At 73.2% G+C, this 55887-nt stretch carries 55 protein-coding genes and 1 tRNA gene (1 of these 56 running past the window's edge); 31 read left to right on the top strand and 25 right to left on the bottom strand.

Features of this window, described 5'->3' with window-relative positions; genetic code table 11:
* On the top strand, window positions 1-976 hold the 3' portion of the coding sequence (locus NBH00_RS19930; RefSeq protein ID WP_254570325.1) for an aldehyde dehydrogenase. Its footprint begins 506 nt before the window's first position; the window shows 976 of its 1482 coding nt (coding positions 507-1482); its start codon lies off the left edge, out of view; its stop codon occupies window positions 974-976.
* Between the two features lie 129 nt (window positions 977-1105).
* On the opposite strand, the gene NBH00_RS19925 is transcribed toward NBH00_RS19930, so the two are convergent.
* Entirely contained in the window at window positions 1106-2266 is a 1161-nt protein-coding gene (locus NBH00_RS19925; RefSeq protein ID WP_254570324.1) for a helix-turn-helix transcriptional regulator, read from the bottom strand.
* Entirely contained in the window at window positions 2263-3351 is a 1089-nt protein-coding gene (locus tag NBH00_RS19920) for a LuxR C-terminal-related transcriptional regulator (protein WP_254570323.1), read from the bottom strand. The genes NBH00_RS19925 and NBH00_RS19920 overlap by 4 nt, the downstream gene beginning before the upstream one ends.
* Before the next feature lie 125 nt (window positions 3352-3476).
* Between NBH00_RS19920 and NBH00_RS19915 the strand changes: the two genes are divergently transcribed.
* Entirely contained in the window at window positions 3477-3962 is a 486-nt protein-coding gene (locus NBH00_RS19915) for a hypothetical protein (protein ID WP_254570322.1), read from the top strand.
* Between the two features lie 328 nt (window positions 3963-4290).
* Complete coding sequence (locus NBH00_RS19910) at window positions 4291-4974, top strand: ATP-binding cassette domain-containing protein (RefSeq protein ID WP_254570321.1); 684 nt, start codon at window positions 4291-4293, stop codon at window positions 4972-4974.
* Here NBH00_RS19910 and NBH00_RS19905 read toward each other — a convergent pair.
* Window positions 4938-6128: a LuxR C-terminal-related transcriptional regulator gene (locus tag NBH00_RS19905; protein WP_254570320.1), complete on the bottom strand. Its 1191-nt coding sequence runs from the start codon at window positions 6126-6128 to the stop codon at window positions 4938-4940. The genes NBH00_RS19910 and NBH00_RS19905 overlap by 37 nt on opposite strands.
* 7 nt (window positions 6129-6135) lie before the next feature.
* Window positions 6136-6570 (bottom strand): SCP2 sterol-binding domain-containing protein, encoded by a 435-nt coding sequence (locus NBH00_RS19900; protein ID WP_254570319.1) that lies wholly within the window; start codon window positions 6568-6570, stop codon window positions 6136-6138.
* 92 nt (window positions 6571-6662) lie between these two features.
* Here NBH00_RS19900 and NBH00_RS19895 point away from each other — a divergent pair, with 92 nt between their 5' ends.
* The 18 genes from NBH00_RS19895 to NBH00_RS19810 all read left to right on the top strand — a co-directional run bounded on the left by NBH00_RS19895 (window position 6663) and on the right by NBH00_RS19810 (window position 27223).
* Complete coding sequence (locus tag NBH00_RS19895) at window positions 6663-7835, top strand: LuxR C-terminal-related transcriptional regulator (protein WP_254570318.1); 1173 nt, start codon at window positions 6663-6665, stop codon at window positions 7833-7835.
* A 373-nt stretch (window positions 7836-8208) separates the two neighbouring features.
* Window positions 8209-8610, top strand: a complete 402-nt coding sequence (locus NBH00_RS19890; RefSeq protein WP_254570317.1) for an SCP2 sterol-binding domain-containing protein — start codon at window positions 8209-8211, stop codon at window positions 8608-8610.
* Between the two features lie 67 nt (window positions 8611-8677).
* Window positions 8678-8971 carry a hypothetical protein gene (locus NBH00_RS19885; protein WP_254570316.1) on the top strand — a complete coding sequence of 98 codons (294 nt, stop codon included), beginning with the start codon at window positions 8678-8680 and terminating at the stop codon, window positions 8969-8971.
* A 214-nt stretch (window positions 8972-9185) separates the two neighbouring features.
* Window positions 9186-10073, top strand: coding sequence for an ABC transporter ATP-binding protein (locus tag NBH00_RS19880; protein ID WP_254570315.1), 888 nt, complete (start codon window positions 9186-9188; stop codon window positions 10071-10073).
* 191 nt (window positions 10074-10264) lie between these two features.
* The gene (locus tag NBH00_RS19875) at window positions 10265-11140 is read left to right on the top strand and encodes an MlaE family ABC transporter permease (protein ID WP_254570314.1); all 876 of its coding nucleotides are present in this window, start codon (window positions 10265-10267) and stop codon (window positions 11138-11140) included.
* 15 nt (window positions 11141-11155) lie between these two features.
* The gene (locus tag NBH00_RS19870; protein WP_254570313.1) at window positions 11156-12019 is read left to right on the top strand and encodes an ABC transporter permease; all 864 of its coding nucleotides are present in this window, start codon (window positions 11156-11158) and stop codon (window positions 12017-12019) included.
* A gap of 32 nt (window positions 12020-12051) precedes the next feature.
* Window positions 12052-13437 (top strand): MlaD family protein, encoded by a 1386-nt coding sequence (locus NBH00_RS19865; protein WP_254570312.1) that lies wholly within the window; start codon window positions 12052-12054, stop codon window positions 13435-13437.
* Window positions 13434-14879 carry an MlaD family protein gene (locus tag NBH00_RS19860; RefSeq protein ID WP_254570311.1) on the top strand — a complete coding sequence of 482 codons (1446 nt, stop codon included), beginning with the start codon at window positions 13434-13436 and terminating at the stop codon, window positions 14877-14879. Before NBH00_RS19865 ends, NBH00_RS19860 begins: the two co-directional genes overlap by 4 nt.
* Window positions 14876-16189, top strand: a complete 1314-nt coding sequence (locus NBH00_RS19855; protein WP_254570310.1) for an MlaD family protein — start codon at window positions 14876-14878, stop codon at window positions 16187-16189. The genes NBH00_RS19860 and NBH00_RS19855 overlap by 4 nt, the downstream gene beginning before the upstream one ends.
* Before the next feature lie 2 nt (window positions 16190-16191).
* On the top strand, window positions 16192-17643 hold the full coding sequence (locus tag NBH00_RS19850; RefSeq protein ID WP_254570309.1) for an MlaD family protein: 1452 nt from the start codon (window positions 16192-16194) through the stop codon (window positions 17641-17643).
* Between the two features lie 5 nt (window positions 17644-17648).
* Entirely contained in the window at window positions 17649-18902 is a 1254-nt protein-coding gene (locus NBH00_RS19845) for an MlaD family protein (RefSeq protein ID WP_254570308.1), read from the top strand.
* A gap of 7 nt (window positions 18903-18909) precedes the next feature.
* Window positions 18910-20235, top strand: coding sequence for an MlaD family protein (locus NBH00_RS19840; RefSeq protein ID WP_254570307.1), 1326 nt, complete (start codon window positions 18910-18912; stop codon window positions 20233-20235).
* 9 nt (window positions 20236-20244) lie between these two features.
* A complete protein-coding gene (locus tag NBH00_RS19835; protein WP_254570306.1) occupies window positions 20245-22662 on the top strand; it encodes an MMPL family transporter in 2418 nt (805 codons plus the stop codon).
* Complete coding sequence (locus tag NBH00_RS19830; RefSeq protein ID WP_254570305.1) at window positions 22659-23468, top strand: hypothetical protein; 810 nt, start codon at window positions 22659-22661, stop codon at window positions 23466-23468. Before NBH00_RS19835 ends, NBH00_RS19830 begins: the two co-directional genes overlap by 4 nt.
* 67 nt (window positions 23469-23535) lie before the next feature.
* Entirely contained in the window at window positions 23536-23919 is a 384-nt protein-coding gene (locus NBH00_RS19825) for a hypothetical protein (RefSeq protein ID WP_254570304.1), read from the top strand.
* Window positions 23920-23925: 6 nt separating this feature from the next.
* Window positions 23926-24543, top strand: a complete 618-nt coding sequence (locus NBH00_RS19820; RefSeq protein ID WP_254570303.1) for a hypothetical protein — start codon at window positions 23926-23928, stop codon at window positions 24541-24543.
* Window positions 24543-25568, top strand: coding sequence for a hypothetical protein (locus NBH00_RS19815; protein WP_254570302.1), 1026 nt, complete (start codon window positions 24543-24545; stop codon window positions 25566-25568). Before NBH00_RS19820 ends, NBH00_RS19815 begins: the two co-directional genes overlap by 1 nt.
* A gap of 131 nt (window positions 25569-25699) precedes the next feature.
* Window positions 25700-27223 carry an aldehyde dehydrogenase family protein gene (locus NBH00_RS19810; RefSeq protein WP_254570301.1) on the top strand — a complete coding sequence of 508 codons (1524 nt, stop codon included), beginning with the start codon at window positions 25700-25702 and terminating at the stop codon, window positions 27221-27223.
* Between the two features lie 17 nt (window positions 27224-27240).
* On the opposite strand, the gene NBH00_RS19805 is transcribed toward NBH00_RS19810, so the two are convergent.
* On the bottom strand, window positions 27241-27828 hold the full coding sequence (locus NBH00_RS19805; RefSeq protein ID WP_254570300.1) for a TetR/AcrR family transcriptional regulator: 588 nt from the start codon (window positions 27826-27828) through the stop codon (window positions 27241-27243).
* A 294-nt stretch (window positions 27829-28122) separates the two neighbouring features.
* Here NBH00_RS19805 and NBH00_RS19800 point away from each other — a divergent pair, with 294 nt between their 5' ends.
* Window positions 28123-28557, top strand: coding sequence for a type II toxin-antitoxin system Rv0910 family toxin (locus tag NBH00_RS19800; RefSeq protein ID WP_254570299.1), 435 nt, complete (start codon window positions 28123-28125; stop codon window positions 28555-28557).
* 13 nt (window positions 28558-28570) lie between these two features.
* Here the strand turns inward: NBH00_RS19800 and NBH00_RS19795 are convergent, their stop codons facing one another.
* From NBH00_RS19795 to NBH00_RS19780, 4 genes are all read right to left on the bottom strand, one after another.
* A complete protein-coding gene (locus tag NBH00_RS19795; RefSeq protein WP_254570298.1) occupies window positions 28571-29233 on the bottom strand; it encodes a TetR/AcrR family transcriptional regulator in 663 nt (220 codons plus the stop codon).
* 70 nt (window positions 29234-29303) lie between these two features.
* Complete coding sequence (locus NBH00_RS19790) at window positions 29304-30068, bottom strand: SDR family NAD(P)-dependent oxidoreductase (protein ID WP_254570297.1); 765 nt, start codon at window positions 30066-30068, stop codon at window positions 29304-29306.
* 66 nt (window positions 30069-30134) lie between these two features.
* A complete protein-coding gene (locus tag NBH00_RS19785) occupies window positions 30135-30812 on the bottom strand; it encodes a DUF8091 domain-containing protein (protein WP_254570296.1) in 678 nt (225 codons plus the stop codon).
* A 39-nt stretch (window positions 30813-30851) separates the two neighbouring features.
* Window positions 30852-32630, bottom strand: a complete 1779-nt coding sequence (locus tag NBH00_RS19780; RefSeq protein WP_254570295.1) for a DUF3556 domain-containing protein — start codon at window positions 32628-32630, stop codon at window positions 30852-30854.
* A 129-nt stretch (window positions 32631-32759) separates the two neighbouring features.
* Here NBH00_RS19780 and NBH00_RS19775 point away from each other — a divergent pair, with 129 nt between their 5' ends.
* Window positions 32760-33383, top strand: a complete 624-nt coding sequence (locus NBH00_RS19775; RefSeq protein WP_254570294.1) for a TetR/AcrR family transcriptional regulator — start codon at window positions 32760-32762, stop codon at window positions 33381-33383.
* On the opposite strand, the gene NBH00_RS19770 is transcribed toward NBH00_RS19775, so the two are convergent.
* From NBH00_RS19770 to NBH00_RS19725, 10 genes are all read right to left on the bottom strand, one after another.
* Window positions 33374-33988 (bottom strand): TetR/AcrR family transcriptional regulator, encoded by a 615-nt coding sequence (locus NBH00_RS19770; RefSeq protein ID WP_254570293.1) that lies wholly within the window; start codon window positions 33986-33988, stop codon window positions 33374-33376. The genes NBH00_RS19775 and NBH00_RS19770 overlap by 10 nt on opposite strands.
* On the bottom strand, window positions 33985-34890 hold the full coding sequence (locus tag NBH00_RS19765; protein ID WP_367401348.1) for a crotonase/enoyl-CoA hydratase family protein: 906 nt from the start codon (window positions 34888-34890) through the stop codon (window positions 33985-33987). Before NBH00_RS19765 ends, NBH00_RS19770 begins: the two co-directional genes overlap by 4 nt.
* Before the next feature lie 204 nt (window positions 34891-35094).
* Complete coding sequence (locus tag NBH00_RS19760) at window positions 35095-36102, bottom strand: SGNH hydrolase domain-containing protein (RefSeq protein ID WP_254570291.1); 1008 nt, start codon at window positions 36100-36102, stop codon at window positions 35095-35097.
* A gap of 81 nt (window positions 36103-36183) precedes the next feature.
* Window positions 36184-37374 carry a serine hydrolase domain-containing protein gene (locus tag NBH00_RS19755; RefSeq protein WP_254570290.1) on the bottom strand — a complete coding sequence of 397 codons (1191 nt, stop codon included), beginning with the start codon at window positions 37372-37374 and terminating at the stop codon, window positions 36184-36186.
* Window positions 37375-37453: 79 nt separating this feature from the next.
* A complete protein-coding gene (locus NBH00_RS19750; RefSeq protein ID WP_254570289.1) occupies window positions 37454-37729 on the bottom strand; it encodes a hypothetical protein in 276 nt (91 codons plus the stop codon).
* Between the two features lie 91 nt (window positions 37730-37820).
* The gene (locus NBH00_RS19745) at window positions 37821-38888 is read right to left on the bottom strand and encodes an SGNH hydrolase domain-containing protein (protein ID WP_254570288.1); all 1068 of its coding nucleotides are present in this window, start codon (window positions 38886-38888) and stop codon (window positions 37821-37823) included.
* Window positions 38885-39538, bottom strand: coding sequence for a response regulator (locus tag NBH00_RS19740; protein ID WP_254570287.1), 654 nt, complete (start codon window positions 39536-39538; stop codon window positions 38885-38887). The genes NBH00_RS19745 and NBH00_RS19740 overlap by 4 nt, the downstream gene beginning before the upstream one ends.
* Complete coding sequence (locus NBH00_RS19735; RefSeq protein ID WP_254570286.1) at window positions 39526-40632, bottom strand: sensor histidine kinase; 1107 nt, start codon at window positions 40630-40632, stop codon at window positions 39526-39528. Before NBH00_RS19735 ends, NBH00_RS19740 begins: the two co-directional genes overlap by 13 nt.
* Before the next feature lie 41 nt (window positions 40633-40673).
* On the bottom strand, window positions 40674-41645 hold the full coding sequence (locus NBH00_RS19730; RefSeq protein ID WP_254570285.1) for an acyl-CoA desaturase: 972 nt from the start codon (window positions 41643-41645) through the stop codon (window positions 40674-40676).
* A gap of 92 nt (window positions 41646-41737) precedes the next feature.
* Window positions 41738-42706, bottom strand: a complete 969-nt coding sequence (locus NBH00_RS19725; RefSeq protein ID WP_254570284.1) for a helix-turn-helix transcriptional regulator — start codon at window positions 42704-42706, stop codon at window positions 41738-41740.
* A 239-nt stretch (window positions 42707-42945) separates the two neighbouring features.
* Here NBH00_RS19725 and NBH00_RS19720 point away from each other — a divergent pair, with 239 nt between their 5' ends.
* The 4 genes from NBH00_RS19720 to NBH00_RS19705 all read left to right on the top strand — a co-directional run bounded on the left by NBH00_RS19720 (window position 42946) and on the right by NBH00_RS19705 (window position 47647).
* The gene (locus tag NBH00_RS19720) at window positions 42946-43659 is read left to right on the top strand and encodes a dihydrofolate reductase family protein (RefSeq protein WP_254570283.1); all 714 of its coding nucleotides are present in this window, start codon (window positions 42946-42948) and stop codon (window positions 43657-43659) included.
* 145 nt (window positions 43660-43804) lie between these two features.
* Window positions 43805-46003, top strand: a complete 2199-nt coding sequence (locus tag NBH00_RS19715; protein ID WP_254570282.1) for a PAS domain S-box protein — start codon at window positions 43805-43807, stop codon at window positions 46001-46003.
* 308 nt (window positions 46004-46311) lie between these two features.
* Window positions 46312-47520, top strand: a complete 1209-nt coding sequence (locus tag NBH00_RS19710) for an aminopeptidase (protein WP_254570281.1) — start codon at window positions 46312-46314, stop codon at window positions 47518-47520.
* Window positions 47521-47560: 40 nt separating this feature from the next.
* A tRNA-Ser gene (locus NBH00_RS19705) sits at window positions 47561-47647 on the top strand.
* Window positions 47648-47729: 82 nt separating this feature from the next.
* Here the strand turns inward: NBH00_RS19705 and dinB are convergent.
* Window positions 47730-48932: a DNA polymerase IV gene (gene dinB / locus NBH00_RS19700; RefSeq protein WP_254570280.1), complete on the bottom strand. Its 1203-nt coding sequence runs from the start codon at window positions 48930-48932 to the stop codon at window positions 47730-47732.
* A 199-nt stretch (window positions 48933-49131) separates the two neighbouring features.
* Between dinB and NBH00_RS19695 the strand changes: the two genes are divergently transcribed.
* Window positions 49132-49863 (top strand): exonuclease domain-containing protein, encoded by a 732-nt coding sequence (locus tag NBH00_RS19695; RefSeq protein ID WP_254570279.1) that lies wholly within the window; start codon window positions 49132-49134, stop codon window positions 49861-49863.
* 40 nt (window positions 49864-49903) lie between these two features.
* On the opposite strand, the gene NBH00_RS19690 is transcribed toward NBH00_RS19695, so the two are convergent.
* Window positions 49904-50341, bottom strand: a complete 438-nt coding sequence (locus tag NBH00_RS19690; protein WP_254570278.1) for a MaoC/PaaZ C-terminal domain-containing protein — start codon at window positions 50339-50341, stop codon at window positions 49904-49906.
* A 73-nt stretch (window positions 50342-50414) separates the two neighbouring features.
* On the opposite strand from NBH00_RS19690, the gene NBH00_RS19685 reads away from it, so the two are divergent.
* Complete coding sequence (locus NBH00_RS19685) at window positions 50415-51428, top strand: SDR family NAD(P)-dependent oxidoreductase (RefSeq protein ID WP_254570277.1); 1014 nt, start codon at window positions 50415-50417, stop codon at window positions 51426-51428.
* Between the two features lie 135 nt (window positions 51429-51563).
* Here NBH00_RS19685 and NBH00_RS19680 read toward each other — a convergent pair whose 3' ends face one another.
* From NBH00_RS19680 to NBH00_RS19665, 4 genes are all read right to left on the bottom strand, one after another.
* Entirely contained in the window at window positions 51564-52664 is a 1101-nt protein-coding gene (locus tag NBH00_RS19680) for an SDR family oxidoreductase (RefSeq protein ID WP_254570276.1), read from the bottom strand.
* A 30-nt stretch (window positions 52665-52694) separates the two neighbouring features.
* Window positions 52695-53501, bottom strand: a complete 807-nt coding sequence (locus NBH00_RS19675) for a tyrosine-protein phosphatase (protein ID WP_254570275.1) — start codon at window positions 53499-53501, stop codon at window positions 52695-52697.
* 79 nt (window positions 53502-53580) lie between these two features.
* Window positions 53581-53898: a DUF6812 domain-containing protein gene (locus tag NBH00_RS19670; protein WP_254570274.1), complete on the bottom strand. Its 318-nt coding sequence runs from the start codon at window positions 53896-53898 to the stop codon at window positions 53581-53583.
* A 104-nt stretch (window positions 53899-54002) separates the two neighbouring features.
* Window positions 54003-54404, bottom strand: coding sequence for a hypothetical protein (locus NBH00_RS19665; RefSeq protein ID WP_254570273.1), 402 nt, complete (start codon window positions 54402-54404; stop codon window positions 54003-54005).
* Window positions 54405-54510: 106 nt separating this feature from the next.
* Between NBH00_RS19665 and ligD the strand changes: the two genes are divergently transcribed.
* On the top strand, window positions 54511-55563 hold the full coding sequence (ligD, locus tag NBH00_RS19660; RefSeq protein WP_254570272.1) for a non-homologous end-joining DNA ligase: 1053 nt from the start codon (window positions 54511-54513) through the stop codon (window positions 55561-55563).
* A 90-nt stretch (window positions 55564-55653) separates the two neighbouring features.
* Window positions 55654-55785 (top strand): hypothetical protein, encoded by a 132-nt coding sequence (locus tag NBH00_RS25325; protein ID WP_302182656.1) that lies wholly within the window; start codon window positions 55654-55656, stop codon window positions 55783-55785.
* The last annotated feature ends 102 nt before the right edge of the window (window positions 55786-55887 follow it).

The following is a 55887-nucleotide window of genomic DNA, read 5'->3' as shown; positions in this document are numbered from 1 at the left end:
CAAGCTCGCCCCGCTGCTGGCCGCGGGCTGCGTCGTCGTCATGAAGCCGAGCCCCGAGACGGTCCTCGACAGCCTCGAGCTCGCCGAGGCCGTCACCGAGGCCGGGATCCCCGCCGGCGTCATCAACATCGTCCCCGGTGGCCGCGAGGTCGGCGCCTACCTCGTCGAGCACCCCGGCGTCGACAAGGTCGCCTTCACCGGCTCCACTCCGGCCGGCCGCAAGATCGCCGCGCGCTGCGGCGAGCTGCTGCGCCCCGTCACCCTCGAGCTCGGCGGCAAGTCCGCCGCGATCATCCTCGACGACGCCGACGTGGCCGGCTCCGTCGAGCAGCTCTTCGGCGCGACGCTCCTGAACAACGGCCAGACGTGTTACCTCGGCACGCGCGTCCTCGCGCCCCGGGCGCGGTACGACGAGGTCCTCGCGGTCTTCGGCGGCCTCGCCGGCGCGCTGAACGTCGGCGACGCCCTGGACCCGGAGACCCAGATCGGCCCGATGGCGTCCAAGCGCCAGCAGGAGCGCGTCGAGGGGTACATCGCCAAGGGCAAGTCCGAGGGCGCGCGCGTCGTCGCCGGCGGCGAGAAGTCCGAGCAGGAGAAGGGCTGGTTCGTGCAGCCGACGATCTTCGGCGACGTCGACCAGAACTCGACGATCGCCCAGGAGGAGATCTTCGGGCCGGTCCTCTCGGTCATCCCGTACGACACCGAGGCCGAGGCGCTGGCGATCGCCAACAACTCGGAGTTCGGGCTCGGCGGGTCGATCTGGACCGGTGACAAGGAGCGCGGCGAGGCGCTCGCCCGCCGCGTGCAGACCGGCTCGATCGGCCTGAACCACTACATGCCCGACCCCGCCGCCCCGTTCGGCGGCGTCAAGCAGAGCGGCCTCGGCCGCGAGCTCGGGCCCGAGGGCCTCGAGGCGTACTTCGCGCTGCAGTCGATCTACCTCGAGGCGGGTCCGACGGCGACCGCCGCTCCGTAGCCGCCGGTCGGCTGTCCGGGGCTGCCGCCGCGAGGCGGTGGCGGCCCCGGGCGCCCGACGAACCGGTCGCTGACCGACCATGTCGTCGGCGCCCGGCAGATCGTCGACCGGCGGCCCGGCCGCCGCCCGCTACCGCGTCGCCCCCGCGTACTTCGAGATCGCCTCGGTCCGGTTCGCCGCGCCGACCTTCCGCAGGATGTGCTTCACGTGGGACTTCACCGTCCCCTCCTTGATGACGAGGCGCTCGGCGATGCGCTGGTTCGTGAAGCCCTGCAGCATCATGTCCATCACCTCGCGCTCGCGGTCGGTGAGGAGGATGTCGATCGCCTCGGCGGCCTCGGAGCGCCGGTCGGGTTCGCTGCTGCCCCCGGCCGTCGGCTCGTCGTGTCGCACGAGCTCGATCTCGCTGTTCGCGAGGCCGGTCATGAACGTCTCGACGACCTCGAAGGACTCGCGGACGTGCGCGCGCTGGCGGGCCATCCGCTCGAGCAGGACGACGCGCTCGTAGATCCGCCCGAAGGCCTCGGCGAACATCCAGAGGATGTCGCGATCCTCGTCGTCGACGCGCGGCCCGCCGAGACCGTGGTCGGCGTGCATGAAGCCGACGACGCGCCCGGCCGGGGTCAGCGGGACGACCACGTAGCTGTCGCTGCCGCTCTCCATCGCGAGCGGGAGCGGCCAGCCCTCCGCGCGCAGGATCGTCATCGGCCGGCGGCTCGCGAGCACCTCGCGCTCCTGCGGCAGGCGCGAGAGCGGGATGCCCTTAGCGGCCGGGCCCTCGAGGAGCACCCGGCGGTGCTGCTCGTCGTCACCGAACTCGACCATCCACGGGTACCACGTGTCACCGACGATGCGGCTGAGGAGCACGCGGTCGAAGCCGCACGCTCGCGCGGCCTCGCGGCACGCGGCGTCGACGAGCTCGGCCGAGGTCTGGAAGCGGCGCAGGCGGCTCAGGGCCTCGTCGACCGCGACCGAGAGGGCGCGCCGGCGGGCGTCGACCTGGCGCCGGATCGCGTCCTCGACCTCGAGGGCGTCGGCGGCGAGCGCGGCCAGCGCGTCGAGGGCCGCGGGCTCGGGGGACGGCGACGCGGCGTCGAGGTGGGCGAGGACCGCGTCGAGGACCCGGCGGGCCTCGACCGCACCCGCGGACGTCGTCGTGACATCGCACGGAGCCGCCGCGGTCCAGGCGTCGCCGAGGAGCTCCCCGGCGCGGACGGGCAGGGCGGCCAGGCGCTCCTCGACGGTCAGCCGCCGCGGGCGGTCACTGCGGACGCGGGGGCGGAGGCTCATCGGGGACCTTCCTCGAGACGCAGGAGCTGCAGGTAGCGCGCGACGGCCTCGGCGCGGTTGGCGACATGGAGCTTGCGGAGGATGCGCTTCACGTGGGACTTCACGGTGCCCTGGGAGATGACGAGCTGTTCGGCGACGACGGTGTTCGTCGCCCCCGACGCGACGAGCTCGAGCACCTCGCGCTCGCGCGCGGAGAGCAACGACGAGAGCGCCGACGGGCGGGACGACGGGTGCGCGTGGCCGCGCGCCTCGGCCGGGTGCTCGTGACGGGCGAGCTCGAGCTCCTCCTCGCACAGCGCGTTGACGGCGTCCGCCGCGCGCATGAGCGTCGCGTTGATCTCCTGCCGCTGCCGCTCGAGGCGCTCGACGAGGATCATCCGCTCGAAGAGCAGCCCGAAGTGCTCGGCGAACGCCCACATCGAGTCGCGGTCCTCGGGCCCGACGGGGCGGTCCTGCCCGCGCCGGTCGGCGTGGAGGAAGCCGATGACGCGGCGGGTCGGCATGATCGGCGCCGCCGCGTAGGAGCGCACGTCGGCGATCTGGATGATCTCCCGGAACGTCCGGTTGTCGTTCTGCGGATCCTTGACGTAGACCGGGATCCGCCGGCGGACGAGGTCGGTCTCGAGCAGCATGTGCTCGAGCGGGATCTCGACGACGTCGACGTAGTCCCGGAACTCCGGCATGTCGGGGGCCTCGGGCGCGGTGTAGAGGACCTCCGGGACCCAGACGGAGCCGTGCACGCGCGAGAGCATCGCGCGGCTGAACCCGCAGCTGCGGCAGAGCTCCTCCGGCGCGGCCTCGATGACCGCCGCGGTGGACCCGAGCGCCTGCAGCCTCCCGATCGACTCGTTGATCGCCACGAGCGTCTGCATCCGCGCGTCGTCGGGGGTCTCCGCGTGATCCCCGCGGAGCCGCGCGGTCGCGTGGTCGAGCGCCCGGATGCGGGTCGCGAGCGCGCTCGCCGATCGGGACGACCCGCTGCGCAGCGCCGCGCTCAGCCGGTCACGCTCGGTGGCCGCGGCGGCGGCGTCCGCGGGCGGCTCGGACGGGGACGGCGGTGACGTGGGGGGGACGGAGATGGCCAAGGTGCGACACCCCTCTCCAGGGTGACACCGATGCTACCTGTGAGCCGCCCCGGCGGCCCGCATTGCGACCGATCGCCCGGTAGGGGGTATCGCCCCGGCGCCGCCGGCGCGCTATTACTTCAGGCATGGACGACGAGGACCAGCGCGGACGCCTGAGCCAGGGGATGGCGGACATCCTCAACAACGTCTCGAGCGGCGTGCTCTTCATCTTCGTCGCCGTGTTCTTCCTCGCGGGCGCGATCGGCGGCATCAGCCTCGTCAGCCGGCTCGGCGGTGCCGGCTGGTTCATGTACGCGCTCGTCATCGGGACCTACTCGCTCGTGTTCGGGCCGATCATCGCCAGTGCCGTGACGCTGCGGCAGAACGGAAGCCCGAAGCATCGCGCCGAGCTCGCCGCGCGGCGGGAGCAGCAGCGCCGGAAGTTCGGTCTGCACCTCCGCGAGATGGAGGCGGCTCAGGCCGCGGCGCCCGCCGACGGCCCCGACGCGGAGAAGCGCGTCCCGGCGAGCACGAGCACGAGCCCGGCCGCGGTCACGAACGGCCCGACGCCGACCGACGAGTCGGTCACGAAGCCGGGGACGAGGTCGCCCGGCGCCGACAGCGACCGGTAGATCGTCGCCGTCAGCCCGACGGTCGCCGCGAACGTCACCGCGGTGCGCGCCTGCGGGGGGATGCCGCCGCGGCCGAACGGGTTCGCCATGACGGCCACCGCCGTGATGCAGACGACGAGCAGGTAGAGGTCGAGCACGTCGAGGGCCTGCCAGCCGCTGAAGGTCCCGCCGGCGACCGCGACGTCCGCGACGGACGTGGAGTACCAGCGCAGCGAGAGGCCGGCGAGCACGATCACGGCACCTGCGACGGTGAGCCAGGCCTTCCCGCCGAGGGCGGCGCCGCGCCTCATGCGGCAGGATCGGGCCAGGGGTCCCCGAAAGGATCCCGATGAGCTGGGGCTTCGAGCTGATCGACGTGTCGAAGCAGGATCACGGCCGGCCGCTGCTCGACGGCGTGAACCTCGGCGCGCGCCTCGGCCAGGTCACAGCGGTCGTCGGGCCCGCGCCCGCCGCGACGCAGCTCTTCCGTCTCGCCGCCGGCCTCGACAGGCCGGACACCGGGGCGGTCCTCGTCGCCGGCAAGGACATCGGGCGGCTGCGCGGCGGCGCCCGCAAGCGCGTGCAGCGCCGGATGAGCGTCGTGTTCTCCGGTCCCGACGCTGCGCTCTTCGCCAAGCTCACGGTGCGGGAGAACGTCGAGTTCGGCATGCGCGCGGCCGGCCGGGTCCCGGCCCGGCGCCTGTCGGCCGTCGCTCGCGAGGAGCTCGACCGCTTCGGCCTCGCGCAGGTGGCGGACGCGCGCCCCGACGCCCTGCAGCCCGGTCAGCGCCGCTGCCTCGCGCTCGCGCGGGCGCTCGCCCTGCGGGCGCCGCTCGTGCTCGTCGACGGCCTCGACGAGGGGCTCGAGCCGGACACCCTGCGGCGCGTCTGCGCGATCGTGCGCGAGGAGCACCGCGCACGCTCCGGGACGTGGCTCGTCACCGTGCGCGACCCGGCGGTCGCGGAGCTCGTCGCGGACGAGGTCGTTGAGCTCGGTCACTCGGCCCCGTCGAGCGCGGTGATGCGCAGGTAGCGGGAGACCGCCTCGGCGCGGTTGCTCGCGCGGAGCTTGCGGAGGATGTGCTTCACGTGCGACTTCACGGTCCCTTCGGTGATGACGAGCCGGGCGGCCACGCCGGAGTTCGTCTCGCCGGCGGCGAGCAGGCGCATGACGTCGATCTCCCGCGGGGTGAGGAGCTGCTCGAGGCGCGACGGCGCCGCGTCGAGCAGCGTCGCGGCGTGGTGGGCGGCCCGGGAGGGGTCCTCCTGGTCGACGCGGCTCACCTCGATCTCGGCGTCGAGCAGCTCGTCGATGAGCTGCTCGGTCGACCCGAGCATCCCCCGCACATGGTCGCGCTGCGCGCGGAGCCGGCCGGCGAGCGTCGCGGCCTGCAGCGCGTAGCCGAACCCCTCGGCGAACGCCGCGAGCGCGTCGCGGTCGAAGGCGTCGACCTCGCGGCCCTGCCCGCGCCGGTCGGCGTGGAGGATCCCGATGACGCGGCCCTCCGGGAGGATCGGCGCGGCGACGTAGGAGGTCGCCGCGAAGTGCTCGGCGATGACCGGGTGCACGCGATCGTCGTGACGGGCGTCGTCGACGAGCAGCGGCATCCGGCGGCGGACGAGCTCGGCCTCGAGCCGCAGGTGGTCGAGGTCGGAGGGCAGCGCGCCGAGCACCTCGAGCAGCTCGTCGGCACCGCGCTCGTCGCCGGCGAAGTGGGCGCTCACGGGGAAGAGCTGCTCGTCGGCGACGCGGAACAGGACGGCCCGCTCGAACCCGCAGCTGCGGCAGACCTCCATGGTCGCGCGGTCGAGCAGCGCCATGACCGAGTCGATGCCGCGCAGGCGGCCGAGGGCCTCCTGCACGCCGGCAAGCAGCGTGTGACGCTCGTCGAGCAGCTCGTCGCGGAGCGCGCGGCGGGCCTCCTCGAGGTCGACCGCGGCCCGGGCGAGCTCGCCCATCTCCGCGCGCGAGAGACCGACCGCCGCGCGCACCCGGCGGCGCAGCACGGCGGCGGCGAGGTCGAGCGCGTCGAGCGCGGCGGCGGTCCCGGCGAAGGCGCGCTCGCCGGACCAGTCGTCCCAGCCGAGGGCCGGCGCGGCCCGCCGCAGCGCGGCGATCGCCTGGGTCTGCGTCGAGGACGGGGCGGCGACCGCCGCGTGGGGTGTGTCCTCGGTCGCCAGGGCCATCCCGTGCCTACGCCGGCGGCTCCTGGGCGGCGGGGGTGCCGGTGCCCTTGAACATCGAGAAGTCGAACGACCGCAGGATCGGCATGATCCGCAGGAACTTCCGCACCGGGCCGGCGAACTCGATCTCGCCGTGCATGATCGCCATCGCGAGGTGACGCTCGCCGCGGATGTAGCTCAGGAACTTGTCGGCCGACCCCCAGAGCTCGACCTCGGCCTGGCCGACGATGCGCGCCTCGGCGGAGATCGGCTGGCTGTCGAGGCGCAGGGTCAGGCCGACGTCGTCCGTGAAGTGGATGTGCACGCTCGTGTTGGCGAGCGAGAGACGGTCGCCGAGATGCTCGTCGTGGGCGGCCTGGAGGAAGAACTCCACAGTCTTGTCGGCCATGCTCTGCGGGTCGATTGGGGTCATGGTGCTCGTGGCCTCCGAATTGGCTGCGGTCATGTGATCGGTCCTCTGGCGCGGGCGCGCGTCGGTGTCGGGGATGTGCGGGTACGCTGGCCGCCGAGAGGCTGCAGCGGAGAACGGACGGGAAGATGGTGCACGGAGAAGCGGACGACGGCTGGATCGAGGGTGTCGCCCTCGACGATCCCACACTCGCCGAGGGAGTGCGCGATCTGTGGCGCCGTGCCGCCCATGTGGCGGGGGTCACCGCCGACGCCGGCGTCGCGATCCCGCGCGACGTGCGCACGGCATCCGCGCTGCTCGACGAGGCGTCCGCGTGGGTCGTCGAGGCGCTCGAGGCGGGGGAGCGCAAGGTCGGTCCGCGGATGCTCGTCGCCGTCGGGGCGATGCAGGGCGACCTGCGCGAGTTCCGCTCCCACGCGCGCGGACGCGGCCTCGCCCGCGTCCAGGCCGCCCTCGGCCGCCTGCGCGGCGTCGGCTCCGTCGACCAGCTCATGGACCTCGGGCCGTCGGAGCTGTGCCGCTGCGGCTTCGACCGGGTGATGATCACCCAGATCCAGGGGTCGCACGCCGTCCCGCAGCTCGTCCACGTGCCCGCCGACCCGGACTGGGCGCTCGAGCTCCAGGAGGCGGCGAAGACGATGCGCATCGAGCTCGACCACACGACGCCCGAGACCGAGATGCTCCGCCGGCCCGGGCCGCTGCTCATCGCCGACACGCGGCTCGACCCGCGGGTCGTCCCCGTCATGCGCCCGCTCGCCGAGACGCGATCGTACGTCGCCGCGCCGATCATGCCCGAGGGCAAGGTGATGGGCTTCCTCCACGCCGACTGCTTCGTGACGCAGCGGACGATGGACGAGTTCGACCGCGATCTGCTGTGGACCTTCGCGCAGGGCTTCGGCTACGCCTGGGAGCGCGCGGTGCTCCTGGAGCGGCTGCGGACGCTCCGGCAGGACGTCCGCCGCGGGCACGCATCGGTGCTCACCGTCATGGACGAGTTCACCCGGGCGGGCGTGGAGATCACGCGGGCCGACCCGGGCGACCACTCGGTCATGAGCTCGGCCGCGGCGATGTTCGTCGCCTCCGACCAGAACGTCGAGAGCCTGCTGACCAGGCGCGAGCTGGAGGTCGTCGCGCTCATGGCGGCCGGCCACTCCAACACGGCGATCGCGGAGCAGCTGTACGTCTCCGAGGGGACGGTCAAGTCTCACGTGAAGCACATCCTCCGCAAGCTCCGCGCGAAGAACCGCGCCGAGGCCGTCTCGCGGTACATGCGCCTCGTGCGCCGCGAGAGCACGGTCTGAGCGCGCGGGCGCGCGCCCGCCGCCGCGGTGGACGCCGGCCTCCGCGCAGGCGGGGGCGGTCCCCGTGCGCAGCGGGGACCGGTCCTCCCGGCTCGCCGCTCGGTGGCTCATCGGCCGACCCTAATCCGCCTGGGCGGGCCCGGCCATCATCCCGGGGCAACAACCGCATCCCCCTGATGAGGGAGGGCGCGTGCCCCCTCCGTTCCGCCGCCGGGACGGGCCCGCCCGTGCCGCGAAATCCACCTTGGGGGGTGAAGATCCCCCGCGAGGGGGATGGCGGGTGCCGAGGGTGCGCCTACGGTTGGCACACGGCCTGCGGGACCATCCGGCTCCGCGGACAGGCCACCACCACCAGAGGACAAGAGGAGAACCGATGCCCTTCTTCAAGGACGCGGATGAGGTCTACCAGTACCTGGGCGGCGTCTTCGTCGAAGCGTCAAAGACCGAGGTCGGCCCGAAGATGGCCGCCGCGGACATCGACCTGACGATCTACTACACCGACCCCGAGTCGGTCATGACGATCAAGATGCACGGCGACAACATCGAGGTCCTCACCGGCGAGGAGAACGAGGACGCCGACGTCAAGCTGTACATGACCGCCGACACGGGCGACAAGTACTGGCGTGGCGAGTACAACCTGGCCGTCGGGCTGGCCAAGGGCCAGGTCAAGGCCAAGGGCCCGGTCAACAAGATCCTCAAGCTCGTCCCGCTGACGAAGCCGCTGTTCCCGATGTACCGCGAGGGCGTCGCGGCGAAGGACGGCGCGGCCGTCTAGCCAAGCTGGCGCAGGACCGGTCGCGGACGCTGGACAGCGTCCGCGACCGCCGCGTAGTGTCATCCGAATGACGGCGCTCGCGCACCTCCCCCTCGGGTTCCAGATGAGCGTCCCGATGCTCGGGCTCTCGTTCTTCGTCGGCCTGATCCTCTTCTTCTTCCTCCTCGGGCGCCTCTCGCCGGGTGACGGGTCCGACCTCGTCGACTGGGATCCCGGCCGCCGCGCCGACGCCAAGCGGATCCTCGAGCACGAGGACGTCGACCAGATGCTCGAGACCGCCAACCGCCGGCGGCGGGCCCAGGGCCTGCCCGAGCTGAAGCCGGACGAGGTCCTCCAGGGCCTCCGGCGCGACCGCGGCTGACGCGGCCACGGGCGCGACGCCGTTCTGTCTGCGCGCCACAATCTCGTCCCCCCGATCTGGGCGATTCCCCAATCCCCGTCGGCACTTTCGCGAGGCGTCCCCCCAAAGGGGGCACGCGGATCCCCCCCTCGTATCGCGCACCGGATTTCGCGGGGCGATTAGGGTCGGCCTCATGCCACGAATTTCCAGAGGCTCGTCCTCCAACGGTGACGCCATGGATGCGCGCCTCGCGGCGGGCAAGCAGCTCGACCCCGAGTCCTCCGCGCTGCTCGACCAGGCCGCGAGCTACGGCGCCGAGCACGAGCTGCACGAGGGATCGATCGCGGTCGCCGAGGACCACCCCGGCGACTACTGGTCGATCCAGTGCAAGGGCGTGAAGAAGTCCTTCGGCCGCGCGAAGATCCTCGACGGGCTCGACGTCGGCATCCCGGAGGGGATGGTCACCTGCATCCTCGGCCCGTCCGGCACCGGCAAGTCGGTCCTCATCAAGCACCTCATCGGGCTGCTGTTCCCCGACAAGGGCGAGGTCCTCATCCACGGCGAGTCGCTGAACGACATGCCCATGAGCAAGCTCCTCGAGGTCCGCAAGAAGTTCGGGATCCTCTTCCAGGACGGCGCGCTCTTCGGGTCGATGACCGTCTTCGACAACGTCGCCTTCCCGCTGCGCCAGCACACCGACCTCTCCGAGAAGGAGATCCGCCGCGTCGTCAACGCGCGCCTGGACGACGTCGGCCTCGACATCGCGCGGGACCGCCTGCCGAACGAGCTGTCGGGCGGTATGCGCAAGCGCGCCGGCTTCGCCCGCGCCCTCGTCCTCGAGCCCGAGATCGTCATGTTCGACGAGCCGGACTCGGGCCTTGACCCCGTCCGCACCGCGCTGCTCTGCGAGCTCATCCGCCAGATGCACGAGCAGCATGGCGGCACCTACATCGTCATCACGCACGACGTGAACTCCGCCCGCCAGGTCGGCGAGTACTTCGCCGTCCTGTGGAAGGGCAAGATCGTCCAGGCCGGCGAGCGGGACGACATGTTCAACTCGAAGAACCCCTTCGTGAGCCAGTTCCTCAACCGTCGCATCGACGGTCCGCTCGGCATGGAATGACGCGTGGCCGCTCGGTCGGGGTCGGAAATCCCCCAGGGGGGGGAGATGTTCTCCCCCCACGACCTCTTACCGGGCCCTTAGGATCTCGACAGGCTGTCAAACACGGTGGAGAACGCTTCCACCCCTGACAACCCGCAGGAATGAATTGGGACATTCATGATGATCACGATGCAGGAAGGGAGGGGAATCTGATGGCGTCCAACGTCACGCAGCCGCGTGTTGCACCACCAGTCGTCGATGTCCCCGGTTACGAGGACGAGCGGCCCAGCACCGGGCAGCAGATCTTCAACGACTACTTCGGGTGGCTCGAGCAGATCGCAGGCATGATGCTGCTCACGGGCAAGGCCGTCGCGGCGACCTTCACCCCGCCGTACAGCTGGAAGGAGGAGTTCGTCGAGGAGTCGTTCCTCATCCTCCGTCGCTGCATGATCCCGATGCTCATCAGCACCGTCGCCTTCGGCTTCGGCGCTCCCGGGCTGCAGGCGGCGAACCTCACCCAGATCTTCGGCACCCTCGACCGCGAGGGAGCCTTCTTCGTCATGGCCTCCATCCGCGAGTTCGCGGGCTGGATCAACGGCATGGTCATCGCCGGCGTGGCCGGCACCGCCATCTGCGCCGACCTCGGCGCCCGCAAGGTGCGCGAGGAGCTCGACGCCATGGCGGTCCTCGGCCTCGACCCCGTCCGGCAGATCGTGACCCCGCGGTTCCTCGCGCTCGGCATCATCACGCCGCTCATGAACATCATCGCGCTCGTGTTCGGCTGCGTCGGCGGCTGGCTCGCGACCGTCGTGGTGTGGGGCGAGACCTCGGCGGGCTACGTCGCGACGTTCACGTCGAACTTCACCTTCCCGGATCTCTTCGGAGCGGTGTTCAAGACGACGGGCTTCGGCTTCATCATCGCGGTCGCCTGCTGCTACAAGGGCCTCAACGTGAAGGGCGGCGCCCAGGGCGTCGGCAAGGCGGTCAACCAGGCCGTCGTCATCTCCTTCGCCGGGATCTGGGTCTTCAACTACCTGTTCACCGCCATCCTTCTCGCGGCGTACCCCGAGACCGGCAACCTTCACTAAGGAGAGGAAGACACCATGGAATCCTCGACTTTGCGAGCACCGCGCCTGCGCGGTGAGATGGCCGGCCCCCCCGTTGCCGAGCGCTTCACCACGGGCCTCAAGGCCCCGATCAAGGGCCTCCTCCAGGAGGCCGCCGAGATCGGCGTCTTCACCGGCCGGGCCATGATGGAGCTGCGTGGCGTCTGGCGCTACTCCGCGGAGATCCTGCGGCAGTGCGGCATCCTCATCGCCGGCTCCGCGGCCATCATCTGCTTCATGACGTTCCTGATGGGGACGACGTGCGGCACGGAGGCCAACTACGTCCTCCGTGGCTACGGCGCCACCGTCTACTCGGGCGTCTTCACGAGCTACTGCGCGCTGCGGGAGATGATCCCGTACATGTGGGGCTACATCTTCGCCGCGAAGGTCGGTTGCGGCCTCTGCGCGGAGATCGGGTCGATGCGGATCCAGGACGAGATCGACGCGATGGAGTCCATGGGCCTCAACCCCATGCGCTACATCGTCGCCACCCGTCTCGTGGCGGGCTGGATCACCCTGCCGCTCATCTGGGTGCTCGCGGTCGCGACGCACTTCATCGGCAACTTCCTCGTCATCGTCGTGCAGATCGGCGAGGTCTCGCAGGGCGGTTGGGAGAACGTGCACTGGACGTTCAGCACACCGATCGACTTCGTGTACTGCTTCATCAAGGTCATGCTCACGAGCACCGTGATCATGATCCTCGGCATGTTCTACGGGTACCGCGCGAGCGGTGGCCCGGTCGGCGTGGGTAACGCCACGGCGCGCTCGATGATCCTCAACCTCATCCTGATCCACGTCATCGGGGCGGGGCTCACGATGCTGTTCTGGGGCGTCAAGCCGAACGCGCCTGTCGGCGGGTAGTACCGAACCGAAGTAACGAGTCAGGGGTAGGAATGGGATACGCAGGGGATGACGGCGACGTCACGGACGACGAAGGGCGGCTGGGCGCGGGAGAGCGCGCCCGCCGCGGCGGGCTCTGGCTCGTCGGGCGGCCCTGGATCGTCATCGGAGTCGGGTTGCTCGTGGTCTTCGCCGTCTGGGCGAAGGGCACGCGCACCCAGCCGCATGACGTCCGGGTGGTGTTCGACGAGGCGGTGAGCGTCTACTCGGGCCTCGACGTCCGCGTCGACGGCCTGGACGCCGGCAAGGTCAAGGGCATCAAGAACGAGGACGGCCGCGCCGTCATCACCCTCGGCATCAAGGACGACAAGGTCTGGCCGCTGCACCAGGGCACGAAGGCGGCCCTGCGCTTCGGCTCGACGATCGGCAACGGCACCCGGCAGATCGAGCTGATCCCCGGCCCGGCGTCCGCCCCCGTGATCCCCGACCACGGCGTCATCCCGAACGCCGACTCGATCGAGTCGACCGAGTTCGACGACGTCTTCGACACCTTCAACAAGGTGACGCGCAAGAGCCTGAAGGGCACCCTCAAGGGCACCGGCGACACGTTCGGCACCCGCGCGCCCCAGCTGAGCTCGGCCGTGCAGAAGACCCCCGACGGCATCGGCGCCGTCGCCAACCTCACGGGTGACCTGAGCGCGAACGAGCCCGCCCTGCGCGCGTTCGTCGCGAACACCTACCGCGTGACGACGGCTCTGCAGACGCGCAAGGCCGCGATCTCCGACCTCGTCGGCGTCGCCTCGCAGACGTTCCGCACCTTCGCCGCGAACACCGACGGCATCAAGGGCTCGCTCGAGCGCTTCCCGGGCGCCGCCCAGGAGGCCCGCACGACCCTCGCCCGGCTGGACACGAGCGTCGGCCACCTCGACGGCCTCGTCTCCGACCTGCGTCCCGGCGCGGTCGAGCTCGGCCGCGTGGCCCGCGACCTGCGTCCGGCGCTCGCGAACCTGAAGAAGACCGTCCCCGTGGCGGTCGCGACCTTCCGCACGGCGCGCCGGACGGCGCCGAGCATCACGGCGCTCCTCAAGGAGGCGGGCCCGTTCGCCAAGACGGCCGCGCCCGGGCTCACCGGCCTCACGCCGCTCATGACGTGCCTGCGCCCGTACGCACCGGACCTCGCCGGCCTCCTGACGAAGTGGACGAGCTACAACCAGGGGTACGACAACACCGGTCACATCGGGCGTATCTGGGCCAACGCCGGTGCGGCGAGCGTCACGTCCAACCCGATGACGCCGGCGCAGTACACCGCGCTCACCGGCCAAGGCTACGCCCTGATCCGTCCGCCCGGCCTGGATGCCGGCAAGCCGTGGTTCCAGCCCGAGTGCGGCATCACCCCCGCCGGCCTGGACCCCAAGCAGGACCCGGAGGTCTCCAAGTGAGGAAGCTCATCCCCGCGGTGCTCGTGGCGGCCGTCGTGGTCGCCGCGGTGCTCGTCCTGACCGGAGGCGGCGACAAGTACGTCGTCTACGTCAAGGCCAACGACGCCGGCGGCATCCTGAAGAACTACAACGTGAAGGTCGGGCAGGTGGCCGCCGGCAAGATCACGAAGATCACGCTCGACAAGCAGGACCACGCGGTCCTGAAGATGGAGCTCGACAAGGGCGCCTACCCCATCGGCGAGGGAGCGAGCGCGGCGATCCGCCCCGTGAACCTCCTCGGCGAGAAGTACGTCGACCTCAACCCGGGCGACCTCTCCAAGCCGCTGAAGTCGGGCGTGACGATCCCGCCGACGCGGACCACGACCCCCGTCGAGATCGACGACGTGCTGAACACGCTCGACACCGACACGCGCGGGGCGATGGGCATCCTCGTCAACGAGGCGGGCCTGGCGATGGCCGGGCGCGGCGCCGACTTCAACCAGACCCTGTCCGACCTGCCCCCGGCGCTCGACGCGGCCAAGCGCGTCGTCGCCCAGGTCGACCAGGAGAACGTGAAGCTGGGGTCGCTCATCACCCAGGGTGACCGGGTGCTCGTGAAGGTCGGGCCGAAGGCGAACGACCTCGGCGACCTCGTCAAGAGCGCCGGCGACGCGCTGCAGTCCGCCGCCCAGCGCCGCAAGCAGCTCGGGGCGACGGTGCAGAACGCCCCGGCGGCGCTCGACCAGCTCCGCACGACGCTCGTGAAGCTCCAGGCGGCGAGCGCCCAGCTCTCACCGGCGGCGGACGACCTGAAGGCGACCGCGCCGCAGCTCGACGAGACGCTGCGGCGGCTGCCCGCCTTCACGAACGACGCCAACGCGACGCTCGCGGAGCTCAAGCGGGTCTCGCCGCAGCTGAGCACGCTCGGGCGCAAGAGCACCCCGACGCTGCGGGTCCTGCGGCCGACCGTCGACCGCCTGGCGAAGTTCAGCGCGGACATCAAGCCGTTCGTGGACGTGGCGGACGCCGGTGGCGGCCTTCACAACTTCCTGAACTTCGTGAACGGGTGGACGAGCGTGACGAGCCAGAAGGACCAGCTCGGCCACATCTTCCGCCTGCGGCCGACGCTGGACGCGACCGCGCTCACGGCCGTGCTCGAGCGCAACGGCCTGGCCGGCCTCACCGGCCCGACGCCGAGCGCCCAGCGCACGGCGGCCGCACCGAAGCGGGTCGCCGCCACGCCTGAGCCGAAGAAGCCGAGCGTCCCGGGCCTGTCGAAGAAGCTCCCCGCGAACCCCGTCAAGCCGGTCACCGACCAGCTCGACAAGGCGCTCAAGGACGTCACCGGCGCGGTCGGTGGCCTGGTCGGTGGCCTCAGCGGCCAGAAGAGCTCCGGGCCCGCGCCGGCCGCCTCGAGCGGCAACGCGGCGGGCAAGATCCTCAACTACCTCCTGGGACCATGAGAACTCGATTCGCAGAACGGCCCGCGTCCCAGCAGCGCGGGTGGGTCTTCATGGCCACCGTCGGCATGGTCGGGGTGCTCGGCGTGCTCGCGCTCGTCTATATCGGCTTCCGCGCGCCGGACTCGATCCCGGGACGCAGCTACTACAACATCAAGGCCCACTTCACGGCGGCCGACAACCTCACGGGCCACTACCAGGTGCGTGACGGCGGCAAGCTCGTCGGCCAGGTTCTGAACCCGCGGGTCGAGAACGGCCAGGCGGTCGTCGACCTGCAGCTCGACCCGTCGGTCAAGCCGCTGAGGTCGGACACCCGTCTCGAGGTGCGCCCGCGCTCCCCCGTCGGCGTCCGGTACGTCGACATCAAGCCCGGCACGAGCGGCACGCCGATCCCCGACCACGGCGAGATCCCGGCGAGCCAGACGAGCGCGACAGTGCAGCTCGACACCGTGCTCGGCACGTTCGACCCGGCCACGCGCAAGAACGCGCAGCGCTTCTTCCAGGAGCTCGGCGCCGGCTTCGCGGGCCGCGGCAACGACCTGAACGAGGCGATCGGCGGCGCGCCCGGCATGCTGTCGGCCGCGGGCGGACGTCCCGGCGCGGCCGGGACGCTCCAGAGCGCGAGCGGCTGGCTCAGCGCGATCGCCGACCGCAAGGACGGCGTGCGCAACCTCATCAGCGGCTCCGGCACCCTCGCCGACTCCGCGGACCCGGTCCGCCAGCAGATCGCCGACGGCTTCGCTCCCGAAGCGAAGGCCCTGCAGCCCTTCACCCAGGAGCGCGCGGCGGTGCACTCGATCCTCGACAAGGCCCCCGGCGCGTTCTCGACGGTCAGCTCCTCGCTGCCCGCCGTCAGCGGTCTCGTCGACCAGGTGCGTGGCTTCGCCCGCGACATCCGTCCCGGCCTCCAGGCCGGCCCGGTCGCGTTCACGCAGACCAGCGCGCTCCTGCGGGAGTCGCGCCCCGGTCTCCGCGCGGCGAACACGACGCTGCAGGACGCCGGCAGGGCGGTCAAGCCGACGCTCGCGCTCCTGTCCACCGTCCGCCCGGCGCTGCCGAACATCGACAGCACCCTGGCGAACGCCGCGCCGATCCTCGTGAACCTCGGCCTCCACGGCTGTGACCTGAACCTGTTCGGCACCCGGTGGACGTCGATGATGGGCTACGGCAACCAGGACGGTGCCGTGCTGCGCTTCAACCTCACGTTCGGCCCCGAGTCGCTGTACGGCCAGACGAAAAAGCTCACGGGGTCGCATCCGGCGAACCCGTATCCGAAGCCCTGCCAAGCGGGCACCGAGAAGGTCGGAGGCTAGACATGGGTGTCTTCAGCAGGTTCGAGCAGGTCCCCGGTCGCGCCCGCGACCGCCACACGCGCAACGGCATCATCGTGCTCGCCATCCTCGGCGCCGCGCTGTACTACGCCTACACGGGCGGCTCCATCCCGTTCGTGCCCCAGGGCGGCCGGACGGTCACGGCCGACTTCGCGACGGTCGCGAACGTCACCCCCGGCAAGACCCCGGTCCGCGTGGCCGGCGTCGACGTCGGCAAGGTCGACAGCGTCGAGCGCCTCCCGGGCGGCCGCGGTGTCCGCGTGAAGATGAACATCACGGACAAGGGCGTGCACCTGCGCAAGGACGCGACCGCGCACATCTACTGGCGCACGCTCCTCGGCTTCGCGTTCTACATCCAGCTCGACGAGGGCTCGGCCCCGCAGCCGCTGGGCGGCCAGACGATCGCGATGAAGAACACGACGACCCAGGTCGAGCTCGACCAGGTCCTCACGGCCCTGACCCCGCCGAGCCGCGCCGGGATGCAGACCCTCTTCAAGGAGTTCGACAAGGGCTTCAACGGCAACACCGCGGCGGGGCGCAGCCTCGACGCGGCCGGGCCGGCGATGACCCAGATCGCGCCCGGCATCAACGCCCTGCGCGGCACGAAGCCGGGTGACCTGACCGACACCGTCGCGTCGGCGAGCCGCTTCATGGGCGCGCTTGCGCGGAACGAGGTCCAGCTCGGTCAGGTCGTCAACAACACCGACACGACCATCGGCGTGACCGCCGCCCAGAACGCGGCGCTCGACTCGACGCTGCGCAACGGGCCGTCGGCCCTCGACCAGACGCGTCGGACGATGACGCGCCTGCGGACGACGCTCGACACGCTCGACCCGGTCGCCGACTCGCTGCGTCCCGGCGTCCGCGTCCTCGACGACGCGGGTCGCGCCGTGCGCCCGGCGCTCGTCCAGCTGCGTCCGACCCTCGACGACGCCCGCCCGCTGCTGCAGGACCTCCGTCCCGCGCTCGTGAAGCTCCGCTCCGCGAGCCGGAACGGCCTGCCGCTGCTCAAGGGCCTGGAGCCGACGTTCGACCGGCTCAACGCCTCGATCATCCCGGGCCTGAACAAGAAGGGCGCGACCGGCCTGAAGCTGTACGAGGCCATCGGCCCGACGATCGCGTCGGTCTCGTCGAGCACGTCGCTCTTCGACGCCTACGGCTTCACGCAGCGCTTCCAGGCCGTCAACGGCGGCGGCCACTCGGCCGGCTTCCTGCCCTGCAGCCTGAACATCTCGCCCCCGGGCGTGAACTGCGGCGCGCTGAACCAGGCGCTCGGCCAGTTCATCCCCGGCTTCGGCAAGGCACCGGGCGGCGCCCGGACGTCGAGCCGCAAGGCCGCGCCGACCAAGGCGCCGCAGGCGTCGACCAAGTCCCCCGCGGCGCCCAGCGCCGCGGCCAAGACCATCTCCCGGCTCGCCGGGCTGCTCGGAGGCTGAGGCGGATGCTCAACCCAGAACGACTGATCCTGGAAGCGCGGCGCTCGATGAAGCCGCTGATCCTGCTCGTGATCATGGCGGGCCTCGCGGCGGTCACCTTCGCCGGCGTCGCCCGGAACGTCACCTTCCAGCGGCCGTGGCAGTCCTACCGGACCGTGCGTGCGCAGTTCGACGACGTCAAGGGCATCTTCCCCGGCGGCCACCAGGTCCGCATCCACGGCGTGAAGGTCGGCATCGTGTCGCAGTCCAAGCTCGTGAACGGGCACCCGGTCCTCACGCTGAAGATCGAGAAGAAGTGGGGGCCGATCTACAAGGACGCGCACCTGCGCATCCGCCCGGTCACCCCGCTCGAGGACCTCTACGTCAACGTCACCGATCGTGGGCACAAGTCCGCGGGCGAGGCGACGCAGAACGACATCATCGCCGCCGATCAGACGATCAGCCCGGTCGACGTCTCACGGGTGCTCGACACGTTCAACGCGAACACCCGCGAGCGCCTGACGATCCTCCTGAGCGAGCTCGGCAAGGGCCTCAGCGACGGCGGGGTCAAGCTCCGCGCGACGTTCGCGTCGCTCGCGCCGTTCCTCCACGTCGCGGAGGACACCACCCGCGTCCTGGCGGACCGGCAGGCGGCCCTCAAGCGGGTCATCCACAACTTCGGGGCGCTCAGCGCCGCGCTCGCCAAGCGTGACCAGGACCTCAACAAGTTCGTCGTCCAGGGCAACCAGACGCTCGGCGAGCTCGCGCAGAACGACCAGCCGCTGGCCGCGACGCTCTCGAGCCTCGGGCAGCTGGTGCCGGTCATGCGCGACTCGTTCGCGGCGGTCGAGAACCTCTCCGGTCACCTCGATCCGGCGCTCACCTCGCTGAAGCCGGTGGCGGCGGACCTGAAGAGCGGCCTCGCGAACCTGCAGAAGTTCGGCACGGACGCGACGCCGGCGCTCGCGGCCTTCCGGCCCGCGACCCGCGACCTGCGGACGATGGCCCGGACGTTGCCGTCCACCGCGCGGTCGCTGTCCACGGCCTTCGGCCGCCTCCGCGGGCAGGCCCCGCAGTTCGACAGCCTCACGGCGAAGCTCGACCCGTGCATGGCCACGCTCAACGGCTTCATGAACAACACGATGTCGGTGCTCAAGTACACGGACGCCAACGGGTCGTTCCCGCGCGCCGACGAGGTCGTCGACACCGATGCACCGTCGGACCTCAAGCCGCCGCCGCTGAACTCGAAGCCCATCGCCAGCTGCACCGGCGGAAAGTGAACGCCTGATGAACATCTCTCACATGCGGGGCAAGGTCATCACCCTCGTCGGCTTCGCCGTCATCTGCGTCCTGATGTTCCTGTACCTGTTCACGCAGGCCGGCGGTCGCCTCCGCCTCCACAGCCCGTACACGGCAAGCGCGGTCGTCCCGGACGCGCTGAACATCGTCAACAACTCCGACGTCCGCGAGGACGGCGTGAAGATCGGCCGGATCCGGAAGATCGAGCCGGACGGGCAGAACGGCCGCATCACCTTCGAGATCGAGAAGAAGAGCCAGGCCAAGCTGTACCGGAACGCCACCGTGCGGGTGCGGACCAAGACGCTCGTCGGCGAGAGCTACCTGGACGTCGATCCCGGCACGCCGTCCGCCGGCACGCTCCCGAACAAGGCGACGCTGCCGCTCAGCCAGGCCAAGGAGATCGCGCCGCTCGAGCGCATCCTCTCGACGCTCGACGACAAGACGCGCGCCGAGGTCCGGCGCAACCTCAAGGGCATCGGCGTCGGCCTCGAGGGCAACGGGAAGAACCTCAACAAGCTCTTCGGATCGATCAACCCGTTCGTGACCAACGGCGGGCGCCTAGGCCGGATCCTCGTGCCGCAGCGCCGGGAGCTCGCAGCCCTCATCGACAACACGGGTCAGGTCCTCGGCGCGCTCGGCGAGCGCACCGCGGCCTTCCGCAGCCTCGCCGTCGACGCGAAGACGACCGCCGACGCCGTCAACCAGCGTGACGCGCAGTTCCGCCAGACGCTGAAGGAGATCCCCTCCACGCTCGACCAGGCGCAGGAGAGCGTCCGGCGGCTCGCGAGCTTCTCGTCGACGGCCACGCCGGTCTTCCGGTCGCTCAAGTTCTCCTCCCGCCAGCTGTCGCCGGCGATCCAGGACCTCGGCCCGGTGGCGAAGAGCACCCGCACGCTCTTCCGCGAGCTGAGCCCGTTCCTCGCGAAGGTCGACCCGCTGCTCTCGCAGCTGACCCCGGCCTCGTCGCAGCTGAGCTCCGTCATCCGCCCGCTCGACGCGTTCCTGCGTCAGACGAGCCCGACGGCGGGCTACCTGAAGCCGTACACCCAGGAGTTCGGGTCGTTCTTCGCGAACGTCGGCGCCCTCGTGTCGGCGAAGGACGCCCTCGGCTACCGCGGCCGCGTCTTCGCGATGACCGGCCCGGACGCGCTGACGAACATCACGCCGGAGGCGGCGAAGATCGTCCACGCGCTCGTCAGCAGCGGGTCGTTCGGCCTGCTGAGGACCCGCGCCAACCCGTACCCGGCGCCCGGCACTGCCGGGGACCCGAAGGACTACGACGGGTCCTTCACGCAGGTCCAGCCGTCCAAGTAGGGACGGCTGGTGATCGCCCGGCCGCGCACGACGCTCGTCTGTGCGCTCGCCGTGCTCGCCCTCTGCGTGCTCGCGGGCACGCAGCTGACGAGCACGCCGTCGACCGACCTGCTGGTCGGTCAGCGGTCGGAGATCGCGCAGGCGACGCAGGGCCTGGCCGGCGAGTTCGGCCAGGACCCGATCGCCGTCGTCGTCCGGGGTGACCTCACGCAGACGCTCGCCCCGCCGCAGCTCGTCCGCCTCCTCGACATGGAGGGCCGGCTCGCCCGGCTGAAGGGCGTGAAGGCGGTGTACGGGCCGGGCACGTTCATCAACCAGACGATCGTGCAGACCAGCCGCGTCATCTCGCAGCAGCTCGGCGCCGTGGGGGCGCAGGCGAGCGCGGCCGAGGCCGCCGCCGTCCGGGCCGCCCGCGCGCGGGGAGCCGGCCCGGCCGCGGTCGCCGCGGCGCGAGAGGCCGCGTTCCAGCGCGTCCTCGGCACCCAGGGCAAGCCGCTGCAGGATCTGCTCGTGCGGTTCGGGTCGGTCGGCCTGCCGGCGCTGACGAACACGAACTTCATCGACCAGCTCGTCTTCGGCGCGGGCGTCGAGCCCAAGCAGCGCTTCCGCTGGCTCTTCCCGGACGCCGACCACGCGCTCGTGCTCGTGCGTCCGAAGGCCGGCATCAGCGGCGCGGAGATGCTCGCCCTCGGCCGCCAGATCCGGAAGGTCACCGGTGCGGCGAAGATCTCCGGGACGCAGCTCTCCGTCGCCGGCCTGCCGCTGCTCGCCGCCGCGCTCGAGCGCCAGACGCGCCTGGAGATCCTCCGGCTCGCCCCGGTCGCGGTCGTCGCGATGCTCCTCCTGCTGCTCGTCGTCCTGCGCGGGCGGCGCGGCCGGCTCGTGGCCCTCGCGCTCGCGCTCGGCTCGGTGGGCGTCTGCCTCGCGCTGAGCTGGCCCCTCGGCCTCGGCCTGACGGTGTCCACCGTCGCCGCGCTGCCGGTCATCCTCGGCCTCGGGCTCGACTTCGCCGTGCAGCTCCAGGCCCGCTACTGGATCGAGCGGCAGGCCGGCCTCGCGCCGGCCGGCGCGGCGGCCCGGGCACGGGGCGCGCTGCGCCCGACGCTGCTGATCGCCGCCGGCGCGATGGCCGCCGGCTTCCTCGTGCTGCTCGCGAGCCCCGTGCCGCTCATCGACCGGCTCGGCGCCGTGCTCGCGATCGGCTGCCTGTCGGCGGTGGCGGTCGCCCTGGGCGTCGGCCCGGCGCTGCTCGTGCTCGTCGACCGCGGCCCGTCCGCGCCGCTCGCGCTGCCGCAGGTCGGGCGGCTCACGCGGCTGTCCCCGCCGCCCGCCGTGCTCGCGGCGGCGGCCGTGCTCGCGCTCGCCGGCATCGCGGTGAGCAACCACGTCCGCCTGCAGTCGGACATCTCGCAGCTCGCGCCGAAGGGGCTCGCCGAGCTCCGTGACACGCAGGCGGTGCAGAAGGAGATCGGCACGAGCGGGCAGATCAGCGTCGCCGTCCGCGCCGAGGACGTCACCTCGCCCGCGGTCCTGGAGTGGCTCGGGCGGGCCGCCGCGCGGGCCCAGGCGGTCGATCGGCGGCTGCGGCCGGGGCCCGACCTCGCGAGCCTCGTCTCCGGCGGTGACCCGTCCGCCGTCCTCGACCGCGCGGCGGTCGACGGGATGCTCCGTCTGCTGCCGTCGTACTTCCTCAGCGCCGTCGTCAGCCGGGACCACCACCTCGCCGAGCTGACCTACGGCATTCCGTTCGTCCCCGTGGCCGAGCAGGGGCGGATCGTCCGGCGGGTCGACGCGGCGCTCGGCTCGCCGCCGCCGGGCGTCCGCGCGACGACCGCCGGCCTCGTCGCCGAGAGCGCCACGAGCACCCGGCACCTGGACGGCTCGCGCCCGTGGCTGCTGCTGCTCGCGGCGGCCACCGTCGGCGTCATCCTCTTCGGGTTCTGGCGCGACCTGCGCCGCGTCGTCCTCGTGCTCGCCCCGGCGCTCCTCGCGGCCGGGCTGTCGTCCCTCGTGCTCGCCGCGCTCGGGGTCACGCTCTCGCCGCTCGCGGCCGCCCTCGAGCCGCTCGTGCTCGCCATCGGGCTCGAGTTCGGGATGCTGCTCGACATGAGCTTCCGCCAGGCCCGCGCCGACGGCCACTCCCCGACCGCCGCCCGGGCGGTCGCGACCCGCGACATCGGCGGCGCCGTCGGTCTCTCGGCCGCGACCGTCGCGACCGGCTTCGCCGTCCTCGGCGCGAGCCGCCTCCCGCTGCTCGCGCAGCTCGGCTGGCTCGTCGCCGCCGAGCTCGTCCTCTGCCTCGTCGTCGCCGTGCTCGTCGTCCCGTACGCGTCGGAGTGGCTTGCCCTGCCCTCGGGCTCCGGGCCACGCCGCCGTCCCTCGCCGCCCGCCGCCGGAACCCTCAGGATCAGGAGAGCATCACGATGAGCCCCCGTGGCCCGCAGTTCGAGCCGGACGACGACCGCCCGACGGCCGACCTCGCCTGGGAGCGGCGCTGGGGCCGCCCCGTCGGCGCCCTCGCCGTGCTCTCGGTCGTCGGGACGATCGCGGCGGTGCCCGTCGCGGCGAGCGACGTCGCCCAGAAGGTCCACAAGCAGACGGACATCTCGCTGCTGACGAACTCCGGCCTCTCGGGCTCGGGACAGGTCGCCGCGATGATCATCCGCATCGCCGCGATCCTCGTCCTCATCCCGTTCGCCATCTTCATCCACCGTGCCGTGCGGGACCGCGGCGAGGAGTCCTACACGAAGTGGATCCCCGTGCTCGGGATCATCGCCTTCGTCATCGTCGCCGGGTCGACCTCGATGGGCTTCTTCGATCAGCGCGACGCCGGGCGGATGTTCCTTCACGACGGCCCGCACACCGCCGCCCGGGCGAAGGACCTCGTCCACCACCTGAACCGCAACACCGCCGCCTTCCTCAACATCGGCGGCGGCTTCCTCTTCGGCCTGTGGATCTCGCTGACGGCCGTCGAGACGATGCGCGTCGGGCTCACGACGCGGTTCCTCGGGCTCTTCGGCCTCGGCGCCGGCTTCACGACCGTCATCGGCGCGATCATCGCCTTCCCGATCAGCTCCGCGCTCTTCATCGCCTGGCTCGGGAGCCTCGGGCTGCTGGCCATCGGGTACTGGCCCGGAGGCCGTCCCCTTGCCTGGGAGACCGGAAAGGCGGAATCTCCCCTGGAGACCGCCACCGGCGGTCAGTTCGGGCGCCGGGGAAGTGAGCCGGTATGACGTCCGGCACGAATAGGGAGGAGAAGGCCGGGCGACGAGGCACGACCGGCCGGAGGAGGAGTGAGTGATGCGCACCGGGACCAGTGATCCGATCACCCCGAGCGACGGCAACGCGCCGCCGCCGGTCTCGCCGTTCCTGCCGCTGCTCGACGAGGGGCCGATGCGGGCGGAGCTCCTGCGTCAGATCCGCCGTCTCGAGCTCGAGATCAGCCGCTTCGCCGTCGCCAACTGCCCCTACGACACGCCGCCCGGCTCGCAGCGCCGCGGCCCCGCGATCCTGACCACGGCGCAGCTCGAGGAGATCAGGGACGAGCTGCTCGTCGCCCGGACCGCGCTGCACGACCTCGTCGTCGAGCGGGTCACCGCCCGGCTGCGCGCCTCGGCGCCCGTGCCGGGGTCCGGACCGTCCCGCCTGCGCCGCCTCAACCGTCTCGGCCGCAAGGGGAGCTGAGGGCCGGTGGGCAAGCGCAGCCGCTCCCGGTCCGGGGCCGTCAAGGGGATCTCGAACGCGCCTGCCGCCTCCAAGCGGGCGGCGGCGGCGTCGTCCGGCGCGGACACGACCTCCGTCGTGGGCCGCGCCAAGACGTCGTGGAAGGCCGCCGGGGCGGTCGCCCCGGGCGTCGTGAAGGAGCCGGGCCGCGTGCCCCGGACCGACCGCCCGACGCGGCGCCCCGGCCGCCAGCGGCGCGGCGAGCGGCCCGCCGCCCTGTGGGGCAGGGCCCCGATCTCCGAGTTCGCGATCCTGGCGGGCACGATCGTGCTGATCGCCGGCATGCTCCGCGGACCGGCCAAGGCCGGCGGCACGCTCACGGGCGGCCTCGCCCTCATCACGATCGCGGTGCTCGAGTTCGCGGGCCGCGAGCACGTGCGGGGCTACCGCTCGCACACCCTCTTCCTCTCGATGATCATCGTCATCGTGGTCCACTTCGCCATCGGGTTCGCGGTGGGGGCCCACACGGCGCGCAGTCCGGTGTTCTTCGGTCTCGACGTCGTCCTCTTCGGCGTCCTGGCAACGGCGCTCTCCAAGCAGTTCTCTATCGCGCGGCTCAAGGCTGCGCCCGACAGGAGTCGATGATGGCGCCCACCCGCCGCTACTTCCCGTTCGTGCAGTTCGAGTTCACCCACTCGCTGGGCCTCGCCGCCGGCCGCTACCTCATGCAGCCGCCGGAACCCGCCGCACCCGCCCCGGCCGAGGCGCCTGCGCGCACCGCCGTGGCCGCCGGGTCCGCCCGGGCCTCGGCACCCGCCGCCCCCGAGCCCGAGGAGCTCCGTGCCGGGCCCCCGATCGAGCGCGGCACCGGCGATCAGCGCCTGCTCGCGAGCGCCGACGTCCTCGTCGTCCGGGTGCGCGGCGGCAAGGCGTCCTCCGGCGGATTCCTCCGCCGCGGCGGGGCGAAGGAGCAGTCGCCGGCCGACGAGCCCGCCGAGGTGCCGCTGACGATCGCGACGCTCATCCGCGGCCGCGAGATGCTCACCGACAAGATGGCGGCGGACCAGCTCATCCGCGCGATGGAGCCGGCGGAGCGCGAGCGCTGGATCCGCGAGGCGCTCGCCGACCTCAACCGCGCGGTCGGGGTCTACCGGCTGTGCTCGGCCGACCCGTACGTCTTCGACGTCTCCCGGGCCGACCCGCGCGCAGTCCGGATCGGGCACGGCTTCTCCGAGGAGGTCTTCGCCGGCAAGTGGACGCGCTCGGTGCTCGTCGACCCGCCGCCCGCGCCGAAGCTCTCACGCCACCTCCAGCTCGCGCCGAGCGAGGGCACGGCCGCCGTCCTCGCCGGCCAGGCGACGACGATGGAGTCCGAGGAGCTCGTCCTCCGCGTCCTGCTCGACCTCGACCAGGGCCGCCTGCGAGCCGCCGCCGTCGGGCTGAAGGCGGCCCTCGACCTCCTGCTCAACGAGCTCGCCGGGCAGGTCATCAGCGGCCGCGTGCGGATGCTCATCGACGCGATCACCGAGCTGCAGGAGCCGATCGCGACGCTCGCGCTGCGGGGCTGCCGCACCCAGCTCGGGCCCAAGGAGGGCGCGGAACTCGCCGACTACGCCGAGCAGATCGGCGCGGCGATCGACCGCTGGCGGTACGAGCCCCGCGGGTACTGACCCCCTGCCGCGGCGGCCGCGCGGTCGCCGCAACCCGCCTGGGGGAGAGGGTTCCGCCCTTCGGGGGATGCGGCATGGGGATGGCCGATGGAGTATGGGCCGTACCTCACCCGCCACTGGAGAACTCCGCCTTGTCTACCGTCAGCGTCAAGCACCACCAGATGTTCATCGACGGCAAGGACGTCGATGCCCCGCAGGCCTTCGAGATCCGCAGCCCCGCCACCGAGGAGCTCGTCTGCACGATCGCGAAGGGCTCCGTCGAGCACGCCGATGCCGCCGTCGAGTCCGCCCGTCGCGCCTTCGAGTCCGGGGTCTGGTCGCGCAAGCCGAAGGAGGAGCGCGCCGCGATCATGAAGCGCATCGCCGACCGCTTCGGCGAGGAGCTCGAGGAGCTCATCGAGCTCGAGACGATGGCCAACGGCGCCACCGTCCGCCAGGCGACGGGCTTCCACTGCGGGCTCGCCGCGCCCCACATGCTCTACTTCGCCGAGCAGGCGGAGTCGTACGAGTTCGAGCGCGCGATCCCGACGAAGGCGTACCCGACGCATTCGGTGAACACGATCATCCGCGAGCCCGTCGGCGTCTGCGCCGCGATCGTGCCGTGGAACTTCCCGCTCGTCCTCGGCCTGTGGAAGATCGGCCCGGCGCTCGCCGCCGGCAACTCGATCGTCGTCAAGCCGGACGAGAAGACGCCGCTGTCTCTGCTCCGCGCCGCGCAGATCGCCTACGAGGAGGGCGTCCCCGCGGGCGTGTTCAACATCGTCACCGGCGACGGCGCCGAGGTCGGCGCGCGGCTCGCGTCGCACCCCGACGTGGACAAGGTCGCCTTCACCGGCTCGACCGCGATCGGGCGCGAGATCATGCGCCTCGCGTCCGGCACGGTCAAGAAGGTGTCGCTCGAGCTCGGCGGCAAGGGCGGCGTCGTGATGATGCCCGACGCCGACCTGTCCTACTCGATCGACGGCGCCCTCTTCGGGTGCATGCTCTACTCGGGGCAGATCTGCGAGTCCGGCACGCGCCTGTTCGTGCACAAGGACAAGTACGACGAGGTCGTCGCGAAGCTCGTCGAGCGGGCCTCGACGATCAAGCTCGGCGACCCGACGGACTACGACACCGACATGGGTCCCGTCGTCTCCGCGCGCCAGCGGGACCGGATCCTCGGCTACCTCGACCAGGCGAAGGCCGACGGCGCGACGTTCGCGCTCGGTGGCGGCGCCCCCGAGGGCCCGGAGTTCGAGAAGGGCTACTGGATCGCGCCGACGATCATCACGAACGTGACGAACGACATGCAGATCGCGCGTGAGGAGATCTTCGGGCCGGTGCTCGTCGTCATCCCCTACGACTCGATCGACCACGCCGTCGAGCTCGTGAACGACAGCGAGTACGGCCTCACCGCCGGCGTCTGGTCCACCGACTACGAGGCGGCGTCCGAGCTCGCGGCCCGGCTGCGCGCGGGCACGGTGTGGATCAACAACTGGCACATGGTCGACCCGAGCCTGCCCTTCGGCGGCTACAAGCAGAGCGGCGTCGGCCGCGAGCTCGGCCCCGACGCGCTGAACGAGTACACCGAGGCCAAGCACGTGCACCTCGATCTCGCGGGACGCCACGACCGGCTCCCGTTCGACCTCCTCATCTCCACGCCGCTGCCCGAGTAGGGCTCCGGCGCGGGCCCTCAGGCCGACGTCCGCTTCGGCGCGACGTCGGCCCCGAGGCCGGCCATGCTCCCGATGCCGTGGAGCGCCATGCCGGTGAGACGGTCGACGATGTCCGGCCCCTTGAGCAGCGACGGGGGCCAGAAGACGACGGAGTGCAGCTGCCCGATCGTGGCGTGGGCGGCGACGGCGACGTCCCGCCGCGTGGCCTCCGGGTAGCACGCGCCGATCGTGCGGCGCCAGCGGGAGCCGTGGCGCTGCATCCGCTTCTCGAACTCGCTCTTCCACGGTTCGGCGAGGCTGCGGTGCTCGTGCGCGTAGATCGAGACGAGCGGGATGTTCTCGACGACGAACGTCGCGTGGTGGCGGATGAGGAACTCGAGCTCCTCGAACGGATCGTCGAATGTCGGTGAGGTCGGGACCGTCACGCGGTTCATCGCGCCCTCGAAGAGCACGGCGAGCAGCTCGTCCTTGCCCTTGAAGTCGCGGTAGATGGCCGGGCCGTTCGTCCCCGCGCTCTTGCCGATCTCGTCGATGCCCACGCCGTGGAAGCCGCGCTCGTGGAAGAGCGTGGCGGCGGCCTCCAGAACGCGTTCACGACGGGTCACGTGGCACAGCGTACCCATTTGATAACGATCGTTCCACGTGGAGCGCCGCCTGATGTGGGTGGGACCCTGGGTCCCACCCACACAGGGAGAAGGGTGCACCCGGGTCGAAGGGGTGCCCTTTGCAGCGGTCCGGGCCTCTGAGAGAGGTCGGCCCGGCCCGGTGATCACCGGGGTATGAGGGCGATCGTCGACAATCTACGAGTGGCGTCCGGCGCGGGCGTCTGCCCACGGGGGGAAGGCAGTCCCGCAAGGGGGGTGGGACGCCGGCCCGGGGCCGGGCGTTATCGTCGCGCGATGATCGAGTTGACGCAGGCCCGCACGATGCCCGCCTCGCCCGAGGAGGTCGCCGCGCTCGTGGCCGACCTCGAGCGCTGGCCGGAGTGGTTCGCGCTCCACAAGGGCTGGTCGGGGGAGGTCCCCGGCCCGGCGCGCAAGGGGCTGAAGTTCAAGCACAAGGTCCGGGTCCTCGGCGTCGCCGGCGACGTCACGTGGGAGGTCGTCGAGGTGACGCCGCCGGAGCGGTTCGTGCTCAAGGGCAAGGGGCCGACCCGCTCCTCGATGGGCATCGACTTCGGCATCGCCCCGCGGGAGAGCGGGAGCGAGGTCGGCTTCACCGCGAGCGTCGGCGGGCTCGCGCTGCGCCCGTTCGAGGGGATGCTGAAGGAGTGGCTCGGCGTGCGCGCGGACCGGACGCTCGACAGCCTCCACGCCCTGCTCGCCGCGGGGTAGCCCGGCCGCGCGGTCAGGCGGGGCCGGGACCGGGACCAGGATGGGGGCCGGGACCGGCCTCGGCGTGCGCGCGCAGCAGCGTGGCGATGTGGCCGCGGGCGAGCCGCCAGCGACGGTCGAGCGCGGCGGCGGGGACGACGGGCGCGAGCATCGCGAAACCGCGGGTCGCCGCCATCGCGAGGTCCATGAGCTCGATGGTCTCGGTCTGACGCGGGTCGTCCGGCAGCAGGTCCTTCGCCGTCGCGCGCATGACCCGCGTCGCCTCGAGCTCGAAGGCCGCGACGTGCGGGCGCAGCTCGGCGTCGGTGCGCGCCGCCGCGAGGAGCTCGAGCGCCGCGCGGAAGGCCACGGACCGATGCAGGCGCCAGAGCTCGTCGAGCAGCGCCTCGTGACGGTCGGGGCGGTGGAGGTCGAGCGGGTCGATGCGGCGCGCCGCGTCGGCCGCGAGCGCGTCGGTGGCATGCCGGAGCGCCTCGACGACGAGCTCGGCCTTCGTCGCGAAGTAGTGCTGCTGCGTGCCCTGCGAGACGCCGGCCCGCTCGGCGATCCGCCGCGTCGTGATCCCGGCGTAGCCGTCCTCGACGAGCGAGGTGACGGCGGCGTCCAGGAGGGCGGCCCGCGACGCCGCGCGGCGCTCGGCCTGGGTGCGGCGGGGAGGCGGGGGGGACGCGGCCATCAGCGCGCAACGGTACCCGGGGGCGCGGCGACGGTGGCGCGGGCGGCCGGCCGCCCGCGCCGGGGGTGCGTCAGCGCGGCGCCATCCGCAGCGCGCCGTCGAGCCGGATGACCTCGCCGTTGAGCATGACGTTCGACTGGATGTGGGCCACGAGGTCGGCGTACTCGGACGGGTCGCCGAGGCGGGCCGGGTTCGGGACCGACGCGCCGAGGCTGTCCTGCGCCTCCTGCGGGAGGGAGCCGAGCAGCGGCGTCTTGAAGAGGCCGGGGGCGATCGTCACGACGCGGATCTGCCGATCGGCGAGGTCGCGCGCGGCCGGGAGGGTCATGCCGACGACGCCGCCCTTCGAGGCCGCGTAGGCGATCTGCCCGATCTGGCCGTCGTACGCCGCGATCGACGCGGTGTTGACGATCGCACCGCGCTGGCCGTGCTCGTCGGGCTCGTTCTCGGCCATCGCGACGGCAGCGGCGCGGAGGACGTGGAACGTGCCGAGGAGGTTCACCGAGATGATCGTGTGGAAGTCGGCGACCTTGTGCGGGCCACGCTTGGAGAGGATCCGCTGCGGCGGGCCGATGCCGGCGCAGGAGACGGCGAGCCGGACCGTGTGGCCCTCGGCGACGACGGCCGCGACAGCCGCGTCGACGGCGTCCGAGTCGGTGACGTCGAGCTCGATCGCGCCGGCGTCCGGCAGCTCGGCGGCGAGCGTGCGGGCGCGGTCGCCGTCACGGTCGAGGATGACGACGTGCCAGCCGTCGCCGGCGAACCGGCGGGCGACGGCCTCCCCGAGGCCCGAGGCGCCTCCGGAGACCAGGACAGTGGAGGGGGAGGTGCTCATGGACCGGATCATCCCGCATCGGCCCGCATCGAGGTCGGCCGGTGGAACGCTCGTTATGACGCGACGTCAGCTGCAGACGCGATGCAGCGGCGTCCGTCCGCGTTTGCCCGCCGGCTCGACGAGCTCCATGAGCCGCAGGCAGTAGGCGGCGCGCTGGGCGAGTACGGTCCCGCAGCCGAGGAGCGTCGAGAGCTCGCGGGTGCTGAACGGCTCGTCCGGCAGCGGGGGGAGGGCGGCGAGGACGTCGGCGGGGGCGCGGAGGACGACGCGCTCGGCGATGCCGGTCAGGCGCCGCTCGCCCGCGTCCTTCGTCCGGCGGCGCACCTTCACGGGCGTCTCGCCGCGGACGTGGTCCTCGAGCGTCAGGACGACCTCGAGCGTGAGGTTCGGGTGGGCGAGCAGCGACGGGAACGTCACGAGCCGGTCGAAGACGTCGGCGACGGTCGACCGGCGCGGGGACCGGCGCGCGGACAGCACCTCGCCGTCCGCGTTGACCCGGACGATGCGGCGCTCCGCGGGGACGGGGTGCACGACGCGGACGCGGTGCTCGTCGAGCAGGACGTCGAGCTTCGGGCCGAGCGGGCCGAAGCCGCCGGTCTGGATCTCGACGAGCTCCCCGTCCGCCCGGACGATGTCGATGACGAAGCGGCCGACGGGGACCTCGAGACGGTCGCCCGGCTCCGCGAGCGCCGCCTTCAGCCCCGCGTGCAGCGGGCCTTCGCGGAGGACGCCGATCCCGGACACGCCGCCGAGGGTAGTCGACGGCGGCGTGCGGACGGCAGGTCAGCCTGCAGCGGCGGGCTGCCGCGCCGGGGCGGCCGCGGCGGGCGCATCCACCCGGGTGCGGACGTGGACGGGGAAGTCGTAGCTCAGGTCGAGCCACGGCTGGCGCGAGAGCATGTCGGCGACCTTCACCTCGCCCTCCTCGACGAGCCCCGTGGCCGCGTCCCAGATCTTGTACTGCTGGGTCTGGACCTGGATCGGCTGGGACTCGAGCGTGATGATGCGCAGCTCGCCCGGCGCGAAGTGGCACTGCTCCTGCACGGCGTCGAGGAGCTGCTTGCCGTGGAAGTGGCCGTCGCCGAAGTTCCAGCCGACGAGCGCGCCGCAGAGGAACTCGCCCTCGCGGACCTTGTACGCCTCGACGTCGCCGTCGACCGCCGCGTGCGGCAGCAGCCCGTTGAGGGCACGGCCGTGGGGGTGCATCGCCCGGAAGGCGAGCGCCTTCGTCAGGAAGATCTCGGCGAGGTCCTCGTCGTAGAGCGTGGCGAGCTGGCGGGCGACGACCGGCGCGGACTTCTTGATCGTCGCGTCGAGCTTCTCCTCGGCGCCGGTGTCGCGGCGGAAGAGCCACTGGCTCGTCGCCCAGTTGCCCGCGTAGTAGCGCATCGACGGGAGGAACGAGATGAGGTCCGGGCGCATGTTCCCGAGGACCGGGACCGCGATGCCGCTCGCGAGCAGGATGACGAGCAGGGGCGCCGAGTCGAGCGTGTTCAGCGGCACACCGTAGTGGCCGAACATGAGCAGCGTCCCGAAGATCATGAAGAGGTTCCACTCGAGCGGGACGGCGAGCGGGAACGTCGACGTGATGTGGACGTGGAAGATGATCATGCCGACGACGGCGATCCAGCCGAGCGTCCCCTTGTGGGTCACGAAGAGGAGCGCCGGCAGGCCGAACTCCATGGCCGTGCCCGTGTGGGCGGCGAACGCGGCGAACGGTGAGGCGCGCTGGTCCTCGGGATGGTTCATCCACAGCCGGCGCTTCATCGTCTTCGACCGGTTCCACGGGGTGTTGGAGATCATCACCGCGACGACCGACGGGAAGTGGTGGTTGAGCTTCGACGAGGCCGCTCCGAACCAGATGCAGACCATGGTGATCTGCGAGGCGACGATGAGGTTCTTCAGCGGGAACAGGAAGACGATCATGAGCAGGCCATAGAGCTCGGGCCGGCCGCAGAGGTAGGCGACCTTGTCGCGGAGGCCGAGCAGGCCCCAGCAGACGAGCAGGGCGACGATCCACGTCGTGTCGAGGCGCAGGACGCCGGTCGTGCCGTCGAGCTTCCCGTCGGCGAGCAGGAGGTGGAAGCCGGTGACGAGGACGCCGGCGTACAGGCCGACGTCGACGAGCGTGCGCCGGTTGCCCGCCGTCAGCGGCACCTTGTCCGGCCACGGCGGGAGGCGGATCGTGCCCGGCCGCAGCCAGGCGATCGAGCTGCCGATCGGCGGCAGGAAGCGGAAGCTCAGCGCCATCGAGCTCGACCCGAGCCCGATGATCTCCCACAGGATCATCCAGGCGACGAACTTCTGCCAGACGATCGGCTGGGTCCACCAGTCGGAGAAGTCGCCGAGGCCGCCGAGCCCGGAGGTCGTGCCGCCGATGACGGCGATCGCGCCGAGGCTGAAGCCGACGAGCTTCACGATGTAGAGGACGTAGATCGCGTACGGCGTCCCGAAGCCGTTGATGCCCCAGTCCTGCGCGAGGGGCTTGATCCGCTCGAGGTGCGGCTTCTGCTTCCACTCCTCGACGTCGAAGGGGACCGGGGCCGGATTGATGAATCCCATGCGGCGATCCTCGCCACGGGCGCGCACGCCCGGCTGGCGGCTCGCAACAAACCGCACATGTGAGCTTTGGGGCGCCCGGACAGACGGCGGCGCCCGCACACGGGGTAACTCGCGCGGTACATTCGCCGGGTGAACGGGAATCCGGAGCGTCTGCCGCGGGGGCGCCATCGTCTGTCCCGCGAGCAGGTCGTCGCCTCGCAGCGCGCCCGGATCCTCACCGGCTTCATCGAGACCGTCGCCGCCCAGGGGTACGTCCATACGTCGGTCGCCGACGTGCTGCGCGTCGCCGGGGTCTCGCGCGAGACCTTCTACCAGCAGTTCACCTCCAAGGACGACTGCTTCATGGCCGCGTACGACGCCGCCGTGGGCGTCGTCCTCGGTGGCATCGGTGACAGCCTCGGGGGGGACGGGGCGGCGCTCGGGACGCTCGAGCGCCTCGACGGCGCGCTGGGCGCCTACCTCGAGACCCTCGCAGCCGAGCCGGCGTACGCGCGCGTCTTCCTCATCGAGGTCTACGCGGCGGGGCCCGAGGCGCTCGCGCGCCGGGCCGAGTCGCAGCAGCGGTTCGTCACGCTCGTCGCCGCGCTGCTCGGCGCGGAGACCGACCAGGAGCGGTTCGTCGCCGAGGCGCTCGTGGCGGCGACGAGCGCGCTCGTGACGGCCCGGATCGTCGCGTCCGACTGGGAGGGCCTGGCCGCGCTGCGCGGCCCGCTCGTCGCCCTCACCGGGCAGCTCATCGCCGGTCAGCGCTGAGCGGGCGGGGGCAGCAGGGCCCGGCCGACGCGCACGGCGACGTCGGCGACGGTGGCGGCGGGAGGTGGCGGGTCGCGGGTGAGGGCGCCCGCGAGCAGCGCGCGCAGCGCCCCCATCGTCGCGGCCCCCGCCAGACCGGCGTCGATCGCCGGGTCGAGCTGCCCGGTGCGCTGCCCGTGGCGGATGTTCCGTGCGGCGGCGACGGCGTGCTCGCGGGTGCGCACCGCGTCCGCGCGGGTCGCGGCGGCCTCGTGGAGGAGGCCGGCCGCGACGGCCCGGCCGAGCGGGTGGGCGTAGAGGAACGCGACCTCGCGGCGCAGCCGGAACGCCTCGCGCTCGAGCCAGGAGCCGTCCTCGTCGGCGAGCGCGGTCGCGAAGACGGCGGCGTCGTACTCGTCGTAGAACGCATGCACGACGGCGTCGACGAGGCCGTCCTTGGAGGCGAAGTAGCGGTAGACGACCGACGGTGCGACGCCGGCGTCGGCGGCGACGGCGGCGAGCTCGAGCGCCCCGTCCCGGGCTAAGCGGGCGCCGGCGGCCTTGAGCAGGCGCTCGCGCGTGGCGCGGCCCTTGGGCGTCAGGCCCGGGGGCGGCGCGGCGGTCACGGGACGATGATGTTGGCCGGGTCGGGGCGGCGCTCGGGCGGGGCCTGGCTGTAGTCGCCGAAGGGGCCGTCGCGCTCGGCGACGACCGCCCGCACCCCGTCCCGCTCGGCGATCTCGATGAAGCGGCGCGCGTCCGGCGTGTTGCGCATGAGGCCGTCGAGGATCGGGCCGAGCGTCTGCGTGGCCTGCAAGCCCATGTGCTCGTACGCCTGGTTGACGACGAGCTTCATCGCGGCGAGCTGACTCGACGGGATCGACGCGAGCTCGGCCGCGAGCGCGGCGACCCGGGTCTCGAGCTGCGCGAAGGGAACGGCCTCGTTGATGAGCTCGATGTCGGCGGCCTCGCGGCCGGTGAGCGGGCGGCCGGTGAGCGCGTGGTACTTCGCCCGGGAGAGCCCGAGGCGGTAGAGCCACATGCCCGACAGGTAGCTGCCCCACATGCGGCTGTACGGCGTGCCGATGACGGCGTCCTCGCTCGCGACGACGAGGTCGGCGCAGAGCGCGAAGTCGCTGCCGCCGCCGACGCACCAGCCGTGGACCTGGGCGATGACGGGCTTCGGCGCGCGCCAGACCGACATGAACTGCTGGGTGGGGGAGAGCTCGGGCGCCGTCGCGAACGCGAAGTCCTTGCCGGGGTCCCAGGCGCCGTCGGTCGTGATGAGCTCGTCCCAGTGCGCGAAGCCGCCGCCGAAGTCGTAGCCCGCGCAGAACGCCCGCCCGGCGCCGCGCAGCACGATGACCTTCACGGTCTCGTCGCGGACGGCACGGCCGACCGCGCGCTCGAGCTCCTCGGGCATCGGGGGCACGATCGTGTTGAGCGTCTCGGGGCGGTTCAGGGTGATCGTCGCGACCGGTCCCTCCGTCGCGTAGAGCAGCGTCTCGTAGGTCTCACCGGAGCGCATGTCGGTCATCGGGCGATCAAACCGGACGTCGAGTCCCCAGTCAAGAAGTGACGTCACTTCTCTATTCGCCCCAGCACGAGGAGGGCCGTCCATTTCCCCCGACTCTGATGGGAGGAAATGGACGGGCTCCGAGTTGAAGGGGAGGGCCGTCCATTTCCCCCGACTCTGATGGGAGGAAATGGACGGGCTCCGTGGGCGAGGGGGCTAGCGCGCGGGGGGACCGGGGACGCCGATGGCGTCGACCTGGCGCAGGAGGTACGGGCCGAGCGTCGCGGCGAACGTCTGCGTGAGGTGGTCGATGTCCTTGTGGACGAGCGCGCCGCCGATGACCGGCAGGCAGAGCCGGGAGGAGCAGAAGAACGAGGTGAGGTCGACGATCTTCACCCGGTCCGGCGGCGCCTGGCGGGCCGCGGCGACCGCCGGGTCGGGCCGCAGGGCGGTGCGGCGGCGGACGGCGCACTTCGGGCCGGCCGGGACCCTGTGCGCCATCGCGCGGGACACGCAGGCCGACGTCGCGCTGACGTTCCGCGGGGTGTCGCGGATGACGAAGATGCGCGTGACGTTCGCGGGCAGCGCCGCCCACACGCCGAGGTAGCCGTTCACCTGCGTCGCCCGCATCGTGCTGCCCTTCGGCACGTCGACCTTGCCGCCGCTGTGCTCGGAGACGAAGACCGTGTGCACCTCGGGGTGGGCGGCGAACCAGCGCAGCACCGCCCGGTTCCAGGCACGGCACTCCGAGCGGTTCGCGCCCTCGAGCGCCGCGACCGCCTTGGAGAAGGGGCAGCCCGAGTGGGTGAGGGAGATGCCACGCCAGCCGCGGGCGTCCGCCATGACCTCGACGGCGGCGCGCCAGTGCGAGGCGTGGCTGTCGCCGACGAGCGCGATCGTGTCGGTCTCCTCGGCGGCCGGAGTCCCGAACGCGCACGGCAGGAGGACCTTCGTCGGCCCGACGGGGGTGCAGTGGCCGTTCGGCTCGAGCAGCGCGTCGTCCGGGGACGGGATGACGCGCAGGCGGAGCTTCGGGTCACGGCAGGGGTGCAGCGGGTCGCGCGCGGCCGCCCCGAAGCAGGTCGAGTCCGGCGCCTGCTCGACGGGAGCGCCGATGCCCGTGGTGCTCTGCGCGTCCGCGGGCAGCCCCGTCGCGAGCGCGAGGGCGCACAGCAGCAGGGCGATCACGACGAGGCCGGGGTGACGGGGTCGAGGCGGGGACACGGACCGGGAACGGTACGCGACCGAAAAGGCGACGGTCGCGCCCCTGGGCCGGGGCGCGAACCGCGGAGGGGGCGAGGCCGGTCAGACGGCGGCCGGCTGCGCCGCGTACAGCGCGAGCTCGAAGGCCAGGAGCGACTGGACGATCTGTTCGTCGAAGAACGGCAGCACCTGCGTGAGGATCGCCGCGCTCATCCCGGCCGACCGGTCGATCCAGTAGTAGCAGTTGAAGAGCCCCGCCCAGTCACCGCTCCCGGCCAGGCGCATGCCCGGCACGTGCTCGTGGCGCAGGTGCAGGCCGAGGCCCCAGCCCTGCTTCACCGGGAACGGCGGCACGTCGTTGGCGAGCGCCGGGACCGTCGACTTGATGCCCGCCTCCGGCTGGACGATGCCGTCGAGGAACTCGGTGAACATCAGCTCGGTCGTGCCCTCCCCAAGGACGCGGGCGCCGTCGAGCTCGCCACCCCGCAGGAGCGCCCGGAGGAAGCGCCCGTGGTCCCGCGCCGTCGCGTAGGCGCCGCTGCCGCCGGCCGCGAACTCGAACTCGCGGGGCAGGTCGATCGGGGCGGGGGCGAGGCCGCCGTCCTCGGTGCGGGAGTGGATGCCCATGAGGCGCGCCCGCTGCTCGTCGGACGGGCGGAACGTCGCGTCCGTCATCCCGAGCGGGCCGAAGACGCGCTCGGCGAGGACCGCGTCGAGCGTGCCGCCGCGCAGCGCCTCGACGACGAGCCCGAGCCAGTCGGTGGCGATCGAGTACTCCCACTCGAGGCCCGGATCGCGGACGAGCGGCGTCATGAGCCCGGCCTTCTTCCCGGTGAGGACGTTCGGCGCACCGGTCACCTCGTGCCACTTGAAGAGGTCCGGGTTCGTGAAGAAGTAGCCGAGGCCCGCGGTGTGGGTCAGGAGGTCCTGGAGGTTCGGGGGCCGCGACGGTGCGCGCAGCCGCGGCGTGTCCCCGTCCCAGCCGTCGAGCACCTGCAACTCGCCGAACTCGGGCAGCACGTCCGCCACCGGGGTGTCGAGCGCGACGAGGCCGTCCTCGACGCACTGCAGGGCGGCGACCGAGGCCATCGCCTTCGTCATCGAGGCGAGCCGGAACATCGTGTCGGGCCCGACCTCCGGCGCGGCGTCATCGCCGGCGTGGAGGCGGCCGGCGGCGCCTTCGTAGAGGACGCCGTCGCGGGACGAGACGACGGCGGCGACACCGGGGACGGCGCCGCTGTCGACGGCCTGGCGGAGGACGGCGTCGAGGGAAGAGGGGTCGATCGTGCTCATGGCGCGACCCTAACCGCGCGCGGCGGGGCGCGGGGCGGCAACCCGCCCGGTGGGGCGCTCGCGGGCGCCGCGGGCCTGCCTAGGCGGCGAGCGAGTCGAAGCCGGGCCCCGCGGTGGCCGGGCGGGCGCTCGTGTCGCGGAGGGCGATGACGGCCGCGGCCGGCGCGGGGGCGTCGACCGCGTCGAGCGCCATCCAGGCGTCACGCGCGTCGGCGAACGTCCCGAGCTCGGTCACGCCGTCGCGGTCGAAGCGGTAGAGCGAGACGCCCGCGGCGCTGTAGCCGGCGACGAGGTCGGGCCCGGCGAGGCAGTGGGTCATCTCGTCGAGGGTGGTGGGGGTGTCGGTACGGCGCATGGCAGCTCCTGACGGCGTTTGCTGACGCAGCCCCTCGTCCGTTTCCCGTCCTCCATCTTCCTCCGACGCCCGGCGCGCACTGTGCGCTCGGTCACGGAGTGCGCGCGAGGACCGCCTCGACCCGCGCCTGCAGGTACGGCGCGAGCGTTGCCGCGAAGGTCTGCGTGAGGTGGTCGATGTCGCGATGCACGAGCGCGCCGCCGATGACCGGCGGGCACACACGCAGGTCGCACATGTAGCGGGTGAGGTTGATCACCCGGACGCGCGGCAGCCCCCCGGCGAGAGCAGCGGCGAGGGCGGGGTCGGGCTTCAGGGCGAAGCTCCTCGGCACGGCGCAGGCCGGACCCGCCGGGACGCCGCGCGCGACCGCCCGCGCGATGCAGGCGGCCGACCGGGCGGTGCCGCGCGGCGTGTCCCGGATGACGAAGATCCGCCGGACGCTCGCGGGCAGCGCGGTCCACGTCTGGCGGTAGCCGGCCGCCTGCGCCTCCGGCCCGGTCATCGAGACCGGGTGCAGGACGCGCCCGCCGCTGTGCTGCGCGAGGAAGACCGTGTGGACCTCCGGATGCGCGCGCAGCCAGCCGAGGACGAGCGCGTTCCAGCGCACGCACTCGGGACCCGCGGGATCGGGCAGGAGGGCCGGGGTCGAGTTCAGCGGGCAGCTCGAGCGCGTGAGCGAGATGCCCCGCCAGTGCTCGGCCTCGGCGACGCGCTGCAGCGGCGCGCGCCACACGGAGGCGTGGCTGTCGCCGATGAGGGCGAAGGTGTCGCGCGCCGACGCGGCCGGCACGCCGAACGCGCAGGGCAGGAGCAGCCCGCCCGGCCCCTCCGGGGCGCAGACGGCGTTGCGCTCGAGCGCGGCCCGCGCCGGGGGAGGCGTCACGACGAGCCGCAGGCCGCGGTTGACGCACGGGTGCAGCGGGTCGTGCGCGGCGGCGCCGAAGCACGGCCGGCCGACGTACGCGGACGACAGCGGCGCCCCCGTCCCGAGGAGCGGCGGCGGCGCATGCATCGGCGCGCTCGACGCCGACGGCGAGCCGGCTCCCACGATCGCGAGCACCGTCGCGGCGAGGGCGAGCGCGACGAGGCCCGTGAGCGCGGCGACGAGGTGACGGGGGCGGTGCGGGTCACCGGGCGCGGGCCCGGCCCGGCCGCTCACCCGGCCGCCTTGAGGTAGGCGAGCACCGCCAGGACCCGGCGGTGGTCGTCGCCCTGGCTGGGCAGATCGAGCTTGCCGAAGATCGAGGTGATGTGCTTCTCGACCGCGCCCGGCGTGACGACGAGCGCGTCGGCGATCCCCGCGTTCGAGCGGCCCTCGGCGATGAGCTGGAGGACCTCGCGCTCCCGCGCCGTGAGGCCCGCGAGCCCGTCCGGCGCGCGATCGTGCGGCGCGAGCATCTGCGTGACGACCTGGCGGTCGAGCACGGTGCCGCCGGCCGCCACGCGGTGCACGGCGTCGAGGAAGGCCCGCACGTCGCCGATCCGCTCCTTGAGCAGGTACCCGATCCCCGCCGAGTTCTCCGCGATGAGCTCGTCCGCGTAGGCCGTCTCCACGTACTGCGAGAGGACGAGCACGCTGAGGTCGGGCTGGCGGCGGCGGGCCTCGAGCGCCGCGCGCAGCCCCTCGTCGCGGAAGGACGGCGGCAGCCGGACGTCGACGATCGCGAGGTCCGGCGCGTGCCCGCTGATGGCGCGCAGCAGCCCCGGTCCGTCCTCGGCCTGCGCGACGACGTCGATGTCGTGCTCGCGCAGCAGCGCGACGATCCCCTCCCGGAGGAGCGCGAGATCCTCCGCGATCACGACCCGCACGGCAGGCGGACCTCCAGGCGCGTGCCCTCGCCGGGCGGGCTGTGGACGACGAGCGTCCCGTCGAGCGCCTCGACGCGGGCGCGCAGCCCGGCGAGGCCGGAGCCGGACGGGTCGGCGCCGCCGCATCCGTCGTCGCCGACCTCGAGGTCGAGCCCGCGGCGGTCGGCTCGCAGGCGGACCCAGCTGTGCTCGGCCGCGGCGTGCTTCGTCGTGTTCGTCACGGCCTCGGCGATGACGAAGTAGGCGGCGTTCTCGACCGCGGGCTCGAGCGGCCGGCCGACGTCGGCGGTGACCCGCGTCCCGAGCGGCGACTGGGCCGCCAGCGCCTGGACGGCGGCGACGAGCCCCCGGTCGGCGAGGAGCGGGGGGACGATGCCGCGCGCGAGGTCACGCAGCTCGGCGATGGCGGTGTCCGCCTCGCGCTGCGCGTCGTGGATGAGCGCCTGCACCTCGGGCTGGTCGTCCAGGCGCAGCTCGGCCCGGCCGAGGTGGAGCGCCAGCGCGACGAGCCGGGCCTGCGCACCGTCGTGGAGGTCGCGCTCGATACGACGCAGCTCCGCCGCCTGGGCGTCGATCGTCGCGCGGCGCGAGGTGGAGAGGAGGTCGACACGGGCGCGCAGCGTGCGGCGGCCCTGCGCAAGGAGGACCCGGTCGTGGAGCGTGAAGACCGAATAGGCGATGCCGCCCGTCGTGAGGCCGAAGAGCGGCCACTCGGGCCAGAAGCGGGTGACGTCCCCGTCGATGCCGGCCATGACCCAGGTCCCGAGCAGGAGGAGCGTCGCCGTCGCGATGAGCGCCCAGATGAGCGCGACGCGCTGCGAGGCGACGGTCTCCAGGCGCCGGGGGAGGCGCCACGAGAGGTCGAGGAGCAGCGGGGCGGCGAGGCCGAGCCACGCCCACCCCGGCCAGAACGTCCCCCCGCCGGTCATCGCCCACAGGACGAGCAGGAGGGACGCGGCGAGGAGCACCGCGCGGTAGGCGACGAGCCGGGCGAACTGCGTGCGGGTGAGCCCGTCCGCCTGCGCCGCGACCCACCGCTTGAGCGGGACGACGCTGGGGACGGGAGGCACGGAACGCCACGGGTGGTCGCTCATCCACCCCATGGTCGCAGAGCGTGCCCCGCGCACGAACCGGATCAGGGTGCGACGGCCTTGGCGGCCCGGCGCTCGGCGCTCACGCGCTGCACGTCCCAGATGAGGCCCGCGCGCTCGAGCGCGCTGATCGTCAGCCCCGAGAGGTCGAGCTCGCGGCGGCCGAGGCCGTGGTAGGCGGAGGTGGGGAACGCGTGGTGGTTGTTGTGCCACGCCTCGCCCATCGACAGCGGGGCGAGCCAGGCGAGGTTGCGCGACTCGTCGCCGGTGTCGTAGGACCGGCGCCCGAAGAAGTGGCAGAGGGAGTTGATCGAGTACGTGACGTGGTGCAGGAGGAAGATCCGCACGGCACCGCCCCACAGCAGCGCGTCGAGGCCGGCGTCCGACGACCCGCCGAAGAGGACGCCGAGGCCGTAGGGGATCGCGAGCCCGAGGAGCGACCAGACGATGAACGTCTTGTCGACGAAGTTCACGACCGGGTCCTCGATGAGGTCCCGCGCGAAGCGCTCGCGGGCGGCGCGCTGGTCGTGGATGAAGAGCCAGCCGACGTGGGCGTGCAGGAGCCCGCGGATCGCCCCGCCGACCCCGTGGCCGTGGTCGACGTGCGGCGAGTGCGGGTCGCCGGGACGGTCGGTGTACACGTGGTGCTTGCGGTGGTCGGCGACCCAGTTGATCACCGGGCCCTCGACGGCCATCGTCCCGAGGACCGCGAGCAGGCCGCGCAGCCACGGCGAGGTCTTGAACGCGCGGTGGGTGAGAAGGCGGTGGAAGCCGACGGTGACGCCGAGCGCGGTGGGAACGTAGAGCGCGAGCATGATGAGCAGGTCGCGGACGTGGAGCGAGTGGTTCCAGGCCTGGGAGGCCGCCACGAAGAGCATGAGGAACGGGACCGCGGTGATGAGTGCGGTGATCGCCCGGTCGAGGTTCACGAGCTCCGGGTCGCGGATCTCCTCCGGGGTCGGGCCCTCGAGCGGGGCGGCGTCGTCCGTGGCGGACGGGAGCGGGGTGGTCGCCATCGTGGGCGGGAATCTGACGGATCGCGGGCGCCGAGGCATTGCGGGGGGCCACCGGAGGGGGTGGGGATAACCCGAATCCGGCGCGCGCCCGCTCAGATCGCCGCGCCGAGCCGCGTGGCGATCGTCCGCGCCTCGGCCGCGAGCTCGGGCGGGCCGAGCACCTCGAGCTCGAGGTCGAGGAGCGCCATCCACACGAGGAACGGCCGCGACCAGCCGCCGGTCGTCGTGACGATGCAGGCGTCGTCCCCGTCGTCCCCGTCGGGCGCGACGGTCGCGCGGCTCGCCGGCACGCGGGCGGCGACCGCCTCGGCGCGCGCCCGGACGCGGATGCGCCCGGGGACCGGGGTGACCTCGTCGCCCTGCCGGATCGAGCGCTGGACGAACGCCGCCGGGTCGCCGCCGGGGATCTCCCGCGCGCGCGCCCGCCCGCCCGCGACCGGGCGCCCGGCGATACGGTCGACGCGGAACGTCCGCCAGTCCTCCCGGTCGAGGTCCCAGGCGACGAGGTACCAGCGCCAGCCGGAGTGGACGACGGCGTGCGGCTCGGTCTCGCGGCTGCTCTGCGTCCCGTCCTTCGCCCCGTAGCCGAACCGCAGTCGCTCGTGGTCGCGGCAGGCGCTCGCGAGCGTCGCGAGGAGGTCGGCGTCGATGCGCGGCCCGTCGATCTGGAAGGCGGACGTCGTGTCGCCGAGGGCCTGCACCCGGCGCCGCAGCCGGTCGGGGAGGAGCTGCTCGAGCTTCGCGAGCGCACGGACCGAGGTCTCCTCGATGCCGCCGATAGACCCCGAGGCGGCGGTCCGCAGCCCGACCGCGACCGCGACGGCCTCGGCGTCGTCGAGCAGCAGCGGCGGGAGATCGGCGCCCGCCCCGAGCCGGTACCCGCCGGCGACACCGGGCGCTGCCTCGATCGGGTAGCCGAGCCCGCGGAGCTTGTCGACGTCGCGCCGGATCGTGCGCGGCCCGACCTCGAGCCGATCGGCGAGCTCCGGGCCGCTCCACTCGCGGCGCTGCTGCAGCAGCGAAAGGAGCGCGAGGAGGCGTGCGGAGGTGGGGACCGACACGGCGACATCGTGGCACCCCATGCGGTCAGGAGCTGACCGCAGTCGACCGCGGACCCGCCCCCGGCGGTCGCCCCCCCCCGGCGGCCGCCTCCCCGGCGATCGGCGACGCGCACGGCGCCGGCGCCTTCGTCCGCGGCGCCGACCACGCGCTGCTCGTCGCGATCGGCTTCCTCGCCTGCGCGTTCACGGTGACGTGGTGGCTGCCGCGACACGCGCGCGAGCATCACTAGCCTCACCGCATGGACGAGAGCAGCGAGCACGGCGAGTGGGCCCGCAGCCGGACGGCGGCGGCGCTCGCCGCCGGCGGGCCACGGCGGCTCGTCGGCGTCATGGTCACGTCGGTCGACGCGCGGGCCGCGCTCGACGGGAAGAGCGGCGGCCTGAGCTCGGCCCCCGACCGCGCGCTGCTGAAGGCGTGGAGGGCGGCGGCCGGGGGCGTCCTCGTCGGAGCCCGGACGCTCGAGACCGAGCGCTACGGCTCCCTCATCCCCGAGCCGGCACGGGCGGTCCGCCTCGCCGCCGGGCAGGAAGGCTGGCCGCGCCTGCTCACGATCTCCCGCCGCCTCGACCTCGACCTCGACGCGGTGCTCTCGACGGACCCGGACCTCCCGCTGACGGTCTACGCGCAGACCGGCGCCGGGGAGCTGCCGGATCACCGCGGCACGGACGTCGAGCTCGTCACGCTCGACGACGTCTCGCCCGCCGCCGTCGTCGCGGACGCCCGCGCGCGCCGCGGCTACGACGTCATCGCGTGCGAGGGCGGGCCGCACCTGCTCGCCGCCGCGCTGGCGGACGGCGCGCTCACCGACCTCTCGCTGACGATCGCTCCGACGGTCATCGGCAGCGGGCCGCCGCTGCTCCCCGAAGGCGATCTCGACGCCGCCGTCGCGCTCGAGCTCGTCGCCTGCGACGCCCGCGACGGAAGCGTCTTCGCGCACTACGCCGTCCGCTGACCGCCTGACGCCAGGGGGAATGGCAGTAGCGTGCGGGCATGCCCGAGGAGCTCACCGCGGCGGGCGCCGCAGCGCGGATCCGCCCGTCCGACACGCTCGGCCTGCCGCTCGGCCCCGGTCAGCCGCCGCACTCCGCCTTCCGCGCATGAGCCTCGAGGACGTCACCGGCGACACCCCCGGCACCCCGCTGGAGCGGCGGGAGTCCGAGCTCGCCGATGCGGCCGCCCTCGAGCGGCGGCGCCTCGCGGACGCCCTCCACGACGACGCGCTGCAGCATCTGCTCGTCGCCCGCCAGGAGCTGATGGAGGTGCAGGGCGGTGACGAGACCGCGCTCGAGCCCGCCGCGGCCGCCCTCGCCGACGGCGTCGCCGCGCTCCGCGACCTCATGGTGTCGATGCGCGCGAGCACCGTCGGCGAACTGCCGCTGGAGGAGGCCGTGGAGCGGCTCGCGGCCGAGGCCGGCCGGCGCGGGAGCGGGCTCGCCGTCGCCGTCTCCGTCGGTCCCGGCATCGCCGGCATCCACGACGAGCTGCTCGTCGCGATGGTGCGCGAGCTGCTCGCGAACGTCGTCAGGCACGCCGCCGCGACGGCTGCGCGCGTGAGCCTCGTGCGCGTCGGCGAGCGCGTGCGCCTGGACGTCTCCGACAACGGGCGCGGCGTCGCCGCGCACGCCCTCGCCGCCGCGGCGGCCGCCGGCCACATCGGCCACCAGCGGCTGCAGGAGCAGGTGCACGCGCTCGGCGGGCGGATCGCGATCGAGTCCGAGCCCGGGCGGCGCACGCTCGTCACCGTCGAGGCCACGGTGACGGCGCTGGAGACGCAGCGGCGCGTCGGGGAGGTCGTGCGGCACGGGCGGCAGTGGTCGTCGGCCCTCCTCGCGGCCGTGCAGGACGGTCTCGTCGTCTTCCGCGAGCGCCGCGTCGTCGAGGTGAACGACCGCTTCTGCGCGATGACCGGCTACTCGCGCGAGACGCTGCTCGCGGCGCCGGCGGGGCAGACGCCGTTCTGGCCCCCGGAGCTGTGGGGACCGCGAGCGGACGTCCTCTCCGGCCTCCGCAGCTCGGACGGGATCGACATCGAGGTGACGCTCGCCCGCGCCGACGGCACGCGCTTCCCGGCGCTCGCCGCGGCCCGGATGGTCCGTGACGACCGCGGTGCCGCCGTCGCCGCGCTCGTGACGGTGAAGGACATCACCGCGCGGGAGCGGGCCGAGCGCCGCCGGCGGCTCGAGCGCGAGCTCGAGGGCGCCCGCCGGTCGACGCGGGAGCTCGGGGGCATCCTCGAGCGCGCCCGCGGGGTGCGCAGCGCCGCCGACCTGCAGGGCCTGCTCGACACGATCGCGCGGGTCGTCTGCGACGAGTTCGGCTGGGCTGTCGCGGTGAACGTCCTGCGCCCGGCCTGGGGGGACCTCGCGGTGCGGGCCGTCCACGGGCTCGGGGACGAGGGCGCGCGGATGCTCGCCGGGGCCACCTACCCGCTCTCCGCGTGGCAGCCGGTGCTCACCGAGCGCTTCGCCCGGCGCGGCGCCTACTTCGTCCCGGCCGGACCAGAGACGGCAGCCCTCCTCGCGGGAGGCCCGACGTTCGTCCCGGACCTCCCGGTGAGCGACGATCCCGGCGTGTGGCACCCGATGGACATGCTGCTCGTCCCCATCACGCGCCGCGACGGGGCACGGGTCGGCCTGCTCTCGCTCGACGTGCCCCGGCACGGCCGGCGCCCGGACGACGCGGAGCTCGACCTGCTGACCGCGGTCGGCGCCCACATCGGCGTCGCCCTGGAGGCGGTGCAGGAGACACGGGCCGCCCACCAGCGCGACCGGGTCCAGCGGACGCTCGCGGACCTGTTCGTCGGCGCGTCGGGGCCGCCGCAGGCGGGGCGGCTCGACGAGGTGCTCGGTGCGCTCACCCGCGTCCTCGCCTACGACCGCGTCGTGCTCGACGTCGTCGCCCACCACGGGCGGACCTTCGACCGCGCCGCGGCCGTCGGGGTGGACGACGATGAGCTCGCGCCGTCCTTCGTCCTCGGGCCCGCGGCGCTCGCGGCCCTCGTCGACGACGCGACCTGGCGCGCGGGCCACCGGCTCCTCGCGCACGACCAGGCCCTCGCGCTGCTGCCCGCGGAGCGCGCGGCGCTCGCCTTCTCCCGGTCGAACGGGGAGGGCGAGGAGGCGTGGCGCGACCATCTGCTCGTCCTCCCGGTCGCGGGACGGGGCGATGCGCCCGCCGCGCTGCTCTGGGTGCAGGACCCGCGGGACCGGCTGCTCCCGGCGCGCGGACGGCTGCACGCGCTGCGGGCCTTCTCCGGCCTGCTCGGCATCGCGCTGGCCGCGTCCGCGGCGGGCTGACGGGGGCGCCGCCGGGGCCGCGGGCCGCGCGGAGGAGGAACGCCGGCCGCTCGTGGTAGGGGCCGGAGCGGCCGGCGCGGGACTCCTCTGGATGCTGCCGGCCGGGCAATGGCCACGACCGAGGCCGTGACGTGGGGGCAGGGGGCTTGCCCGGTCGAGAAACGTATCGGACCGGTCGGAAAACGACCATCTCGTCCGGTCGGACGGAAGTCGCCTGCGCGGCGCCGCGTCGATCGGACGATCCGGGCCCCCTGCGATCGGGCGAGCGACATGCACGGATGCCCCGGGGCGGCTAGCGTGGCGGCCCGATGAGCCACTTCGATGATCCCGCCGTCCTCGACCGCTTCGCGGACCTCGTCGTGACGTTCGCGGTGAACCTGCAGCCCGACCAGATCCTCGCCATCGGATCGGAGATCGGGAAGGAGGACCTCACGCGCGCCATCGCGGCCAGCGGTTACCGGCACGGGGCGCGGTTCGTCGACGTGAGCTACTTCGACCTGCACGTCAAGCGGGCCCGGGCCGAGTTCGCGCGGGAGGAGACGCTCGGGTTCGTGCCCTCCTGGTACGGCGAGCGGGTCCTCGAGCTCGGGCGCCAGCGCTGCGCGCGGGTGGGCCTGACCGGGCCGGCGCACCCGGGGCTGATGGAGGGCCTCGACCAGAAGCGGCTGAGCCGCGACCAGCTGCCCGCGCTGAAGGAGGGCGGTCAGGTCGTCAACGAGCGCACGACGAACTGGACGGCCGTGCCCTGCCCGACCCGCGCCTGGGCGGCGCTCGTCCATCCCGACCTCGACCCCGAGGATGCGTGGGCCCGCCTCGGCGAGCAGATCCTTCACGTCTGCCGCCTCGACGAGGTCGACCCGGTGGCGGCGTGGAAGGAGCGCCAGACGACGCTCGCCGGCGTCGCCGGGCGGCTGACGGCCCGCCGGCTCGACGCGCTCCGCTTCCGCGGGGAGGGGACCGACCTCACCGTCGGCCTGCTTCCGACCTCGACGTGGATCAACGCGTCCTTCTCGACGATCGACGGCATCGTCCACATGCCGAACCTGCCGTCCGAGGAGATCTTCACCGCACCGGACCCGGCGCGTGTCGACGGCGTCGTGCGCTCGACGAAGCCGCTCGTCGTCGGGGGCTCGATCGTCCGCGGCCTCGAGGTCGAGTTCCGCGGCGGCCGTGCCGTCCGCATCGACGCCGCCGAGAACGCCGACGTCCTGCGCGGCTACGCGGCCCGCGACGAGGGCGCCGCGCGGCTCGGCGAGGTCGCGCTCGTCGACGGCGACGGCCGCATCGGCGCGCTGGACACGGTCTTCTTCGACACGCTCCTCGACGAGAACGCCGCCAGCCACATCGCGCTCGGCGAGGCGTACAGCTTCTCCGCCGGCGACGAGGACCAGCACCGCCTGAACCACTCGATCATCCACATCGACTTCATGATCGGCGGCCCCGGCGTCGACGTCGACGGCCTCACGCCCGCGGGCGAGACGATCGCCGTCCTGCGTGACGGCGCCTGGCAGGTCTGAGTCGGTACCCTGCGTGCTCCGCCCGAGTGGCGGAGTCCCAGGAGAGGTGCCAGAGCGGTTGAATGGGCACGACTGGAAATCGTGTGTGCGTTAACGCGTACCGAGGGTTCGAATCCCTCTCTCTCCGCTGTCGTCGCGGTGCTCGCACGAGCGCCCGGCGGACGACGGATCGGTGATGCCGGCAGGCGCCGATCCGCCGTCCACCGCGCCTACCGCTCGTCCGGGCGGTCCGGGAGCACCGGCATCGCCGGGCCGATGTCGCGGTGGACGTTGACGGCCCGGCGCACCGAGGCGTTGCCGAAACGGTCGCGGACCGCGTCGAGCGCGTCGTCGAGGCCCGCGCGTGAGCCCCCGAGCGGGAGCTCGAGCTGGGCGCCGTCGTCGTCGCGGAGGTTCGTCAGCGCGAGGCCGATGAGCGTCAGGCCACGGGCGGCGACGAGCGGGCGGGCCTCGGCGAGGAGCTCGCGCGCGAGCCGGAGGATCGTGTCGGTGGCGCGCGTGGACCGGTCGACGGAGGTCGAGCGCGTCGCCCGCGTGTAGTCGTCGAAGCGCAGCCGCAGGGTGACGGTCCGGCACGCCATCCCGGCGGCGCGCAGGCGGCGGCCGAGGCGGTCGGCGAGGGCGACGAGGATCGCATCGAGCTCGGCCTCGGTGCGCCGCCGCCGGCCGAGCGCGGACTGCGAGCCGATCGAGCGGCGGCGGCGCCCCGTCCGCACCGGCCGGGTGTCGCGGTTGTTCGCGAGCGCGTGGAGGCGCAGGCCGGCGGCCCGGCCGAGGAGCGCGACGACATGGTCGGGGTCGGCGGCGGCAAGCTCCCCGACCCGGTGGATCCCGGCGCGGTGCAGGCGCTCGGCGGTCTTCGGTCCGACGCCCCAGACCGCCTCGACCGCGAGGGGATGGAGGAAGGCGCGCTCGCTCGCGGGGTCGGCGGGGACGACGAGCAGGCCGTCGGGCTTCGCGGCCGCGCTCGCGACCTTCGCGAGGTGCTTCGTGCGCGCGACCCCGACGGTCAGCGCCAGCCCGACCTCGTCGCGGACGCGACGCCGCAGGCACGCGCCGATCTCCGCGGCCGTCCCCGCCATGTGCGCCATGCCGCGGACGTCGAGGAAGGCCTCGTCGATCGACAGCCCCTCGACGACCGGCGACGTGTCGCGGAAGACGGCGAAGACCGCCTTGCTCGCCGCGCTGTACGCGTCGATCCGGGGGCGCACGACGATCGCGTCCGGGCAGAGCTCGCGCGCGCGCCGGCCACCCATCGCGCCGCGGACGCCGAAGGCCCGCGCCTCGTAGCTCGCGGCGAGGACGACGCCGCCGCCGACGATGACCGGGCGACCGCGCAGCGCGGGGTCGTCCCGCTGCTCCACCGAGGCGAAGAACGCATCGAGGTCGGCGTGGATGATGGTCGGGAGCATGATGCGAACACATGTTCGCTCGGTCGCGGCGCGCCGTCAAGCGTCTGCCGGCCGTCGCCCGGCCCCGGACGTAAAGCGGCCCCGCCCTGCGTAACACAGTCGGGGCCATGGCACGGAAGGTAGAGGCCCCACGTGCTCCGCCAGCGTACCGGGGTCCGGCCGCGGCTGGCCGTCCGACGGCGTCTTTACCTTCGGGTCCATGAGCTGGCACTCCCGCCGCCTGGCTGCCTTCGACATCGAGACCACCGGGGTCGATCCCGAGTCCGATCGCATCGTCACGGCCGCGGTCGCGCTCGTCGGCGACGGGCGCCCGACCGAGAGCTTCGCCTGGCTCGTCGACCCGGGGGTCGAGATCCCCGCCGGCGCGACCGCCGTCCACGGCATCACGACCGCGCAGGCCCGGGCCGAGGGCCGGCATCCGGCGGCCGCCGTCGAGGCGATCACCGCGCTCCTCGCGGCGCAGCTCCGCGCCGGCGTCCCGGTCATCGCCTTCAACGCCCGCTTCGACCTCACGACGCTCGACCGCGAGGCGCGGCGGCACGGCGTGACGCCGCTCGTCGACCGCGTCGGCGGCGCGCAGGGCCTGCTCGTCGTCGACCCCTTCGTGCTCGACAAGCAGTACGACCGCTACCGCCGCGGCAAGCGCACGCTCGGCGCGGTCTGCGAGCACTACGCGATCCCGTTGCTCGACGCGCACGACGCCGACGCCGACGCGCTCGCCGCCGCGCGCGTCGCGTACCGGCTGGCGACCCGTCTGCCGGAGCTCCGCGAGACGGAGCTGCGTGCGCTCCACGCGCAGCAGGTCGGCTGGGCCGCCGAGCAGGCCGCCTCGCTCGAGGAGTACTTCCGCGAGCAGGGCCGCGCGGAGCGGATCGAGCGGGCCTGGCCGGTCGTGCCCGAGCCGCTGCCCGCCGTCGCGCTCGCGGCGTAGGCGGGGGCGGGCCCGGGCCCGGCGCCGGGCCTCGCGGGCCTCAGGCCGGGCGCCGCCCGACGAGCATCGTCGTGCGCTGCGTCAGCAGCGCGCTGCCGTCGTCCCCGTCGACGAGAGCGGTGCGGAACGTCACGACGCCGTCGGCGTCGCGCAGCCGCCGGTCGAGGATCTCGGCCTGCCCCGTGATGACGGTGCCCGGACGGACCGGGCCGGTCATCCGGAGCCCGTCGACGCCGAGCCCGGCGATGACGTGCGTGCGGTCCATGAACGCGTCGAAGAGGAGGCGCTGCGCGACGGCGATCGTGTGCAGGCCGCTCGCGATGAGGCCGCCGAACGGCGAGGCGCGCCCGGCCGCCTCGTCGACGTGGAAGGGCATCGGATCCCACGCGCGCGCGAACTCCATGATCTCGGCGGCGGTGAGCGAGCGGCGCCCGAGCGGGAAGACGGTGCCGGCGTCGAGGTCCTCGGCGTAGAGCATGGGCGGCATGATGCTCAGCGCGCGCGCGTCATGTCCGACGGCCTGTCAGGTGGTGCGCCGGTAGTCTCGGCGCATGGCTCGTCTCCCTGGTCTGGAATCGCTCGCGAACCTCGCCGCCAAGCCCGTCGGGGCCTTCGGCAACATCGCGAGCCGCCCGGCGGTGCTCCGCCCGCTCGACATGCTCCGCGGCACCGGCTCGCTCGAGAAGGCGGTCGCCGGGAAGGTCATCGTCATCACGGGCGCCTCGTCCGGCATCGGCGAGGAGACCGCGCTGCAGATCGGCCAGGCCGGCGGCACGGTCGTCCTGCTCGCCCGCGGCAAGGAGAACCTCGACAAGGTCGCCGAGCGCATCCGCGCCGCCGGGGGCGTCGCCGACCCCCGCCAGTGCGACCTCTCCGACTTCGACGCGATCGACCGCGTCGCCGCCGACATCCTGCAGACGTACGGCAGCGTCGACGTCCTCATCAACAACGCCGGCCGCTCGATCCGCCGGTCGGTCGCGCTCTCCTACGACCGCTTCCACGACTACGAGCGCACGATGCAGCTCAACTACTTCGCGGCGGTCCGGCTCATCCTCCGCTTCCTCCCGGGGATGCGCGAGCAGCAGAGCGGCCAGGTCATCAACATCTCCTCCTACGGCGTGCAGACGAAGGTGCCGCGCTTCGGCGCCTACATCGCGTCGAAGGCGGCCCTCGACACGCTCTGCGACTCGCTCCAGGCCGAGGTCCACGACGAGGGCGTCCGCTTCACGACGATCCACATGCCGCTCGTGCGCACGCCGATGATCGCCCCGACGAAGCTCTACGACCGCTTCCCGGCGCTGACGCCGGAGGACGCGGGGCACCTCGTCGCCCAGGCGATCGTCCACCGCTCGCGCCGGATGGGGCCGCCCTTCGGCAGCCTCGCCGGGCTGGCCGACTCCTTCAGCCCGTCGATCATGGACGAGATCCGCAACCGCGGCTACAAGATGTTCCCCGACTCGACGGCCGCGAAGGCCGGAGCCGAGGCGACCGAGACGGACGCGAAGGACGGCGTCACCGCGGCACAGGAGGCGTTCGCGCACCTGACGCGCGGCACGCACTGGTAGGCCCCGGCACGACCTCCCGTGCCGCGCTGTCAGCTTTGACGCGCGGCACGCACTGGTAGCCGTCCACCTCGGCGTGCGGTCAGGTGGGGACTATTCCCCCACGAGGCCGCACGCCGCGCCGTGTCCGGCGGAATCTCAGCGGTCCGCGCGGCGCTTGCGCAGCCAGCCGTCCCACAGCGGGCCGACGTAGGCCTTCAGCGGCGGGATCTCGATCCCGCTGCCGGCGAGGGCGTCGCGCTGGCGGGTCGTCTCGAAGCGGCAGCGGAACGGCGCGGCGTCGACGAGGCCGGGGGAGACGCCGATCATCGTGAGCGCGCGGTCGCGGACCCCGCCGATGACCGGGAGCCGGCCGAGGGTCTGGCCGGCCCAGAAGCCGATCGAGCCGGTGGACTGCGGCAGGGCGGCGACGAGGCGGGGGCCGCCGGCGTGCGCGGTGAGCGTCGCGAGGACGTCGTGGACGCGCTCGTCCTCGCTCGCGTAGAGCCCGAACGTGTTGCCGACGTCGACCCCGTCCGTCCCCGCGTTCAGGCCGATGTGGGCGATCGCCTGCGCGCAGCGGTCGACCGGCACCGTCGGCAGGCGGCCGAACTCGGGGACCGGGACGACGGAGTAGGCCGGCAGCGCCGCGAGCGCGGCGGCGACCGGGAAGAGCGCATAGGCCCCGTCGAGCTTGTCGGTCTCGCCCGTGTCGGTCGTCCCGACGACGGTGCCGGGACGGTAGATCCGGTAGGGCATCGCCGCGGTGTCGCGGACGAGGACCTCGGAGTCGAACTTCGAGCGGTGATAGGCGTGGGGGAAGCCCTGCCCGTGCCGCGGGTCGTCCTCCGGGAAGGTGCCCTCGAGGTCCCCGGCGGCGGCGACGGATGAGACCATGTGGAACAGGTCGACGCGGTGGTCGGCCGCGAACGCGAGGACGCGGCGGGTGCCTTCGACGTTCGCCTCCGCCATCTCCTCCGGGTCGGCGTCCATGTCGTAGATGGCGGCGAGGTGGAAGAGATGGTCCGGCGTGCCGGTGTACGGGTCGACGGTCAGGCCCTCCCGCGAGATGTCGCCGCGCACCGCGACGAGGCGCGACTCGTCGACGCCGAGGCGCTGCGCGATCTCCGCGAGGCGGCCGGCGGACTGCGGGCGCACGAGGGCGTGGACGACGGCGCCGCGCTTGAGCAGCTCCGCCACGACGAACCGGCCGAGGAAGCCGGTGGCCCCGGTGACGAAGCAGATCGGGCTTTCGCTCATGCCCCCATCCTTGCAGAGGCGGTGCCGGCGTCAGGCGGCGGTGAGGCGGGCGCGCAGCGCGTCGATCTCCTCGGCGGTCAGGCCGGCCGCGAGGAGCCAGACCTCGACGCCGCCGTGATCGCGCTCGAGGAGCTCGAGCACCCGCGGCATCGTGCCGGGCGTCGGCGCGTGGTGGGCCGGGTCGTGGCCGGAGAGCTCGTCGTGGTAGGTCGGCGAGGCGACGAGCCGCGCGATGATCGCCTCGATGTTCGGCGTCGACGCGATGTAGTCGGCCTCGATCGCGTCCGGCGAGGCCCCGGCGACGGCGAGCGCGAGGGCGACGACCGTGCCCGTGCGGTCCTTGCCGGCGGCGCAATGGACGAGCGTGGCGCCGTCGCTCCGGGCGATCGCGCGCAGCGACGCGACGATCGAGTCGGGCCGGCGCGCGAGGTAACCGAGGTAGGCCCGGACGGTCGGCAGCTCGTCGGGGTAGGTCCCGCCGGCCGAGCTGTCCCCCCAGGGACGGACGGTCCCGGAGTCGAGGTCGAGGTCGGTGCCGCCGCCGGTCGCCGGGTAGAGCGAGTGGTGCTCGATCCGCACGCGGTCGTCGGATTCGAGCGGACCGGGGCCCTCGGCGTCGCGCTCGTACTCGGTGCGCAGGTCGATGACGGTCCGCAGGCCGTGCTCCTCGATGAGCACCTCGATGTCGGCGGGGGTGAGGTCCTGGAGGTTGTCCGACCGCAGGAGGACGCCCCGGGGCACCTCGCGGCCGCCCTGGAGGGGCGTCCCTCCGAGGTCGCGGGCGTTCACGGTGCCCTCGAGCTCGATCGTCGTCGTCACGGTGCTCTCGTCGGCCACGCCACCACGCTAGCGCGCGGCGCCGCGCGGACCGTGGCCGTCCGGTGACCGGGACGCGGCCGGCGGGGGCGGCGCCGGGTCAGACGGACTGCAGCGGCGGCGGGTGCGACGGGCCCTCGCCCGCCTCGGCGGACGGCGCCGAGGCGTGCTGCTCGCTGAGCGGGATCGCGAGCACGATCTGCGCGCGGGCGACGATGACGAGCTCATGGCGCGTGGTCGGGGCCTCGCCGACGAGCGGCTCGACGATCACGTCCGTCAGGGCGACGAAGTCGCGTTCGGTCGCGTTGAGGACGTCGGACACCCGGGAGCGGTACCCGTCACGCTGGAGGGTGATCGTCCCCTCGATGCGGTGGCGGACCGTCTCGATCAGGACACGCTCGTAACGGTGCTGCTCCATGGCTTCCATTGTGCTTCTCATCGGCGCGCCGGCCAAGAAGCATGAACCTGGAGGCGCCGCCTCACGGGGGCGCCCGGCGGGCGGCGCGTACGGCCGCCCGGGGGTCAGGCGTCGGGCCCGCCCGCCTCTTCGCCGAGCGTGTCGAGCATCGAGACCGCGGTGATCTGCGCCGGGGTGCCGGCGACCTGGTCGTCGCCCATGTCCTGCAGCTCCGGGTGGAAGGCGACGTGGACGTTGATCTCCTCCTCGCCCGCGTCCTCCAGCACGATGACGGCGCGGCCCGGCCCGCCCGCGGCGTTCGGCGCCGCGCCGATGCCGGTCGCCGTCACCGTCGAGCGGACGGCGACGAGGACGTCCATCGCCAGCGCGCGCCAGTGGCCTGCGGCCTCCGCCTGCTCGGCGGGGGTCATGTCCTGCAGGTGGTGGGCGTTGCGGCTGGCCAGCGCGGACACGGCGGCGTTGAGGGCCGCGTCGGTGAGCAGGTCGTCGGCGTCGTAGGTCGGCACACCGGGAAGTGTGACGCCCCGGGGCCGGCGGCGTTCCGCCGCGGCCACGCAACGCACCGTGCGGTTCGGGCCGGGTGGAGGCGGGGCTGCGATGCTGGGCGCCCAGATGGCGAAATCGGATGCGATCGAAATCGACGCCGGCGGACGCGCGCTCCGGGTCTCGAGCGGCGACCGGGTGATCTTCCCCGCCACGGCGAAGACGCCGGAGATCAGCAAGCTCCAGGTCGTCGAGTACTACCTCGCCGTCGAAGACGGGATCCTCCGCGCCCTCCGCGAGCGCCCGACGACGCTCGAGCGCTGGCCGAAGGGCGTCCACGAGGGGATCGTGCTGTCCACCCGCGAGAAGGGCGGGGGCGACGCGTTCTTCCAGAAGCGCGTCCCGCGCGGCGCGCCCGACTACCTCGAGACGGCGACGATCGAGTTCCCGTCCGGGCGCACGGCCGACGAGATCTGCCCGACGGAGATCGCGGTCGTCGGGTGGGCCGCGCAGATGGGGACGATCACGTTCCACCCGTGGCCGGTGCGGCGCGCGGACGTCGACCACCCGGACGAGATGCGGATCGACCTCGACCCGCAGCCGGGCACCGACTTCGACGACGCGGTGCGCGTGGCCGCCGAGGCGCGCAAGCTCCTCCAGGAGCTCGGCTTCCGTGGCTTCCCGAAGACGTCGGGCGGGCGCGGCGTCCACATCTACGTCCGCATCGAGCCGAGGTGGACGTTCACGGACGTGCGCCACGCGGTCATCGCGTTCGGCCGCGAGCTCGAGCGGCGGATGCCGGGCGAGGTGACGACGAAGTGGTGGAAGGAGGAGCGCGGCGCCCGCGTCTTCGTGGACTACAACCAGAACGCGCGCGACCGGACCATCGCCTCGGCCTACTCGATCCGCCCGCGTCCGGGCGCGCCGGTCTCCGCGCCGCTCACCTGGGACGAGCTGCCGTCGGTCCAGCCCGAGGACTTCACCGTCGCGACGATGCCGGCGCGCTTCGCCGAGATCGGCGACCGGCACGCCGGGATCGACGACGTCCACCACTCGCTGCAGCCGCTGCTGGACCTGTACGAGCGCGACGAGGCGGGCGACATGCCCTACCCGCCGGACTACCCGAAGATGCCGGGCGAGCCCAAGCGCGTTCAGCCCTCGCGGGCCCGCGACGACACCTGACGAGGGTTCGAACCCATAAGCGACGCTGACGGCGGAGGTGCGAAAACGTGCTTGCGCTGATGGGCGGCGTCGCCTACCGTTGTCCAGGTCATGTCCTCCGCCGTCGCCGTCAGCACGCTGCGCCCGGCCGCCCCCGTCGGCGAGACGTGGACGTGGACGTGGCCGCCGGCCCCGGCGGCGACGTGCATGGCGAAGCACGGCGACCAGCGCTGCGGCGACTGAGCGGGAGTCATCTCATGGCTTCCGCGACGTTCGCGGAAGCCACGGCCACCCGGACCCGCAAGGGCACCCGGGTGGTGTGGGACCGCGACTCCATCATCACGG

The sequence above is a fragment of the Paraconexibacter antarcticus genome (assembly GCF_024220175.1).
GTDB classification, from domain to species: domain Bacteria; phylum Actinomycetota; class Thermoleophilia; order Solirubrobacterales; family Solirubrobacteraceae; genus Paraconexibacter; species Paraconexibacter antarcticus.
This window is presented reverse-complemented; position numbering and strand designations above follow the sequence as displayed.

Coding starts and splice junctions, on each gene's coding strand:
- NBH00_RS19925 (WP_254570324.1), bottom strand. CDS start 2,266: ATGAGCCTCCGCCCCCGCGTCCGCAGTGACCGCCCGCGGCGGCTGACC.
- NBH00_RS19915 (WP_254570322.1), top strand. CDS start 3,477: ATGGACGACGAGGACCAGCGCGGACGCCTGAGCCAGGGGATGGCGGAC.
- NBH00_RS19910 (WP_254570321.1), top strand. CDS start 4,291: ATGAGCTGGGGCTTCGAGCTGATCGACGTGTCGAAGCAGGATCACGGC.
- NBH00_RS19905 (WP_254570320.1), bottom strand. CDS start 6,128: ATGGCCCTGGCGACCGAGGACACACCCCACGCGGCGGTCGCCGCCCCG.
- NBH00_RS19900 (WP_254570319.1), bottom strand. CDS start 6,570: ATGACCGCAGCCAATTCGGAGGCCACGAGCACCATGACCCCAATCGAC.
- NBH00_RS19895 (WP_254570318.1), top strand. CDS start 6,663: ATGGTGCACGGAGAAGCGGACGACGGCTGGATCGAGGGTGTCGCCCTC.
- NBH00_RS19890 (WP_254570317.1), top strand. CDS start 8,209: ATGCCCTTCTTCAAGGACGCGGATGAGGTCTACCAGTACCTGGGCGGC.
- NBH00_RS19885 (WP_254570316.1), top strand. CDS start 8,678: ATGACGGCGCTCGCGCACCTCCCCCTCGGGTTCCAGATGAGCGTCCCG.
- NBH00_RS19880 (WP_254570315.1), top strand. CDS start 9,186: ATGGATGCGCGCCTCGCGGCGGGCAAGCAGCTCGACCCCGAGTCCTCC.
- NBH00_RS19875 (WP_254570314.1), top strand. CDS start 10,265: ATGGCGTCCAACGTCACGCAGCCGCGTGTTGCACCACCAGTCGTCGAT.
- NBH00_RS19870 (WP_254570313.1), top strand. CDS start 11,156: ATGGAATCCTCGACTTTGCGAGCACCGCGCCTGCGCGGTGAGATGGCC.
- NBH00_RS19865 (WP_254570312.1), top strand. CDS start 12,052: ATGGGATACGCAGGGGATGACGGCGACGTCACGGACGACGAAGGGCGG.
- NBH00_RS19855 (WP_254570310.1), top strand. CDS start 14,876: ATGAGAACTCGATTCGCAGAACGGCCCGCGTCCCAGCAGCGCGGGTGG.
- NBH00_RS19850 (WP_254570309.1), top strand. CDS start 16,192: ATGGGTGTCTTCAGCAGGTTCGAGCAGGTCCCCGGTCGCGCCCGCGAC.
- NBH00_RS19845 (WP_254570308.1), top strand. CDS start 17,649: ATGCTCAACCCAGAACGACTGATCCTGGAAGCGCGGCGCTCGATGAAG.
- NBH00_RS19840 (WP_254570307.1), top strand. CDS start 18,910: ATGAACATCTCTCACATGCGGGGCAAGGTCATCACCCTCGTCGGCTTC.
- NBH00_RS19830 (WP_254570305.1), top strand. CDS start 22,659: ATGAGCCCCCGTGGCCCGCAGTTCGAGCCGGACGACGACCGCCCGACG.
- NBH00_RS19825 (WP_254570304.1), top strand. CDS start 23,536: ATGCGCACCGGGACCAGTGATCCGATCACCCCGAGCGACGGCAACGCG.
- NBH00_RS19815 (WP_254570302.1), top strand. CDS start 24,543: ATGGCGCCCACCCGCCGCTACTTCCCGTTCGTGCAGTTCGAGTTCACC.
- NBH00_RS19800 (WP_254570299.1), top strand. CDS start 28,123: ATGATCGAGTTGACGCAGGCCCGCACGATGCCCGCCTCGCCCGAGGAG.
- NBH00_RS19795 (WP_254570298.1), bottom strand. CDS start 29,233: ATGGCCGCGTCCCCCCCGCCTCCCCGCCGCACCCAGGCCGAGCGCCGC.
- NBH00_RS19790 (WP_254570297.1), bottom strand. CDS start 30,068: ATGAGCACCTCCCCCTCCACTGTCCTGGTCTCCGGAGGCGCCTCGGGC.
- NBH00_RS19780 (WP_254570295.1), bottom strand. CDS start 32,630: ATGGGATTCATCAATCCGGCCCCGGTCCCCTTCGACGTCGAGGAGTGG.
- NBH00_RS19765 (WP_367401348.1), bottom strand. CDS start 34,890: ATGCGCTCCGGTGAGACCTACGAGACGCTGCTCTACGCGACGGAGGGA.
- NBH00_RS19755 (WP_254570290.1), bottom strand. CDS start 37,374: ATGAGCACGATCGACCCCTCTTCCCTCGACGCCGTCCTCCGCCAGGCC.
- NBH00_RS19750 (WP_254570289.1), bottom strand. CDS start 37,729: ATGCGCCGTACCGACACCCCCACCACCCTCGACGAGATGACCCACTGC.
- NBH00_RS19735 (WP_254570286.1), bottom strand. CDS start 40,632: ATGAGCGACCACCCGTGGCGTTCCGTGCCTCCCGTCCCCAGCGTCGTC.
- NBH00_RS19730 (WP_254570285.1), bottom strand. CDS start 41,645: ATGGCGACCACCCCGCTCCCGTCCGCCACGGACGACGCCGCCCCGCTC.
- NBH00_RS19720 (WP_254570283.1), top strand. CDS start 42,946: ATGGACGAGAGCAGCGAGCACGGCGAGTGGGCCCGCAGCCGGACGGCG.
- NBH00_RS19715 (WP_254570282.1), top strand. CDS start 43,805: ATGAGCCTCGAGGACGTCACCGGCGACACCCCCGGCACCCCGCTGGAG.
- NBH00_RS19710 (WP_254570281.1), top strand. CDS start 46,312: ATGAGCCACTTCGATGATCCCGCCGTCCTCGACCGCTTCGCGGACCTC.
- dinB (WP_254570280.1), bottom strand. CDS start 48,932: ATGCTCCCGACCATCATCCACGCCGACCTCGATGCGTTCTTCGCCTCG.
- NBH00_RS19695 (WP_254570279.1), top strand. CDS start 49,132: ATGAGCTGGCACTCCCGCCGCCTGGCTGCCTTCGACATCGAGACCACC.
- NBH00_RS19690 (WP_254570278.1), bottom strand. CDS start 50,341: ATGCTCTACGCCGAGGACCTCGACGCCGGCACCGTCTTCCCGCTCGGG.
- NBH00_RS19685 (WP_254570277.1), top strand. CDS start 50,415: ATGGCTCGTCTCCCTGGTCTGGAATCGCTCGCGAACCTCGCCGCCAAG.
- NBH00_RS19680 (WP_254570276.1), bottom strand. CDS start 52,664: ATGAGCGAAAGCCCGATCTGCTTCGTCACCGGGGCCACCGGCTTCCTC.
- NBH00_RS19670 (WP_254570274.1), bottom strand. CDS start 53,898: ATGGAGCAGCACCGTTACGAGCGTGTCCTGATCGAGACGGTCCGCCAC.
- ligD (WP_254570272.1), top strand. CDS start 54,511: ATGGCGAAATCGGATGCGATCGAAATCGACGCCGGCGGACGCGCGCTC.
- NBH00_RS25325 (WP_302182656.1), top strand. CDS start 55,654: ATGTCCTCCGCCGTCGCCGTCAGCACGCTGCGCCCGGCCGCCCCCGTC.